Here is a 57,671-nt window from a genome sequence, read left to right on the forward strand (position 1 = left end):
TGTTGCCCTTACTTTTATGGTAGGAGATCAGGTAGATGTTGGGACTTTGGATCATTATGAAAATGTTCACTTTAAAAAGAACATTAAATTATCACCATATCTGCCTATTCAGACCACAGTTGGAAACCACGAAACGTATGGGACTTTAGGAATGAATTCTTATTATGCCCATTTTTATATCGATGAAATAAGATACAAGAATATTGCTTCAGGAAATGAAAATTACTATGCACAGCAAGCTGGAAACGTATTGTTTGTAAGCTTAAGTTCCGAACATACAGGGTCGGCTCAGCAAACATGGTTACAGGAAATTCTGACTGCTGCCAATAATGATCCCACAGTAGATTGGATCATTTCATTAAGCCACAGACCTTATCAGGCAGAGCAATATGTTGGTGATATTTCAACATGGGTGAGAAACAATGCTGTTCCTTTGCTTACTTCATCAAGCAAATATTTAATGCATGTAGGAGCACATCACCATTTATACCACAGAGGGCAGCTAAAAGATACACCAAATTATCAGATCATCTCAGGGGGAACTGCATGGGATCAATATTGGGGAATGTCTACAGAGCAGGATTTTGATGATGTTCAGAAAACATTAACGGATTGGACCTACCAGATCGTAGAAGTTGATGTCACTAATGGCAAAGTAGATGTAGAATGTTATTCTATAGGAGGTGTTTATACGAAGAAATACAATGAGCTTGTAGATTCTTTCCACCGATACAAAAATCAGCCAAAACCCGCAAAACCAAATATTACCAATACATTTTCAGGTCCCGTAACACTGCCATTAACTTTAAATGGAAGTAATTTTACATCGCCTAATAATGAACTTTTAAATACAACTCAGTTTCTGATCAGTAAAGCAGCTGATTTTTCTGTTATTGAAAAAGAGTTTTACCGTGATTTTGAAAACTGGTTTGGTAAAGATGGAACACCGGATAAAGCTAAAAATTTAAATGCCGGTGTAGATATTACAAAAGTTACTTTTCCTGCTAACTCGATTTCTAACGGGACATATTATGTGAAAACACGTTACAGAGATAGAAACCTGGAATGGAGTGACTGGAGTGATGTTAAGCAGTTCCAAATAACAGGAAGTGTTGTTTCGAATCCTACATTTACTTTAGATAAAACCGAATATCTGCAAAATACACCGATAGTTGCTACTTATACCGGCGGACCTGGTAATCTTAAAGACTGGGTTGGAATTTATAAGAAAGGACAGATTCCTGCAACTTCAACTTCTCAAACGTATATTTATACGAATGGACAAACCGCAGGAACAGCCAATTTCAATAGTGGACTGGCGACTAAGGGACAGTATTTTGCAGGATTTTTTGCTAATGATGGATATACAGAAATTACCCCAAGGAAAAACTTCTATGTAGGACCGAAAGTTGTTTTACAGGCAACAGCAGATGCATATCCGGTAGGAGGGACTGTGAAAATAAATTTCAGTAACGGACCCAATCTTGTAAAAGACTGGATTGGTATCTATAAAATGGGACAAACACCCGGAACCAATACATCAGCTACTTACAAATATGTAACAACTCCTGCAGGAAGTCTTGATTTTACAGGATTGCCAAAAGGATATTATTTTGCACAGTATTTCCTGGAAGATGGGTATACAGCCATTGGAGAGAAGGTCTTCTTTAAAGTAGGAGATATCGTTACAGAATTATGGATCAATAAACCGGTTTATACATTAGGTGAAAATATTACCGCTTCATGGACAGATTCTCCGGGAATTATCAAAGATTGGTTGGGAATTTATCCGCAAAGTGTTCAGACCCCTGATGACAACTTTGTTTCTTATACTTATTTTGACGGAGTCACTCAGGGAACAAAAGCATTAAGCGGTGCAGCATTACCTACAACTCCAGGAAACTATTACATGGTCATGTTTACCAATGATTCCTATACTGAAGTTTCCAACAGAAAACAGTTTCAGGTGACGTCAGGACCAACACTAGGAATAGATAAAGTTGAAAAGAGCACTGAGAAAAATGTAGTATTATACCCGAATCCAACAAAGCCAGGTGAACCTACATTTATTAAAAGCGATTATCCGATTGATAAAATTGAATTGTTATCCGCGAATGGAGATCTGCTTTATGAATCTAAAAATGTTCATAATCAGAGATTCTCTTTAGTGAATGAAAACCTTCCAAAAGGAGTCTATTTTGTTAAAGTTCATACCAGAAAATTATTTACCTTGAAACTTATTATACAATAAGAATTAGATAAACAAAAAAGGGTCTTACATCGTAAGGCCCTTTTTTTATGTTTATTTTTATTAATTAAAGAGTATTATAAAGCAAATTATCTTCCGAGATAATAATTTGATCATTATAATTGATGTCGTCCTGTTCGGAATTGGCTAAGATTTTTGAATCCTGAGTAAGCTTTCCAGTGGCATCATACATTTTTAAAAGAATCCATTTTCCGCTACGCTCTATCTCTTTTGTACCGGAATCTGTTTTCATTTTAATTTTTCCGCTTTGAAGTATTCCACTTTTTACGACAGATTTGTTGGTAGGTTTGCCATTGATGTATTGTACAATCTGCGCTGAAAAAGAATAATCCTGTTCTAATGGCTGAGTGTAACTGTATACAATAGCTCCTTTTGTATTATAGACCGTAGATTCGTATGCGTTTTTATTTGCATTGAGTTTCTTTTCAGACTGAAGCGTAGTTCCTTCCGAAAATACCTTTGAATGAATTAAAATCCCATCTTTATAGACTTGCTCATTACTGCCCTCATATAAAGTACCATTATATGGCATATCTTCTTTGTACGTTATGCTTGACTTCAAAGATCCGTTGTCATTGTAATATTTTATTTCCTGTACAGAATTATCTTTGAGGGTTTTCTCTGAAAATAACTTTCCATTTTCACTAAAACTTTTATTGGATACAAGGGATCCGTTTTTATAGACGTCAACGGCAGAAATCTGCAAAAAATCATAGGTAAATTGATAATCTTCTCCTTCATATGGTATAATATATTCACCCTCTGTATTCAGTTTATAGATCAGATTCCCAATTTTTTTCCCAGATTCATCATACGTGGTTTTATAGCCATCCTTTTTATTTTTTTTCTCTTCCTGTAAGGTTTTTCCGTTCTTTCCAAATACTGTAGTCTCGACAATATTTCCATTTTTATATTTCTCAATTTTGGAAACCGTCATAGGATTATAGTAATATTCTACCAGTGTCCCATTATTCGCTGATGATGAAGAATAGCTGCTGCTTCCAATAGATTTACCCTTATCACCATAATATTTAGTTTCAGAATTTCCATCTTTATCAACGCTCGTTTCATATCTGATTCCTTTAAGGTCATCATCGTAGATTATGGTTTTGTATACTTGAGAGCTTTCATATATGGTAACTGAATTAAAATAAAGTGAATTCTCTACTTCCTTATAAGTATAAATCTTACCAGTGAAGTTACCATCTTTGGTATAGCTCACGTCCTCTAATAATCTTCCCTTTTCATCAAATGATTGAGAAGGTCCCAGCTGCTTACCTTTAGAATAAGTGGAAGAACTTAACGTTTTTCCTTCCCGGGTGTACCAGGTTACTTTTCCTTCATATACTTCGCCTTGTGGAGTGGCATCTGAAGCCAGACCTTCCATCTGAAGGGTGCCGTCTTTATAATAATCTTTAATTAACGTCAACTTTCCTTTTGGTTCTGTTTGGCGGTAATATTCCATTTTGTCTTGGGTTGTTTTTTCCCAATTCTCATCAAAATAGATTTTTTCCTGTGAAAAGACGGATATATTTAAAAGTAATGCGAATAGTGTTAAAGCAAATAATTTCTTCATAGGTAGGTGTTAGTTTTATAATATTAATGTCGAAAAGTGATTGGATAGGTTAGCAGGATGAGATAGAATGAACTGCCATACTGAAACAGAGTAATTTTTTTTTCATGGAATTTGTGTTGTACTGATAAAATATTATTCTATCATTAATTATTTTAATGGTTTGGTCGTCTTAGTAATTGATTTTGTGCCATCAAATATATATTAATTTGATTGAAAATAAGAAAAAAATTAAGTTTTACAGGCTAAAATCAGGGATTTTACGGAAGAGTCTGTTGGAAATACGGATACATAAATTTGTAAGATGAATAGCTAAAAAGCAGGAAAATTATTTCCTGCTTTTTCTGTTTATTAAAAATAGAACCACTAAAATTGAAATGACGATAATCATATATAATATTTTGTGATTAAAGCGGTTAAAGTCCCTAAGATAAGTAATGCAATACCAAACGTAAGCATTCCGAGAATGTAAGAAACAAGAGCTTTTACATAGCTCGCTGTTTTTGTTTTATCAAAAAATTGTCCTACAGCCCACGAAAAGTATACAAGAATGATTACGGTAGCTATTGCCATCGAATGAATGTGGGTTATCCCTTCCAAAATTGCAAAAACTGAAAATATCAACATTTCCATTCCCAGAACAAAGCATAAGAGGATCAGTATTTCAAAAAAGTTATAATCATACTTTTTGAAAAACACTTTTAACCAAAAAGCAATGAATCCACCCATGATAATATTGGAATATCCATAATGACTCTGAATCCAGTTATTAATGGGATTGGCTTGTGAGCCATTGGCATCTTCAAATTTGATGTAGCCTTCTTCGATATGAAATAAGTGATTAATTAAAGTGTAAATGAGTGAAGTAACAATTATAAATATAATTGGTTTTACAAGTCTGCTTCTGTTTTCGCTGATGAAATGCTTAATGTTTTCTCCGGGCCTTATCAGTAATTCCCGTATTGTATATAAAATTCCCCTCTCAAAATGCAGTACGTGTTCAATCTCATGGATGATATAACGACCATCGATTCTTTTGGGTTTTACATTTTGTCTGCAGTTTGAACAAAACTCTTCACTCATGGCTAGGCTAAATTGTAAAGCAAAAAAAGAGAAATGATTTTAAATAAACTTTACACCTTTGTTTAAATTTTGATATTTTTATCCAATGGAAGATGAAAAAAGATCATTATTAAACAGAAATAAGATAAAAATGACATCCAATGAGGATGAGCAACAGTTTAGTAATTATTTGGAAGTCGTAAAATCTTTTGCCAAAATAACTTACCAAAGTGTTTACGTCATTGACTATGAAGAAATGAAATTTGAATATGTTTCTGATAATCCACTGTTTCTGGCCGGTTATTCTTCTGAAGAGGTGCTCAAAATGGGGTACGAATTCTATTATAATAACGTTCCTGAAGATGATTTAGAACTATTGAACATTATCAACGATCTTGGGTTTGATTTTTATGATAAACTGCCTCAGTCTGATGAACGGAAATTATACAGCATCTCTTATGATTTCCATTTAAAAGGCAAGTATAAAAAGCCGGTACTTATTAATCATAAATTGACACCCCTTTTTCTTACTTCTAATGCTTCTCTTTGGAAATCATTATGTTTGGTGTCTGTTTCAAATAATCAGACTGCAGGAAATGTAACGATTAATAAACAAGGTTCAGATTTGTTGTGGAAACTGGATGTACCACGAAGAGTCTGGATCGCAGAAAACAAATCAAAACTAAAAGAAAAAGAATTGGAGATCCTCAGGCTTTATGCCCAGGGACTGACGATCAATCAGATTGCCGGGAAAATATTTGTTTCCCCGGATACCGTTAAATATTACAGGAAAAAGATCTTTGAAAGTTTTGGGGTTAAAAATTTCACTGAAGCACTGGCTTTTGCTACCTATAATAAGATTATCTAATTTTCTGTAGATTTTAGTGCCCAGGCTATTAAGGGAGCCTGCATAAAAAGTCTTGCAAATCTTTGATTGTCCGTATTGAGGCCAAAAGAGTCTTTTCTGTTTTTGTATTGAGCAATATTTCCGGGCAGGACGGCCGCGAAAAATCCTGCGACCACTTTTCCCATCGTCTTTCTGTACTTTTTTGGAGTGACAATAGTTGCTGTTCCCAAAAGTATTTCTACAATTCCTGAATAGACTACGGTATCATCTTTTTTTAAGGGAACCCAGTCAGGAACCTGGGCCTGAAACTCTTTTCTGGCAAATGTAAGATGGCCAATTCCGGCTGTAATAAGAAAAGTACCTAATGCTATTCTTGAAATATCTTTAGTTTCCATAATAATAGTATTTGAGTATTGTAGATATAATGAATTCTAAAATCAGACCATTCAATCTTGTTTTTCTTTTCGTATCTTAAAAGTCATAAGCTTTGAGATAATAAAATGTACTCCAAACCTGCTATGCCCAACAGATGTGCGTGTAATCATAAAGTTTTCTTATCGCTTTGATTATTTTTGTTAGAATACATTAAAATCGTTTTCAATCCTAAATTTGAATATATGAAACCGAAACAGATTTTCGGAGTTCCGGATCAGGAAAAGGGAGGATCACATGACACTGAAAGCCACAGGCAATTTGATGATTCAGCATCTGCATCAAAAAATTTTGAGATCCTTAAGCAAAGATTTTTTTCAATTAATAGTTGGAAGAAATATACAGGTGAAAATTCAGCGGATTTCAGGCTTTATGATTCTGCCGGAAAAGCTGTGAAGAGATCTCCTGAAATAGGGGATTTTATAAGAATTGATATTCCGGGGCCCGGTGAGATTGAAGCGAAAGGATATGATTGGGTTGAGGTTGTTAACTGGTCTCATCAGCTTTCCGAACTTTCCGAATATTTCATAATGACCTGCAGGCCCTCAAAAATTCCGGGAAATAAGAATAATGACCATATTGCGCATTTTTATTCTGAGCAATCGACATCAACATTTATCATCTCAAAAGAGAATAATGAATTAACAGCAGGTATTTATGGGCGTAATGAAGTACCTAATTCAGATGCTGAATTGATGGATAAGATAAGAAATGTATTTATTGCAGTTGGCGGAATGATAGGAATTTCAAAAATTCAATGGAAGGCTCTTGCTGATGGATTATTGGATTTCGATTAATATGAATTTACAGTTTTACTACATTTTTATAGACTCCTATAAAATTCAGGTACCGTAGTTACGAGAAAATTTATTAAATTTAGCCAACAGAAAATCTAATATTTTATGATAGATAAGAGAGTAAAAAATGCAAAGGAAGCCATTGAAGGAATTCAGGATGGAATGACTTTAATGTTGGGGGGATTTGGCCTTTGCGGAATACCTGAAAACTCCATTAATGCTTTAGTAGACAGTGATGTGAAAGACTTAACATGCATTTCAAATAATGCAGGTGTTGATGATTTCGGATTAGGACTTCTTCTTCATAAAAGACAAATTAAGAAAATGATTTCTTCCTATGTAGGGGAAAACGCAGAATTTGAAAGACAAATGCTTTCGGGAGAATTGGACGTTGAACTTACTCCTCAGGGAACTCTTGCTGAAAAATGCAGAGCGGCACAAGCTGGAATTCCGGCCTTTTATACGCCTGCAGGATATGGGACAGAAATAGCGGAAGGCAAGGAAGTTAAAGATTTTAATGGCAAACCTCATATCTTGGAGCATGCCTATAAAGCCGACTATTCTATTGTTAAAGCCTGGAAAGGAGACCATGCCGGGAATTTAATTTTCAAGGGATCTGCCAGAAACTTTAATCATCCAATGGCTGGGGCGGGGAAAATTACAATTGCTGAAGTGGAAGAATTGGTAGCACCTGGAGAGTTAGACCCTAACGAGATTCATATTCCCGGAATTATGATTCAGAGAATATTTCAAGGTGAAAAATTTGAAAAAAGAATTGAACAAAGAACAGTCAGAACAAAGGAATAATTTTTTTGGAAAGACCAATTGATCATAAAAACAAAGCGCTGAATACTTTCAGCGCTTTGTTTGTTTTATTCTTCGGAAACAAGCATTTTTCTTTCTCCGATCTGTTGTCGCCACATGGCGTAGTACAATCCTTTTTCGGAAATCAGATTATCGTGAGATCCCATTTCTATGACCTGACCGCGTTCAAGTACATAAATTCGGTCTGCATGCATAATAGTACTTAAACGGTGAGCAATAAGAACCGTAATCTGTTCTTTTTCTTTTGAAATATCCTTTATAGTAGATGTGATTTCCTCTTCAGTAATACTATCCAAAGCTGAAGTTGCTTCATCAAAAATTAATAAATGAGGTTTTCTTAAAAGTGCTCGTGCAATGGCAATTCTTTGTTTTTCACCACCACTCAGTTTAAGTCCGCCTTCTCCAATCACTGTTTCAATTCCTTTTTCTGCTCTTTCCAACAATGCAGTACAGCTTGACTTCTGTAAAGCTATTTCAAGGTCTACCGGTGTCGCTTTTGGATTCACAAAAAGAAGGTTTTCTTTGATCGTTCCTGCAAAAAGCTGAGTATCCTGAGTGACAAAACCTATTTGATTTCTCAACTCATCAAAATCAAATTCTTTTCCATTGATAGAATTGTAAAAAATATTCCCTTCCTGGGGTCTGTAAAGTCCTACAAGCAGTTTCACTAATGTACTTTTTCCTGAACCACTTGGTCCCACAAAAGCGATAGTCTCTCCATTTTTAACATTAAAGGAGATATTATTTAAAGCTTTATATTGAGCTGACTGATGCTTAAAAGAGACATGCTTAAATTCCAGTTCTTCAATAGCACCAATTTGCTTTGGATGAAGCGGCTTTTCTTCCACTTCTTTTTTCATTAATCGGTCAAAATTATTCAGGGAAGCTTCAGCTTCACGATAAGAAATAATGATGTTACCGATTTCCTGCATCGGACCGAAAATAAAAAAGCCATAAAACATCAGAGATAAATATTGTCCCGGAGTAACGATGTTTTTGAAAATCAACAGTAATAGGGTCAGGGTAATCATCTGTTGAAGAAAATTAACCATTGTTCCCTGGATAAAGCTTAAAGAACGGATACTTTTAACTTTTCTAAGCTCAAGCCCAAGAATCTTGTATGTATTATTGTTTAACCGGAGTACCTCCTGGTTGGTTAATCCTAAACTTTTAACGATTTCTATATTTCTTAAGCTTTCTGTAGTACTTCCGGCCAAAGCCGTTGTTTCTGAAACGATATTTTTCTGAATATTTTTTATCCTCTTACTTAATAAATTAGTGATAAAGGCAATCAGGAAAATCCCACAAATGTACACCGGCATGATCGACCAATGGAGACGAATAGCATATACAGAAACGAAAATAATACTGACTAATATTCCAAAGAAGATATTAATAAAACTTGTGATGAACTTTACGGAATCCTCTCTTACTTTTGTTAAGATCGATAAGGTTTCACCACTTCTCTGATCCTCAAATTCCTGATAAGGAAGAGCCATTGAATGTTTTAAACCGTCTGTAAAGATTTTAGCACCAAATTTTTGGGTAATAACACTTACTGCATAATCCTGAAAAGCTTTAGCGATTCTACTCACCATCGCTGTTCCAATCAGCAATCCTAAAAAATAAAAAACGCCATGATATATACTGTCACCATATAAATATTGGTTCATATTTCTTGGTAAAAGCTTTTCTTTATCGAAAAAGTTAGGATGGGTAACCAGTCTATCCAGGATATTACCCGTAATTGCCGGGGCAAATAAAGAAAAAACCTGATTAATTGACGCTAATAATAAAGAGAGAGCAACCAACCATTGGTAAGGTTTTAGGTATCTTAAAAGTATTTTCATTCTAATAAATAATGTTGCAAAATTAAAGATATTATTTTGACTTCTGATGTTAATAATTTTGAATAATAAAGCCCTTTTGTATTCGATTGAAAATATTTAAATTGCAGTCTAAGTTTTTACTATGCTCACAAAAGAACAAATTGCCAAAAGAATTTCAAAAGAATTAAAAGATCGTTATTATGTAAACCTGGGAATAGGAATTCCTACTTTGGTTGCCAACTATGTTCCCGACAACATTTCCGTAGAATTTCAAAGTGAAAATGGTGTTTTAGGAATGGGACCTTTCCCCTTTGAAGGCGAAGAAGATGCAGATATCATTAACGCTGGAAAACAGACCATCACGATATTAGAAGGGGGATCATTTTTTGATTCAGCATTCAGTTTTGGAATGATTCGCGGCCAGAAAGTAGATCTTACGATCCTGGGAGCAATGGAAGTTTCTGAAAATGGAGATATTGCCAATTGGAAAATTCCTGGAAAAATGGTGAAGGGAATGGGTGGTGCAATGGATTTGGTAGCTTCGGCTGAAAATATTATTGTAGCGATGATGCACGTAAATAAAGCAGGAGAAAGTAAAATACTTAAAAAATGCACACTTCCTTTAACAGGAGTAAACTGTGTGAAAAGAGTAGTTACTGAATTAGCTGTATTAGATATTACTCCCGCTGGATTTAAGCTTATTGAAAGAGCGCCGGGGGTTTCAGTAGAACATATTATAGCATCTACAGAAGCAGATCTGATCATTGAAGGCGAAATTCCTGAAATGCAATTCTAATAAAAAACATAAAAAAAGCTGTTTCAGAACTATGAAACAGCTTTTTTTATTTTCTGTGATAGAATAAGCGTAATTTTATCAACTATCAACTATCAACTATCAACTATTTTCCGTCCTGTGCTCCAAAAACTTTCTGCAAAATACTCGTTGTTCTCATAACAGAATTATTTCTGATACCATTCTCTTTATCAGCAACCATTTTGAATACACCATTGATCGTTTCTGTAGTTACATACTCATTAAGATCAGTTGTTACAGCCTGTCCGGTAAGCATATTGTATTTTGAAATAAGATTTTTCCAAACCGTATCAGCACCTACTTTTCCCAGTGATGCCTGTACTTTTGGCTCAAATGCTGTAAATAGCTGGCTTTGCGTTTTAGTCTGAAGATAATTAGTTGCCGCATTATTAGAGCCTAATAAAATGTTTTTAGCATCTGTAATCGTCATGGATGTAATGGCATTGGTAAAAATAGGAGCAGCTTCTGTTACTGCATCTTCAGCAGCTCTGTTTAATAATTTTACTCCTTCATCAGCCAGTTTTCCCATTCCGAGAGAACGTAATGTGGTGTCAATTTTTCTTAGTTTTTCGGGCATTAATATTTTTACAGCCTCATTTTTTAAGAAACCATCCGTTACCCCTAATTTTTTCACTCCTTCATTTACGCCCAGGTTTAAAGCTTCTTTTAGCCCGGATGAAATCTGTGTAGACGTAAGATTATTCAAATTGACAGAAGAAGATCTGTTGGGCGAAGGAGTAGAAGGTGTATTTACATTAGTTGTTGCGGATGTAGTCTTTGTTTTTGGTGGATTATTAAGGTCGACACCTGTTTTTTCTTTAACAGTAGATTTTATAATATCTAAAAGTTGTGCTTGTGCTGAAACTGAAAATGCCAAGCTCGCTGCCAAAAAAAATGTTTTTCTCATTGTATATTTTTTGCAAAATTAGATCTTTATTATGGGAATAAGTTAAATAATTCACCGGAATTTTTCAGAAAATAATTATATTCGCTTAAATCTTAATCACACAAAATAATGCGTTCATTACTGGTATTTTCTCTTATGATTTCCAATCTGTTTTTTTCGCAAACTCAACTGAATTTAATTCCTTACCCAAAAAATGTTACCATTTTAAATGGTGGATTTAGCATTCCTGAAACATTATTTCTGGACAAAGACCTGCCAAAACAGGAAACTGAGTATTTAAAGAAAAGCTTAAGTTCAGATCTGAAATTTCAGACAACTGAAAAAGGAAAAGCACAATTGGTCTATACCCAACTGAAGAAGGTTAATGGTAATAATCAGAATGAGTTTTATTCATTACAAATTTCTCCAAAGCAAATCCTGATAGAATCATATACGAAACAGGGATATTTCCTGGCTCTTCAGACATTGATCCAGTTATTTGAAAACTATCAGAACGATAAAAATATTCCTGCTTTAAAAATTGAAGATGAGCCCAAATTTGCATGGCGCGGAATGCATCTTGATGTTTGTCGTCATTTCTTCACAGTGGATGAGGTAAAACAATACATTGATTATTTAGCCATGTATAAGCTTAATACTTTTCACTGGCACTTAACTGACGACCAGGGGTGGAGGATTGAAATCAAAAAATATCCAAAACTGACTGAAATTGGGTCTAAAAGAAAAGAATCGATGATCGGGGCCTATGTTGATAATACATTTGACGGAAAGCCATATGGTCCTTATTTTTATACACAGGAGCAGATCAAAGATGTCGTTAAATATGCAGAACAGCGACACATTACAATAGTTCCGGAAATTGAAATGCCCGGGCATGCATTGGCTGCACTTTCTGCTTATCCGGAATTGGCCTGTACAAAAGGTCCTTTTGAGGCTGCAACAAAATGGGGCGTTTTTGATGATGTATTCTGTCCTAAAGAAGAGACTTTTACGTTCTTAGAGAATGTTTTGGATGAGGTTATGCAGCTTTTCCCTTCCCAGTATATTCATATTGGAGGTGATGAGTGTCCGAAAACAAGATGGAAAGAGTGCCCTCATTGTCAGGAATTAATTAAAAAGAATAATTTAAAAGATGAACACGGGCTTCAAAGCTACTTTATTCATACCATTGAAAAATATGTAAACAGCAAAGGCCGGAAAATAATAGGCTGGGACGAAATATTAGAAGGTGGGCTTGCTCCTAATGCGGCAGTAATGAGCTGGACCGGGGTTAATGGAGGTATTGAAGCCGCTAAATCAAAACATTTTGCAGTAATGACGCCCGGAGCTTTTTGTTATTTTGATCATTATCAGGGTGATCCGCAATCAGAGCCTAATGCTTTCGGAGGATTTACCCCTTTAGATAAAGTATATTCTTACAACCCAATCCCTTCAGAGCTTAATGCTGAGCAGGCAAAATATATTTTGGGAGTTCAGGCTAATTTATGGACCGAATACATATTGGATTTTAAACATGTTCAGTACATGATTTTTCCAAGGCTTATGGCACTTTCAGAAGTAGGTTGGGGAACTGCTGATTCAAAAAAATATAAAGATTTTGAAAACAGGGTTATACAGCAGTTTAAAATTTTAGATAAAAAGAAAATCAATTATGCGAAAAGTATTTATAATATTTTAGGAAAAGTCATTCCTTCTGCTAATGGAGTGGCCTATGAATTATCCACTTCTCAGAATTCCAATGGAATAAAATATACAACGGATGGAACGGATCCAACGGCGAGTTCAATGCCTTATCACAACGCTATACCGGTATCAAAAGTAATGACGATTAAATCTGCCTATTTTGAAAATGGGGTGATAAAAAGTGCTGTTTCTTCCCAACAGTTTAATCCTTCCAAAACAACGGGAAAGAAGATTGTTTTAGAGCAGCAACCGAGTGAAAATTATTCTTTTGGAGGTGCTTTTACTTTAGTAGATGGGATTTTTGGAAATCAAAAACAGCTAGGAAAAACATGGTTAGGTTTCGATGGAAAAGATGTAGTGGCAGTTATCGATTTGGGAGTGAAAACCCAGTTTTCAGAAGTATATTTCAACACCCTGGAAAATAAAGGAAGCTGGATTCATTTGGCAAAATCAGCACAGGTCTCTGTTTCTGACGATAATGTCAATTTTAAAATGATTAAAGAGATCGGAAAAGATGAAATTCAGAATTCAAAAGGAAAAGTAAAATTGAATGTGGGAAATCAAAATTCAAAGTACATTAAAATAAAAATAGAAAATGCCGGAATTATTCCAGCTGGAAATCCTGGAGCTGATTCTAAAGCCTGGCTTTTTGTAGATGAAATAGGAGCAAATTAAATATCCAAATCTACCCAAATCCTATAACCTAAACTCTGAAAAATTATGAACTCAAGAAGAAAATTTATAAAAAATACAGCTATTGCCTCTTCTGCATTGCTGCTGAATCCTTTAGATCTGATCGCTAAAGAATTACCTGAAACAAACAAAATCGTTAATAAGCCTATCGTTCTTTCAACATGGAACTTCGGATTAAAAGCCAACGAAGAAGCCTGGACAATTCTTGGTAAAAACGGACGTGCATTAGATGCTGTTGAAAAAGGAGTTCGCTTGGTAGAGCTGGATCCTACAGAGAGAAGTGTCGGCTATGGTGGACGCCCTGACCGGGATGGAAGAGTGACATTGGATGCCTGTATCATGGATGAAAATTATAACATCGGATCAGTTGCCTGCATTGAAAATGTTAAAAATCCAATTTCGGTAGCAAGAGCAGTGATGGAAAAGACACCGCACGTAATGCTGGTAGGAGATGGAGCACTTCAGTTTGCTTTATCACAAGGCTTTAAGAAAGAAAACCTGCTAACTCCAGAATCAGAAAAAGAATGGAAAGAATGGCTTAAAAGCAGTAAATATCAACCTATTGTCAATATTGAGAACCATGATACGATCGGAATGATTGCATTGGATGCACAAGGAAACCTTTCGGGAGCTTGCACTACCAGTGGAATGGCTTTTAAAATGCATGGCAGGGTGGGAGATTCACCCATTATCGGAGCCGGATTGTTTGTTGACAATGAAGTGGGAGCAGCAACAGCAACAGGTCATGGTGAAGAAGTGATAAGAACTGTGGGAACTCACTTGGTTGTTGAACTCATGAGACAGGGAAGAAATCCACAACAGGCCTGTAAAGAAGCAGTAGAGAGAATTGTAAAAATTACGCAAAGAAGGAACAAAAACCTGAAAGATATTCAGGTTGGGTTTATTGCATTAAATAAAAATGGGGAATATGGATCTTACTGTATCCAGGACGGATTTAATTTTGCGGTTCATGATCAGAAAGGAAACCGGTTGGAAACTCCTGAATTTGCATTGAAATAAATATTTTATACCATAAGATATCAATAGAAACGGGCTTTAGCCCGTTTTCAAATTTTAATATTTATCATCCATTGGCTTTAGCCGAAACATAAAATTGAATATAAGAAAATGTCAAAAATAGAAATAGCATGTTTTAATCCTCATTCTGCAATGGTTGCCTATGAAAATGGAGCAGACAGAATAGAATTATGCGATGGATTAAGTGAAGGGGGAACAACACCGGGTTTTGAAATAACAAAAGAGCTTCGAGAAAAAATAAATATTCCCATTTTTGTAATGATTCGCCCCCGTGGTGGAAATTTCACCTACTCAAATGAAGAGTTTGAGCAAATGAAAAAGGATCTCAGTGAATTAAAAACGCTTAAAGTTGATGGTTTTGTTTTTGGTATTTTAACTGAAAATGATGAGGTTGATATGGAGGCAAACAAGATCCTTATAGATCTGGCTCATCCGCTGCCATGTACTTTTCATCGGGCTTTCGACAGGGCAAAAGACCTTGAGGGTTCTTTAGAGAAAGTGATTGAATGTGGTTTTAAAACCATTCTTACTTCAGGGCAAAAACCTAATGTTACGGAAGGAAAAGAAAATCTTAAGAAATTAGTTGAGTTATCCAATGGTAGAATAGAAATTCTTATCGGCGGGGGATTAAGATCAACTAATATTCAGGATATCAGGGAATTTACAAACGCAACCTATTTCCACTCTTCGGCTATTACAGATGGTGGACAGTTTGCGAATGTCGATGAAGTAATTGCCCTGAAGAGTAAATAATACCCAGCCTGTCATTCCGAGGAACGAAGGAATCTACACCAATTACACAGAGATTCTTTCATTTCGCTTCGCTTCATTCGGAATGACAAAGTTGGTAAATTACAATTGCTTACAAACAAACAATCCAATTAATGAATAAAACGGCTTTTTTTGCTTTTCTTCTCGTTCAAAATTTTCTGAGTGCTCAGTTTTCAGAGCGAAGTCTGACCTCTGAAAAATGGGAATTTAAAAATTCAAAAGAACAAAAATGGCTCGGTGCCTCGGTACCAGGAATGGTGCATTTGGATTTAATGAATAATGCATTGATCCCTGATCCTTTTAAAGATGAAAATGAAAAGAAAGTTCAGTGGGTAGAAAATGAAGATTGGGAGTATCAAACCCATTTTAAAATATCATCTAAAGAACTGGAAAATCAAAACATAAATCTTGTATTTGATGGGTTGGACACATTTTCTGAAATCTACCTCAATGGAAAACTCCTGAAAAAAACAGATAATATGTTTAGAAAATGGGAGATTCCTGTTAAGCAAGACTTAAAGTCGGGGGACAACCTCCTGCAGATTAAATTCAGATCGGCAGTGAATACTGGAAAGGAGCTGGCAAAGAAAGTTCCTTTTACAATGCCAGAAAGCCCCAGAAGTTTTGTTAGAAAAGCTCAGTATCAGTTTGGGTGGGATTGGGGCCCCAGATTAGTAACAGCAGGAATATGGAAAGGGGTAAAATTAAATTTCTGGAATGATGCTCAACTTGAAAACCTAAAGATCGAACAAAAGACACTGACGAAAAAAAATGCCGATCTACGTATTCACCTTACGGTTGTTACTGACAAAGAAGGGAAGTATGATATTTCCATTAATGATAAAAAAAGTCAATTCCAATTAAAGAAAGGAAGTAACCGTATTGATATCCCGTTTGTCATAAAAGATCCAAAATTATGGCAACCTAATGGATGGGGAGATCCTCACCTATATAGCATCAATGTTTCCTTACAAAAAGATTCAAAAACTATTTCCAGTGAAAACTTAAGGATTGGATTGAAAACTGTAGAATTGGTGCAGGAAAAAGATGAAAAAGGGAAATCTTTCTATTTTAAAGTCAATGGGCATCCATTATACATAAAAGGGACGAACTGGATTCCTGCAGATAGCTTTTCTCCAAGAATTACGAAGGAAAAATATCAAAAACTGATCAGAGATGCCAAAGAATCGAATATGAATATGATTCGTGTTTGGGGTGGTGGGATTTATGAAGATGATGAATTTTATAAAGCGTGTGATGAAAATGGAATTTTAGTATGGCAGGATTTTATGTTTGCCGGAAGCTTTTATCCGGCTGATGATGCTTTTTTGAATAATATAAAAGAAGAAGTAAAGGATCAGGTCAACCGGTTACAAAATCACCCATCAATTGCTTTATGGTGCGGAAACAATGAAGTAGATGAGGCAATTGTTAACTGGGGATATCAGAAACAATTGAAATATTCTAAAGAAGACTCCTTACAGGTATGGAAAGATTATAAGAAGGTTTTTCATGACTTAATTCCAAATACTTTAAAAGAAAATCTGGTGGCTGACAAAAATATCTATTGGCCAAGTTCACCATCTATTGGTTGGGGACATAAAGAAAGTCTGACAGAGGGCGATTCTCATTATTGGGGCGTTTGGTGGGGAGAGCAGCCTTTTGAAATGTATAATGAAAAGGTCGGTCGTTTTATGTCTGAATATGGATTTCAGGGAATGCCAGGCTTGGAAACCACTAAAGCAATGTTTTCCGGAGTTCCTGATCTCAGTTTGAATAACGCCACCATAAAGGCGCATGAAAAGCATGCACGGGGTTGGGAGATCATCAACAAATATATGGAGCGCGATTATCCAGTTCCATCCGATTTTGTAAAATATAATTATGTCTCTCAATTACTACAGGCTCGAGGAATGCAGATTGCTATTGAGGCGCATCGCCGGGCAAAACCTTATAATATGGGGACTTTGTACTGGCAATTGAATGATTGCTGGCCTGTAATTTCGTGGTCTTCTATTGATTATTCAGGAAACTGGAAAGCCTTGCATTATCAGGTTAAAAGAAGCTTTGAACAACAGGCTATTCTGGTTGAAGAGAAAGAGGGAATTCTAAATCTTTATGCGATTAATGATCTTTCAAAAACATTTCAAAACGTTGAAGCGACGATAGAAGTTGTTAAATTCAACGGAGAAATTCTTAACCAAATAGGTTTAGGGAAAAAGAATTTGGGAGATATTGTAAAATTTGATCCAAAAGAAACTAAAAGTATAGTTGGTAGGTTCCCTAAAGATGAGATCTTTTTAAGGATCAGGTTAAAAGATGAAAATGGGAAAGAAATTGCACATAATATTCATTTTTTTGAAAAGCCTAAGAATTTAAAACTAACAAAACCAACTGTAAAAATCAAGATGATCTCTTCTAAAGAGATTGAAGTTTCTACTGATGTTTTAGCAAAAGATGTATACTTAATAGGAGATACTCATTTTAGCGATAATTTCTTTGATCTTCTTCCTAACCGTTCAAAACGGATTATAGTATCAAAACCTTTAGAAAAAGTTGAGGTAATGAGTTTGTGGGACGCGATTAATGATTAAGTCTAAAATCTGAGTGATCTGCAAAATCAGTGAAATATTATTGAGCTGAAAAAAATAGTCGTCGCATACTTTATTGTTTAAAAAATCTATTTTTTATATCTCTACCTAAGAAATCAGTCTTAAATTTGCAGCATAGTCCGACACAATTATGGTGAATTTTGTTTTGATAGCAGTATGTATTTTGGCTGGAATGATTTTCAAAGCAACAAAATCTATTCATCCCGACGCCCATAAAGGGATCAATACCTGGATCCTCTATCTTGCTTTGCCAGCGGTTTCTTTTAAGTATTTACCTAAAGTTCACTGGACAGTAGAAATGCTTTTCCCTATTGTTGCTACATTTCTTATTGCTGTATTCAGCTTTGTTTTTATGATGCTTTACAGCAGGAAAAAAGGCTATTCGAGACGTTCACAAAGTACGATGGAACTCATCAGTGGCTACAGTAATACTTCCTTTATAGGGTTCCCTTTAATCAGTGCTTTTTATGGGGAGAGCCTTTTAAGTATTGCGATCATTTGTGATCAGACCATGTTTTTCAGTCTTTCAACTCTGGGAATTATTGCAGCAGTGAAAGGAGGGAGCAGATCAGGGAAGGTAAGTCCTCAGTTTATCTTAAAGAGACTGATCACTTTTCCTCCATTAGTGGCATGTATCAGTGCGCTGGTGCTTTCTCAGTTTATTGATTTTACGATTGCAGAACCTCTTTTTGACAAATTAGCTGCTACGGTAAGTCCTTTAGCTTTATTTTCTGTAGGATTGCAGCTGAAATTTAATGGTTGGAAAAAATTAATTCCTCAAATGTCGATCTCAATGTTGTATAAATTAATTTTAGCTCCGGCAATTGTTTTAGGACTCGCATTATTATTAGGAATAAAAGGAAATATCGCTAAAATTACCATATTTGAGGCAGCCATGCCTACGGTAGTTACTTCCAGTATTATCGTCGAACAGTTTAGACTGAACACCAAACTGACGAATTTAACCATTGGATTCAGCATAATAGTAGGATTTGCAACAACAGCTATCTGGTATCACTTACTTGATTTTATTTTTTAAACTCATCTCCAAGTTTAAAATCGTAAAGAAAAATTGAATCAATAGTATCTCGCCATTCTTCTACAGAATTGGCATTGCTCGGAACGGGCATTATTGAAGTTGAAGTATACAATGAACTTCCCTTTAATCTTATTTTAGCTTTAAAGGTCATCAGCTTAGCAGTCTTCTGTACAGTTATTAAAGCAAAAAGAGAATGGTCCATCATTTTTGCTTCAGAAAAAGAAAACTCAATGCTATTATCCGTTGTATTATCTTTTTTAAAGGTTTTAAGCGTTGACATCAAGTCGATCTTGTCTGTGATATTTTCTTCTTTAACAATCTCGAGGTTAACTATTTTATCGCCTTCTAACAATGGCTTAAGAATTATCTTCTTTCCAATGGGAATTGTTATTTCTCCTTTGTTTATTAATGTTTTTTCCTGAGCCTGAATACCTATTATTAAAAATAATAACAATAAAGAAATAGTTTTTTTCATGATTGATTTTTCTTAGAGATAAGTTTTAATAAAGAAAACAATAGTAATTAGAAAGTTAAAAATGACAATACCCATTCTTAGTTTTACGGGATTTAGCTTCTTGGTAAAATGTGCTCCAAAATAGCCTCCCAGAATAGTTGCAACCATCATTGTACAGGTTTCCGGCCAGTATACTTTTCCGGCCCAGATAAATAGAATAACTGCTGCAGCATTAGCAATTCCTGTAAAAAGAGTTTTATTGGCATTGATTACTTTAATATCTGATAAACCGAATAGCGCCCAAACAGCCATCATCATAATTCCTACTGCCCCTCCAAAATAACCGCCATAGACTCCTAAAAGAAATTGAGCTCCCAATACTAATCCTGAGCCAATACGCATTTTTTTTCTCAGCCAGTTGCCCGCTTGTTTTCCAAAAGCAAAAGCTAATGAACCCAATAAAAGTAACCATGGGACAACAAGTTTAAAGCCAGCCGAAGGGGTATATAACAATAATAATCCTCCTGCACATCCACCTAAAAGGGTAAGAATGATCATTGCTGTTATGGAAATCTTTGGAAAGGGTTTAATAAATTCCCTGAATTTCCACGCACTGGCTAAGCTTCCCGGAAATAAGGCCACAGTACTTGAAGCATTCGCCTGAATAGGAGGTACTCCGGCATAGATGAGTGCAGGGAAAGTAATGAACGATCCACCGCCGGCTGCAGCATTAATTGCTCCAGCCATAAGTCCAATAAAAAATAGAAGGATATAATTTTCCATGAACAAAAAGTGATGAACAAATATAAGGTACAAAACAGGTAATGGCTTATAAAAAATTGCAATTCTGTCAGGAATGAATTAATTTTACAGTTTAATCATCTCTTTTGCGATACGTCCAGATTGTTTTACCATTAAATTTAAAAGGGTCTTTCACTTATAAAGTGCCCGAAGAGCTCATATCTGTTATACAAACCGGAATGAGGGTTTTAGTACCATTTCGTGGAAAAAAGATTTACACAGGGATTGTTTTTGAAATTCATGACATAGAGCCCGAGAGTTTTGTACCCAGGGAGGTGATCAGTATTTTAGATGAATCTCCAATTTTACCTCAAGAACAAATCAATTTCTGGAACTGGCTTTCGGGATATTATTTGTGCAATTTAGGAGAAATCTACCGTTTTGCATTTCCATCTTCTCTGAAACTGGAGAGTGAGACTTATCTGAAATTAAAACCCAATGTAACAGTTGATTTTGAAAATCTTGATGTCAATGAAATGTATCTCATCCAGGCGCTTGAGGTTAGACAGCTGATTAATCTTACAGATCTCGAAGCTTTTATTCCTAAAAAGGATATTATCAAGACCATTAATTCGCTTATTGATCTTCAATATATTGAAATTGATGAAAAAATAGGAGAAAAATATAAGGCCAAAGAAGTTGCTTATGTAAAGATCAACGAAAACCTTCTGAATAATGAAAGCCTTACAGCAATTTTAGGAAATTTAAACAAAGCCCCTAAACAAAAGGATCTGTTTCTTCTTATTTTATCTAATCAGACAGAGAATCCTGATACTTATATCAAAAAATCAGATCTTTTTGAAGATGGAATATTTGGACATTCACATCTTAAACCTTTAGTGGATAAGAATTTTGTTGAAGAATATTATCTTCAAAAAGACAGACTGGAAAGCTATGAAGGAGAGATTGAAGAGATCGAAGAGCTTTCGGAATCCCAGAAAAAAGCAAAAGAAGATATTGATGAAGCTTTTGAGGAAAAGAGAAATGTGTTGCTTCATGGGGTAACTTCCTCAGGAAAGACCCATATTTATTTAGAAAAAATCGAAGAATGCGTGAATCAGGGGAAAAATGTCTTGTTTTTACTCCCTGAGATCTCTCTGACAAAACAAATTACACAAAGGCTCGAAAAGAAATACGGCCGGAAATTAGGCTTTTATCATCAAAAACTGACCGACTTTGAAAAGGTCGAGGTTTGGAGAAGAATTAAAAGCAATGACATTCAGATCCTTATCGGAACAAGAAATGCCTTGTTTCTGCCCTATCAGAATGTAGGATTGGTCATTGTGGACGAGGAACATGATTCTGCTTACAAAGCGAGAGAGGTGTCACCTTATTTTAATGCAAAAGATTCCGCATTGGTATTTGGAAACTTCTATGATGCGCGAGTGATATTAGGCTCTGCCACACCTTCTGTAGAAAGTTATTACCTGGCCAGGAAGGAAAAAATGAAATATATTTTTCTTAATGAAAGGTTTGGAAATGTACAGTTACCGGAATTTGAGCTGATCAATTTTAAAGAAGCTCAGGACTCTAAAAAAGTTTCCGGAAACTTTTCGTTACAATTGATTGAGGAAATAAAAAAAGTACTGGAAGAAAGAAATCAGGCTATTATCCTCCATAACCGACGTGGCTATGCCAACGTTCTGGAATGTGAATCCTGTGGCTACGTGAATTACTGTTCCAATTGTGATGTTGTCATGACGTATCATAAAGCGGCTAATGAAATGAAATGCCATTATTGTGGCCAGCGCGCTTCAAAACCTAAAGCCTGTCCAAAATGCCATTCTGAAAACTTAAATGAAAGAGGAGTAGGCGTTGAGCAGATTCATGAGGAAGTTTCCCGGTTATTTCCGGATAATGAAGTAGATCGGATGGATGTAGATTCCATGCGAAAGAAGTTTGCTTATGAAAAACTATACGAAAAGATTGAAGACCGGGAGACAGATATTGTTGTCGGGACACAGATGATTTCCAAAGGATTGGATTTCGACCATATTGAACTGGTGGCTATCCCAAAAGCTGATTCCTTATTATATGTTCAGGATTTCAGAGCAGAAGAAAGAGCATTTCAGCTGATCACTCAGGTGGCAGGACGGGCCGGGAGGGTTTCTGGAAAAGGTAAAATTTATATTCAGACCTTTAATCCGGAGCATTCTGTTTTTCAGCTGATCAAAATGAATAAGATTTCTAAGATCTATTATTATTTCCTGGAAGAACGCAAAAAGTTTCATTATCCCCCTTTTACCAAGCTTATTATGATTGAGCTAAAACATCGGAGAGAAGATAAGGTAAACCGGGCTTCCCAGTTTTTGGGTTCTGTATTAAGAAAATACCTTCCAGAAGACTGTGTTTTAGGACCTGAAAAATCTCAGATTGCAAGAATCAATAACCTCTATCAATTTCAAATTTTACTTAAACTTCCACGTGGAAAAAACTATGAAAAGTTTAAAAGCCAGGTTTTGCTAAGTTTGAAAGATTTTGATGAAATTACTGCTTACCAGAGCATCAAAAAAGACGTTTTCGTGGATTTTTAACAATTTTTAACAAACTTTATAGCCTTTTATTAGACTATAATGATCTGATTTCTAACAATATTTTCTACTTTTGGTCGTTGATTAATTGTTTGGCGCTTTTATTGGATGATTATTATGAATCGTTTTTTATGGTGTCCAGGCATAGAAACAAAACTAAGATAGATGGTAAATTTCAGAAAATATATTTCAGGTGTAGCGGTGTTGGCTTCTGGGTTTTTCCTTGCTCAATCTACCGTTTCTACTGTTCTTTATTCTCAGGCTTACGACAATCAAAAAACAAATTTAAACCTACCTTCTCCCGTGACTTCGGTTGTGGAGAGAACAATTTTGTCAGCTAAAGAACTTGTAGATATTAATGTAAACACAATGGTGTCAGATCCCGTACTCAAAAATGCTGAGTGGGGATTTGTAGTGTATGACCCTAAAACAAAGAAAGTAATTTCTTCGTACAATGAAAATACTCCTTTAGTTCCGGCTTCCACAACGAAACTGTTAACAACCGAAACAGCATTGAATCTGTTAGGTGAAAACTATCGTTGGATGACGCAGTTGGAATATTCAGGAAGTATAGATGAAAATGGAGTTTTAAATGGTAATCTTTATGTGGTGGGAAGTGGAGATCCATCCCTTGGAACTAACAAAGGTGGAGCTTTATCCTATAGAGAAATCGTTTCAGATTTCATAAGTGGGATCTCTCATGAAGGAATTAAAAGAGTAAATGGTGATATTATTATTCAGACCGCTCTTTTTAAAGGAAATATTTCAAGACTTCCGGAAAATGTAGTCTGGCTGGAGAATAATAATTACTATCTGCCTGTAGGAACTACCCGTGAGATCAGCCCGGCAAACGAAAAACTGATTGTAAAAAAAGCAGGTAATTTTTCAACTGAGAAAAAATACTTTTATGTTTCGCCTTATGCCAATCAAATGGTATATGCGGATAAATATGAAGGAGATGGTATCTTGACGACCAAATTACCGGATGCTCCGGCTTATCTTGCCAATACTTTAAGAGCAAGTATGGTTAAAAGCGGAATCGCTGTCAGCGGAAAAGTAAGTCCTAAGATGACCGATCCAATGCCTGAATCCAGAAAGCTGATTTCGGCTTATAAGTCACCAACGTTAGGGGATATTATCTTTTATACGAACCAGCATAGTGATAATTCTTTAGCTGAAGCTTTATTAAAAACAGTAGGTTTTCAGAAATTGGGAGATCAGACTTCAGAATCTGGAAGAATAGTTGTAACCACCCACTTAAAAGAACATGCTTTTGATATCAATGGCTTAAGCTATATCGATGGAAGCGGGCTTTCAAGAAGCAATACCGTAACTCCAATTTCACAGGCGAAGTTTTTAACTTCATTAATGGATGAGAAATATTATAAAACATATTTAACATCACTTCCTGTAGGTGGTCAGTCAGGAACTTTGAAGAGAATGTTCATCGGAACCGGAAACGGACAAATTTTTGCTAAAACGGGAACTTTAAATAAAGTAAAGACATTAGCAGGATATATGAAAACGAATTCCGGGAAAACACTGGTATTCTCTTTAATGGTAAATAACTATGCAGGATCAGTAGATATGGTGAAGAAAAGAATGGAAAAACTTCTGGAACCGGCTTTAGATCTTTAAAATATTTAATTTAATATCATAAGAACCTTTTAATCAATGATTAGAAGGTTTTTTTTATCTTTGATCCATTATAAAATTAAAAATGAAAAAACTTTATCTGATCGTTTTGTGCATTATTTCAATTGGATCATTGCATAGTCAGGATCAAAATATTGAAATGAAAGGATTAATCGCAAAGGAAATGAAGTCTTATGCTCAAAAGATGACAGCCCCAAATGTTAATCCCAATACATTAAATTATGATTTGCAGTATCAGCGAATGGATGTTAGCCTGGATCCTGCAGTCTATAATATTTCCGGTTCTGTCACTTCACATTTTAAACCTAATCAGGCGATGGGTAGTATCTACTTTGATCTTGCCAATTCTTTAACGGTTTCTGCAGTAAAATATCATGGGGCAAATCTTGTTTTCCAACAATTGCCTACGAAAGAAGTCAAAATTGATTTTCCGGCGTCTCTTCCAGCCAATGTGCTCGATTCATTAACGATACAATATGCAGGTCCACCCGCAACAAATAATAATGCGTTTGCAACGGGATCACAAAATGGAAACCTTATTCTTTCTACTCTAAGTGAGCCCTATGGAGCACAGGATTGGTTTCCAACCAAGCAAAGCCTGAATGATAAAATTGATCGTTTTGATTTTAAAATTACAACACCCAACCAATACAGTGTTGCAGCTAATGGAAAACTGATGTCTGAGACAACGCTTCCCAATAGTAAAAAGCTGACCTTCTGGAGAACGATGTATCCCACAAGTGCATACTTAATAGCTCTTGCTATCACCAATTTTGTTAAACTGAATGATACCATGGGAAATCCACCTTTTCCTTTTGTAAATTATGTTTATCCCACTACACAAAGTAATACTGCTGTAATGTCTAATATTGAATGGACAAAGCAGATCATGAATACTTTTGAAACCTACTTTGGTCCTTATCCTTTCCGCAATGAAAAATATGGGCACATGGAGTTTCAATACGGTGGAGTTTGTATGGAACATCAGACGATGTCTTCTATGAGTTCATGGGGGAGATCAGTTATAGCTCATGAACTTGCTCACCAATGGTTTGGAGATAAGGTAACCTGTGGATCATGGAATGATATCTGGTTAAATGAAGGGTTTGCAACGTTTGGAGAACATCTTGCAAATGAAAAGTTGCTAATGACTCAAAGCGATTTTATGGATTATCTGGAAAGCCAAAAAGATTATATTACAAGTTCTCCGGGAGGAAGCATCTATGTAGATGATGCTGATTTAGGAAATCAAAACGCCATTTTTAGTGGTAGATTATCTTATGCTAAAGGAGGGTATGTCGTTAGAATGCTTAAATGGATTTTAGGAGATACCGCTTTTTATCAGGCAATTAAAGAGTATCACTCAAGACCTAATTTAGCCTATAATTATGCAAAAACAGCTGACCTGAATGCTTCTCTGCTACAGTCCACCGGTAAAAACTTTACAGAATTCTTTAATGACTGGATCTATGGAGAGGGATATCCTACTTATGATATCAGATGGAAAGAGTCTTCAAATCAAACAATTACGATAAAAGTAGCTCAGGCTCAAAGCAATTCTTCGGTAAGCTTCTATGAAATGCCACTTCCAATAAAAGTAAATGGAACTGCAGGTCAGGTTGCCTATTTAAAGTTGAATAATACATCCAATAATCAATATTTTGTGGAGTCTGTGCCATTTCCAATTGCCAGTGTACAGTTTAATTACGAATTTCAGATTTTAGAGAAAAACTCTACAGTAACCAAGGATTTGACTTTAGGCGTTGAGGACTTGACAAAAGATCAATTTTCACTATATCCCAATCCGGCTAAAAATGAATTATATCTAAAAGGTATTGAAAGATCAACGGATTTCGTCATTTATGCAATTGATGGAAAATTGGTAAAGGCCGGGAAATACCAACCTAATAAATCTATTAGTATTTCCGAGTTGGTTCCTGGAGTCTATGTATTCAAAATAAACGATAGGAATATTAAGTTTGTGAAAGAGTAGGTTTCTCCTTCGAAATAGTACAAATTGGTAACACCCTCAATATAATGTTGATGGGTGTTATTTTTTTAGAGACAGTGTAGAGAGAAAGATTAATAATATCGATTTAAATATAATTTTATCACGACGAGTTTTGTCGTATTAGTGGGGTATCTTTGTGAAAATGAAAAAGATAAAATTATTTTTTTTTAATAAGTCTTTTGGGCGTGAGGTAAAAAGATTATTTTTGCGAAGTTTTAAAACGTTATTCAATTTATTAAACACAGACAGATGAAAAAACTTTACTTAAGTGCATTTTCGGTGTGCACAATTCTGAGCATTTCCGCTCAGCAAGTGATGTGGCAGAAAGATATTAAATCCAATACTCAGGATTTTCTAAGCCAGGTTACGACGACCATTGATCAGCAGTATTTAATTACGGGAAGTGCTATACAAGCTGGAAGCCAGAAGAAGGAAGCTGGAAGTAATGCCAAGCAAAATAATGGTTATGATTTTCATTTGGTGAAATTGAATCAGCAAGGAAATCAGGTTTGGGAAAAATATTTTGCAGGAAATAACCACGACTATCTATCGGCAACGGTGACCACTCAGGAAGGTGGATTTTTGATTTCGGGAACTTCTTTCTCTGGAAAATCTTTAGACAAAAAGGAAGATTCTAAAGGAGGATCAGATATATGGCTCATCAGGATCAATGAATTTGGAGATGAACTGTGGCAAAAAACATTAGGAACTTCTGCTGACGAAGAAGCTAAAGCCGTAATTCAAACTACAGATTTAGGATTTTTTGTAGCCGGATCTTTCGGCTCTGCGCAGGATTCCAAAATGAAAGGATATGGTTCAAAAGATGTTTTGATCGTCAAATTGGATAAAAACGGAAAAGAAATTTCACAATTGGCTTTAGGAGGAAGGGGATTAGACGAGGTTGAAAAAATGATTCCAACGAAGGACGGGGGAGCATTATTAGGAATTTATTCGAGAAGTTCCGAGTTTCGGGTTTCGGGTTCCGAAGGTCAAAGCTCAACTCCAGAAACTTCGAACCGCGTATCTCGCTATTCAAAAACCACTAATAATGAAGGTGAAGGCGACTACTGGATCGTAAAACTTAATAAGGATGGGAAAGTAGAATGGGAAAAGAATTTTGGGGGTAAAGGTGATGATCACTTGAGAACACTGGCTTTGACATCAACTGGCTATATTGTTGGAGGAGAATCCAGATCAGATAAATCAGGAAATAAAACCGTTGGAATTGAAGAAGGAACTGATTTGTGGCTAATCTCCTTGAATGAAAGAGGTGATGAACAATGGCAAAAATCCTACAATTTCAAAAACAGAGATGTTTTGATGGGAATGAGTGTTATTGCTTCTAGTGACGATAAAACTTCTAAAGGAATATTATTAGGAGGATACACTCAAGCTGAAGGAAGGATAGAAACCGATGATGAAACTTTTTGGATGCTGTATCTGAATCAGGACGGGCAGGAACAGTGGAGAAAATATGTGAGTGGAGACTCGAGACGAAGAGAAGAGAGACTTTCTGATATTAAACTCAACAGAGATGGATCGATCATTTTAGCGGGAACCAGTGCAGAGGAACTAGGAAAGGAAAACTGGAAGATCATCAAATTAGGGGATAAACAATTGGATCAGTTGATCGAGAAACATGATATCAAGATCTATCCGAACCCGGTATCTGATTACGCTTATGTCGAAATAGGATTTGACTTTAAAGACGCAGATATTACCCTTTACGATATGGGAGGAAGACAACTTCAAAATATAAAAACCAAGAATAAGGTTACCAAGATCAATACTCAACCTCTGATCCAGGGAGCTTATCTCGTATCCATAAAAACGGATACTAATAAAACAGCTAACGCTAAACTGATAAAGAAATAAGAATATGAAGAGATATTTGTTGAGGAAAGGAATAATCAATAAGATTATATTATTAAAAAGTATAGCTTTCGTTTCAGTTTCCGGAGCTATTTATGGTCAACAATCTACCGGTAGTGCTAAACCAGACAAAATAACTCCGGCTACACCAGAGACCTATAGCATTTTTAAGGCTGGGGATTTTCCAGTAGATTACCGCACGGGAAAACTCAATATATCTATCCCGATCTACACTATTAATACCAGATATGGTTTATCGATTCCTATTAATCTAACTTATAATACCGGAGGGATAAAAGTAGATGAAACCTCAAGTACGGTCGGATTAGGTTGGTCCCTGGCTGTTCCGAATAGTATTTCTGTAGAACAACATGGAAAAAGTGATTTAAATAATATTGCTAAATGGTTTCCCACTAACCCATTTGATTATGTTTACACAGGTGTTAATTTAGAATCCCTTCCAGTAGATATCCGTACAAAATTATATGCACTGGCTGATGGTTTGCAAGATATGCAGCCTGATATATTTCATTATAATTTACCTACTATTTCAGGTTCTTTTGTGATGGATTCTAATGGGAATTTTCACACCATTCCTTATGAAAATATAAAAATCTCTTATTCTGATGCCAATTCATTTGAAATAACTGATCCCAAAGGGATTGTATATACATTTGGAAGGGGAAATAGAATCTCCTCAATGGCAGGATTATCATCGGACTCCTCGCTCTCTTCTTTTTTTCTGTCCAAAATCAAACTTCCTACCAATGAAGAGATCTCCTTCAAATATGAAAAGCAGATGTTGTATCAAACAACAACATATAGTTATCAGGACGTATATGCTCAGGCAGATGATAACGTAGAATGTAGAGGAGCAGTAGAAGATACCAGTGATGCAACAACCAATAGATATACAGATAGGTTGCTCACTGAAATAAAATATGAGAATGAAACGGTTACATTTACCTATAAAAATACAATTGATGGAACTCTTGGAAGAAAAGATATCAATGCAGACAGCGTAGAGAATTCTTTTGCGTTGGATCAGATAATCATTAATAATTCAGCTGGGAATACAATTGGGAACTTCAAATTGAACCAAACCTATTTTGGTTCCGGAAACGGCCCAAACTATAAAAACTTCAGATTAAAACTCACAAGGGTAGATAATCTTTTGGAGAATAATAGATATTCTTTTGACTACAATGAAGCATACCAGCCAGCTCTTGAAAGTTTTGGGCAGGATATTTGGGGGTATTATAACGGGAAAATTGAAAATAGAGGACTTATCCCCAATATGCGCTATTTTAATATTAATTATACCAAAGGCGGGGATAGGAATGTATATCCTCAATATTCCCAGGCGTTCATGCTAAAAAAAGTAACCTATCCTACAGGAGGAACTTCAGCATTTGAATTTGAAAATAATACGGTCTGGGATCAGCTGCTCATTCCACAGAAACAGGAAATCACATATGGTGTGATTAACAACTATTATGATAATAGTCAAAATGAGAATGATCTTATAACAAAGACAACTCCTTCCAGTGAATATTTTTATATTAATCAGGGGACTCAAGGAGAAGAACTCTGGGTAGAATTTATGAATTCCTGTTCCAATCAGATTCCTAACCAGCTTCCAGAAAACGGAAGCAGTAGTGGAACAGCATATCTGGAAGAATTTGTAAATAATCATTGGATAATTTTGGCTCAATTTGATGGACCTGATACAACAGGAGTGCTTTCGGACAATAAATTCTTTCTGAATCCTAGTGCTCCTAAACGAATAAGAACAGTAAGAAAGGGGAACTGTTCTGTTTATCTCAAGATTTATAAAACAACATATAGTAAAAGCAATGGACAAAATAATCCGGTTGGTGGTTTGAGGATAAAATCAATTACAGATTCTGATGGGACAACATCGTATACAAAACGTCAATTTGAATATAATAATCCCAATTTTTCAGGAAATAGGTCTTCTGCTTTTTTTGCCTCCCCGTTAGAATTTTTAAAAAGTATATACAAAGTATTCAGGAATACAGGAGCTACTTATGATGTTTTTTGTAACCCATATGCTTTAAGTGCAGATCAGGCGAGCAATTCTAGTTTGATGGGAAAGGATGTAGTAAACTATGAATATGTTACAGAGCATACTCTGGGAAAAGGAAGAAAAGTATTTAAATATAACGTGATTGATAATGCAATGGATATATCTATTGTTGGAGGGAATGGATTTAATCCTTATCAGTTCAATAATAAGAATCTTTTGAGCGAAACAAGCTATCTTCTCAATGGTACTACACCGGTAAAAGAAATTATATACAAGTATACGCCAACTTATTTTAAGAATACCTTATCGAGTAATTATTCTTCAGGAAATGCGGGCCAAATTATTCCTTCTACGGTAATGGGAATATATAAAACAGCAGCAGGTAGTTTGCAAAATGCGGTGTATACAACAAGAATATTATCTCATTATCCTATTCAAGCGGGAAAATTCTTGTTGAATGAAGTTATGACAAATGATTATACTAATGGAAATATGATTTCTACAAAAGTGGCTAATGCTTATTCTATTGATGATATTAACAAGCCTATTAATCTGAAAACTACTTCTGTATTATCTCCTGATAATTCAGTTTCGGAGACGACATATCAATATGCTCATGAAAAAGGCAATCAAAAACTTATCAATGCCAATATGATTGGCATTCCATTAGAAACAAGTGTGGTAGAGAAACCAAATGCTACTGTTGCTGGAAAGACAACTGCAAGATCTGAAACAAAGTATGACGACCCAGCTCATTTGTTTCCTACTTCCATATTATCATATAATGTGCTAAATAGCGAATCCTCTACAGAAGTTACCTACAATAAATATGATACTAAAGGAAATATCCAGCAGTACACGACCAAAGATGGCATTCCAACAGCTATTGTCTGGGGATATAATAATACCCAGCCCATTGCAAAAGTACAAGGTGTTTCTTATGACCAACTGGTTAATTTAGGAATTATTACTGCGATTGTAAATGCTTCTAATGCAGATGCCTCCAACCCGGCTAATGAGCCGGCACTCATTACCGCATTGGATACTTTCAGAAAAAACTCAGGTCTATCTGCTTATCAGGTGTCTACTTATACCTACGATCCTTTGATTGGGGTAACAAGCATTACCGCTCCTTCAGGAATTAGGGAAGTTTATATCTATGATACAGCCAACAGGCTTAAAGAAATCAGACAGGATTCTAAAACAGGTAGTCTGGTTAAAGAATTTAAATACAATTATAAATAATAAGCACAAATGAAGAAAGTTCTTACTTTTCTTTTTATCTATATTTTTTCTATTGGTTACAGTCAGTCAGGAATAGGAAATGATAATAGTTTCCAAAGTAAAAATATTTTTCCTGGTCCTTCTACAGCAGAGGCATATAGTTTCTCTAAAATAGGTAAGCTACCAATGGATCTTTTTAGAGGTAAGGCCAATATTTCTATCCCGTTTTACTCTATCAAAGTTGATGGTCTGGAGTTGCCAATATCTATATCATATAATACTGGAGGTATTAAACTTAATGAGGTAGCAAGCAGTGTTGGGTTGGGATGGACATTAAATATTCCTGGAACTATCAATAAAAGTATTATAGGAAAAGATGATAATGTTACTCCATTTTTCAATAAAGATATTAATACTTATGGGTCTTACAATGGGTATGTTTCCCATTTGATTAGTGATGCGCAAAGAAGGGTTAATTTGCAGGGTATTTATGAAGGAAATTATGATTTGAAACCAGATCTATATAGTTATAGCCTACCTGGTTTATCAGGAAGTTTTATCATGGATGGTAATAATATGGGGTTAACAATTCCATTTGAAAATGTTAAAATCGAACAGATTCCTTCACCATATATAACTCAGAGAAAATTTAGAGTAACGGACACTTCAGGAAATTTGTTTTGGCTATCTCCTAAGAATCTATCTTCCTCTAATGATCCAACTAATCCTATAGCAGGAGATGTTATCACTTCTGCATTATTTAGATTGGACAGTATTAGAACTGTATCTAACAAAACAGTAAAGTTTTTTTATGAAAAAAATTTCGGATATGTAGAGAAAAATATTGTAGAAAGGATCTATACCAAAACAGCAGTAGACTATGATCCTGGAAGAACTTATTTTAGCCAATTACCTCCGCCATATGAAAGATGGAATACTGAAACAGGAAATACGGAAAATCTTATTTCGAAAATTGAATTTCCTGAAGGAATAGTAGAATTTAAATATTCTAATGATGAAAATGGGACATTAGCTATTGAGAATGGAGTGCTTGTGAGGAAAGATCTTAATATAAACAATGGAGTGGCTTTAAGAAAGATCGTTGTAAAGGATAAATCTAATAAAATTATTTTAGATCAAAGACTTAACTACAATTATTTCAGTAGTAATAATTCTAACAAGACGTATGAGGATTATAGACTTAAACTTATCAATATTTATGATGCATTATCTCAATCTTATTATAGATTTAGCTATAATGAAGATTTTCCAATGCCCGCCCGTAATTCTCACAATGACGATTATTGGGGATATATTAATAATCTTGGAAATACTTCTTTAAATTCTAATCTTCCCATTAGAATTTATACAGACGTTCCAATTATAGAAAGTAGAATGCCTTCGGTTACCCGAAGAGATAGGGCCCCTAATCCTGCTTTTTCGCAGATCGGAATTCTAAAATCCATTGAATACCCTACAAAAGGCAAGAAGAATTTGTATTATGAGAATCCACTAACAGAACAGATCAATACCAGTTCATATTTGGTTTCAGAAGGTATTAATAAGGATATTTCAAGTCATGGTGTTGTTAATGATATTTCTACTTATAATGGAGGAGAAACTAAAACGTTTATTTTAAATGCTAGTGATATTCCTTCTTATGCCATCAATCCAGTATTTACTTATGGATTTGACAGCGGATGTCTGAGTGCTGAAAATCCTGGACCTGGATCTGGACTGCCAGAAAATCCAGATAATGGAAATTACACAGAATGTTTTGGAGATATAAAAATCACATCAGTTAATTCACCCAGCGATACCAGACATTTTAGCTCTAATGGTCAACCTTTTTCAGGAGATATAATGATAAATATTCCATTTCCTATAAAAGTGGAGATGGTATTAAGTAGAATGGGCTATTGTAATTGTGGTTTAAATGCCGGCCTAAGCTGGAAAAAAGAAATTACAGAAACAAGTACTACACCTAATTATCTATCAGGGTTAAGAATAAAAAAAATTGAAGATGTAGATCAGAATAATGTTTCAAATATCTTCGAATACAAATATGGGAAATTTGACATTGTTAAAAATAAGTTTGAGGAAATTTCTCTTCTGAAGCGGCCATTTAATTTTACAAGGATAGATAAAAAACCTTACCGTAAATTTGATAGCTCTGGAGAGGAATTACATCCTAGTAATGTACAGGATTTTTTTACTGTTTCAAATTCCGATCAGTCTTCAAATAGTTATGGCTCTTCAGATATCGTTACCTATCCTTATGTTATTGAAGAAAATGGACTTGGGAAGATATACTATGAGTTTTCAGATAAAGATTACAAGATTCAAAATATATTGTCATCAGATATCGGAAATTATAATGATTGGAAGTATGGCTTACCCCTAAACCAGAAATATGTGAATAAGAATGGACAAACAGTAAAAACCATTGAATATGAGTATCAATTTAATACCATAAAAAACGGACTTTCTGGCTTTAATACGAATGATCCATCTAAGATTGCATTTGCAGTAGACATGTTGGTTATGCCCTCTAAGATACAGTTGTCGCCGAGTCAGGGAGGAGAAGGAGATATTTTTATTGTAGAGAATAAGGTAAATTTTATAGAGTCAGCAAAAATTGAAAATACAAAAACCACTGAAAAGGATTTCTTATCAGGACAGGTAATTGAAAAAAATAGTATAAGTACATATTACGATACGGACATTAATAAACCTATCAATGTTAAGACTGTTTCCATAAAATCTCCGGATAATTCAGTTTCGGAGACGACATACCAATATGCTCATGAAAAAGGCAATCAAAAACTTATCAATGCCAATATGATTGGTATTCCTTTAGAAACAAGTGTTGTAGAGAAACCAAATGTTACTGTTGCTGGAAAGACAGTTTCAAGATCCGAAACAAAGTATGACGACCCAGCTCATTTGTTTCCTACTTCCATATTATCATATAATGTGCTAAATAGCGAATCCTCTACAGAAGTTACCTACAATAAATATGATACTAAAGGAAATATCCAGCAGTACACTACCAAAGATGGCATTCCAACAGCTATTGTCTGGGGATATAATAATACCCAGCCCATTGCAAAAGTAGAAGGTGTTTCGTATGACCAACTGGTTAATTTAGGAATTATTACTGCAATTGTAAATGCTTCTAATGCAGATGCCTCTAACCCGGCTAATGAGCCGGCACTCATTACCGCATTGGATACTTTCAGAAAAAACTCAGGTCTGTCTGCTTATCAGGTGTCTACTTATACCTACGATCCATTAATTGGAGTAACAAGCATTACCGCTCCTTCAGGAATTAGAGAAGTTTATATCTATGATACAGCCAACAGGCTCAAAGAAATAAGACAGGACTCCAAAACGGGTAATCTGATTAAAGAATTTAAATACAATTATAAAAATTAACACTTGATGAAAAAGATAAAACAAATCATATCCATTGCCTGTGTTCTTACGGCAAGTTTGATTCATGCACAGCTTTCTACAACAGAAAACTATGTGTACTCAAAAACTTACCTCGATTACAATACCAGCAATGTAGCAACTAAAACTGCAGAAACCGTCCAATATTTCGATGGATTAGGAAGACCTAAACAGGTGGTCAATATAAAAGCCTCTCCAACCGGGAAAGATGTGGTGACCCCTATTGAATACGATGGATTCGGAAGACAGGTGAAAGATTATTTACCCGTCCCACAGTCTAATACATTAAATGGAGCTATTGTTCCAACTCCTTTAGCAAATGTAACAAGTACTCCTTACGGACAGGAGAAGATCTATGCTGAAAAGACATTAGAAAATTCTCCTCTGGACAGACTTCTTGAACAAAAACAAGTTGGAACAGCCTGGAATGATAAACCTGTAAAGTTTGAATATGGTACAAATACATCTACAGAAGTTAAAAAATATGTAACAGTAACTACCTTTCCGGATGATATTACAATTTCAAAATTGGTTTCAGCAACTGCTAATTATGGAGCTAACCAGCTCTATAAAAATACAGTTACTGATGAAGATGGTAATAAAACGGTAGAGTTCAAGAATGGAAAAGGGCAGGTTGTCCTGGTAAGAAAGGTAGTTAGTGCTACTGTCAATGCCGATACTTATTATGTGTATAACGAGTACAATCAGTTGGCTTTTGTGATTCCCCCTGCGGCACCGGCTACAATAGATGATACCGCACTGAATAATTTCTGCTATCAGTACCGATATGATGGAAAAGGCAGACTGGCAGAGAAGAAACTACCCGGTAAAGGATGGGAGCATATGGTTTACGATAAAGCAGACAGGCTTATTTTTACACAAGATGATGTGCTGAGACAACAAGGGAAATGGCTTTTTACAAAATATGATAATGTAGGAAGAGTTATTTATACCGGGATTATACTGGCTGCTCCCAGAGCGTCATTGCAAAAAACTGCAAGTAATTTTGTTGTTACCGATTCAAGAGATATGGTAGGTTTTAATAAAAATGGTATCCAGGTTTACTACACTAATATATTGTTTAACGAGATACAAACTTTATTATCTGTTAATTACTACGATTTTTACGTGGTAGGCGATCCTTTTCCTACTATGGTATTTGATCAGACTGTACTCCCTTCGGATGTACAGCAATATGGAAAAAGTACAAAAGGGCTTCCTCTCTCCAGTCTAGTAAAGAATATTGAAGATGACAATTGGACAAAAACTTATTTCTATTATGATTTTAAAGGCAGGCTCATAAGACAATTTGCTTTCAATCATTTGGGAGGATATCATAATACAGAGAAGCAATTGGATTTTTCTGGAAATCAGCAACAAGTTATTACCCAACATAAAAGACTCGCCACAGATACAGAAAAGATAATAAGAGAAAAATTCACTTATGATAGCCAGAACAGGCTTATAGCTCACAGTCATCAGGTAGATAGTGGACCTCTTGAATTTTTGGCACGAAACAAATACAACGAACTTTCTCAACTAGAATATAAAAAAGTAGGAGGTACTGTTACAGATCCACTCCAACAGATCGATTATAAGTATAATATAAGAGGCTGGATGACCCAGATTAATGATCCTGCTGCTTTAGGAAGTGATCTGTTTGGGTATAAAATCAATTATAATCAGGTTGAAGGATTAGAAACTCCTGATGCATTAGATGCAACATTAAAAGTAAAGCCTAAGTTCAATGGAAATATTGCTGAAGTATCCTGGAAAACCCTAACAGGTCAAAATGAGCCTCTAAGACGCTATGGATATGTATATGATTCTCTTAACAGGCTTACAGCAGGCTTTTACCAGGGAAGCAATCCATCAGCAAAAGAGTATTTTGAAAAGGTAGAATATGATCTTAATGGAAATATCTCCAGATTAAAAAGGTCTCAGGGAATAACTGGTGGAACAACTGCTGGAATGATAGATAATCTTAAATATGATTACCTGGGAAACAGACTCACTAAGGTTACTGATGAACAACAGAATCCCTCTGGCTACCCGTATGTCGTGAGCCCAACTGAAATTGGCTATGATCTGAATGGGAATATGACAAATTATAGGGATAAAGATATCCAAAAGATAATCTATAACTACCTTAATTTGCCTAGTAACATAGAAAAAGGCACTGGTAAAAACAGAGAGTTAACTGATTATATATATAGGGCAGATGGTGTAAAGGTTCGGAAGGTTTTTTCTGGCAGTGTCGTGACCCAGACAGATTATTTGGACGGATTTCAATATAAAGATAATATATTACAGTTTGCTCCTTCAGCAGAAGGCTATTATGATTTTGTAAAAAATAAGTATATTTACAATTATACAGACCATTTAGGAAATGTAAGATTAAGCTATCAGAAGGGGACATCTGGATTAGAGATTATTGAAGAAAATAATTACTATCCATTTGGATTGAAACATGAGGGGTATAATGGTTTAGCTGGAAACCCAGCTTATCAGTATAAGTACCTTGGTAAGGAATTGCAAGAGACTGGTTTTTACGATTTAAATGCTCGTTTTTATATGCCGGATGCTGTGGTTTTTGGACAGCATGACCCTCTTTCTGAAAAGACATTACAACCTTATGCTTATAGTTATAACAATCCCGTCCGTTACGGAGATCCGACAGGATTAAGTGGAAATGATTTTGTTCAAAGGAAAGACGGTTCTATCTATTGGGATAAAAATGCAACCTCTCAAGCTACTACTAAAGCTGGAGAGACATATCTAGGCAAAGATCTCACGTTCACTTTTAATAGTTATATTGACCCCAAATTATGGGATGGCCCATTAGGAGGATTTGCCACAGGAGATAAATTAACTTCTACAATTACAGTTAGTTCAAATACTGATGCTGATAATAATTTATTGTCGATAGATATAAAATCTTCTGAACCTATTGTTCACAAAACAGGCGGTTTAATCCCTAATAATGATTATTTCCCTGGGCAACAAAATGTAGGCTTAAATATAAAAGGTATGAAAAATGGATCTGCTACTTATGAACAACATGCTAGAGTAAATGGTTTTGATAAATTAGGTATTGAGGCTATGGGCTATAGTGCTCCTAATGTTGCTCAAAAATTATCTATTGGCCTTTCTGGTAATAATTTATCGGTTACTGCTGCGACAGATGTTTATCCATCTGCGAAATTAACTGTAAATAGCTCTCAATTGTTTAAATACAATCAACCATCCTTTAAAGCGACTTTTGGAAAGGAATTTGTGGGATATAGAGAATCTAGGAGTTATGGTAATGATGCGCCAATACCTGTTTACAGATCTTTGACTCCATCACCTTCGTTTTACACCCGTTATAAAAAATAGTAATATGAAAAATATAGTAGTTAAAACTATTCTTTATATAGTTATTTGTTATGTAATTTTTATGTTAACGATGCTTGTAATAAATAAAGATTCAAAAGTTGTAAAATTTTCTGATTTAAAAAAAATTGAGGATTATTTTTATTTTTTTTGGTTATTTATCATTCCTGTATTAATTGATTTTCTTTTAATCGGATTGCCCATAATTTTTATTTTAAAAAATAAAAATTATGAAAAAAAATATTTTTATCTCGTTTTCACAGTTGTATTTATAATTGAATATTTTTTTAGTAGTTGGATATATGGTAATCAATCAGCAATTATAAAAGTTATAATATATTTAATTTTATTTGTTTTATTTTTCTACAAAACAATTCGTTTGAAATTTATAGAAACATAAAAAAAACTATGCTAGAGCGAGTATCTTACTCGTGCTTGGAATAATAAATACAAACCTACGCAAAGTCTGGGACTTTGAGCTAAAAATGTACTTCATAAATATGCAGATAACAATTCAATTCAGGAATTGTTTTTCATGTATTTTTTATTTTTAACTTCTAGCAATTGTTGTTTTAGTTGAAATAAGTTACCTATAGCAAAAAACAAAAAGGACAATTACCGAAATGTGGCTTAAAACCCTCGCTTCGCAAAGTCTGTGACTTTGAGTTAATAAAAACAAACCCCGCTCACTGAGCGGGGTTCTTGTTTATCTAAAAGCCTGTTTGGTTTTAAAATTTTGTATGTAGGTATCAATAACATTAAAAAGAATACTTCTCGTATCAGGATCAATTTTTTGGATATCATTTTACGCTGTACGATCTCCTTATCGAATGCGGCGTTTTCGCCCAGCTATCGTGAGCGTCACGCTCGTCTTCGAGTAAGATAAAAGACAAAAATCCAGGGAATATTTTCCTGGATTTCTGTTTGCTAGTATTTGTATGCAATAAAATAGTTATTATCTACTTTAGGAAATAAATTTAAATTTGTAATGTAAGAATGGTAACGAATGTGATGCTTACGCCAGTGTGGGTTCTGACACTTGAACTCCATATGTAAAATAAAATTACTAAACTATGAATGATAATATAATTAATGAATTATACAGCATAAGAAATTTTTTAGATCAAGTTAAAGATTATGTTAATCTAATTAAAGATAAGAAAGATATTTTTGAACTTTCATTTGTTCAAACAAGAGAGCACTTATTTGAAATCTATAATGACAGATTAGATTTCAGTGCTTATTCAAAAGAATATTATGAGGGTTTAGCAGAGACTGTAAAAAGAATGAAAAATTCACCATTAAAAAATGTAAAATTATCTGTCGTTGAGGGCGATAATAAAAGTTGCTCCATTTTCAGTAGTGAAGATTTTAGTATAATTCTAGGGACTATTTTTTATGATAATTGAAGTAGCTAGATTGCTGTCATACGAATGCTCCTATGCAAAGTCTCAAAGTCTGTGAGTTTAAATTAAAATAATTTTCCAGGGAATATTTTCCTGGATTTTTTGCATTTAACTTCCAGCAATTGGTGCTTTAGTTGAAAATACATTATCTATGATAAAAATAAAGATGAGAATTAGTGAAATGTGTTTAAAACCTTAAATTTGTAATATAGAAATGGCAATGAGCGGGGAGGATAGTAAGAAGTGGCAAATAAAAAAGAACCCAGAAATTAAGTTATGTTAGATATATTATATGGAATAATAGCAATTCTAGTTGGAATTTATTTTATATGGTCAACTGCAAAAAAGCCAGCAGCTGTTACTTCTTATTATTCGAGCTCTAGATTTAAAATATATGTTGGAGGGATAATTTTCATAATGGTAGGAATGGTATTAATTATAAAAAAAATACTACACTTTTTTTAAAGTTTTTATATACCCATTGGTCATATCCGCGTAAGATAAAAAAACAAAAATCTAGGAAATATTTTCCTGGATTTTTGTTTGCTAATATTTATAAACTTTGTATTATGGAAATGCGCAATAAAATAGTTATTATCTACTTTAGGAAATAAATTTAAATTTGTAATATTTGAATGGGCAACGGGCATTGCTATCACCAGTAATGGATGTTACTTTATGGAACAGTAACAATTGATTTATAATTTAATAAATGAGCCCTAATAATAGAAATGCAAGAATATAATATTACTATTTTTAGACAGTCTAGAGCTTTATTAAGTCTTTTTTTATCTCCCATACTTTTTATAATTTCATTATTTATTGGAGGTGAGGTAAATTCATTTATAATTACAATTCTACTTTTTATTGTGGGTCTTATGATCATGTATTATTTTGTCATTGGAAATCTCAAAATAATTATTAGAAGTGATGATGAAATGTTTTTTGAGTGGGAAAAGAAATTTATTTTTAATTTTAAATCCATGGTTCCTATTAAGATTAGTGATATAAAAACTATTGTTTTGGACGAAGATCAATTCTTACGAAAAATTAAAACAGATACTATTACGATTTACATCAATAATTCCAAAATCAAACAAAAAGATGCAGATAAATTTATTGATAAATTAAAGGGTGAAGTTAACAAATACAATATTAGAATAATTGATAGTTGGGACGAATTTGATGAAAAGGGATATATCAGGTTAGCTTATAAAATAAATTCGTTTGTTTTAATTGTATCAATTATAGTGATTATAATTTTTACAATTTTGAAAGGCTTTAATCCATTTGCCTTCTCTGTGTTACTGTTATTTATACCACAAATACTTTTATATAGAAAACAAATGAAAAGTAAAATTGATAATTCTTCAAATAAATAAAATTGAAGCTTAAATTGCTGCCCCATGCTTGCCTGAGCGTCACCTTCATTATGGCAAGAATCCTTTCGTCTTGCTTTTTATTCTGATTAATTGGAGAAAGAAATCTAGAATATAATAAATGTAAAAACAAATAAAAATAATGATTTATAGAATATACTTTCCACTCTTTTTTCTAATTATATTTTCAAATAAGTTTTATTCTCAGGTCTATATTAGATGGGAACTGGATAAAAAAAAGGAAAGTGCTGATATTACAATCTATAATGATAGTAAAGAAAATATTATAATTCCTATTGATACATTATCGCTTCAGGCTTATTTCGTTGATAGTAATAAAATATCAGAAGAAAATTGGAACGGAAGTTATCCTTTTTTAGCTCTCACTTTAAATGTATATGATAGCGATACTCAAAATAGAATAGAAACTTATTCAAGTACACCATATTTTGATTTATCGCAATTTGAAAAATTAAAAAATAAGACGGATTCTATTCAAAATGTTCATAATTCCTTATTAAGAAAATGGCAAAGAGCTAATAATATACAGAAAGATTATATAGCCCAAATAAATTATCATTTATTTAAAAGTTTACTTTTTATAAAACCAAAAGATAAAATAGAATTTTCAGTAAATTTTAATTTGTTAAATGTTACAAATCAAGAAAATAGTATACATGATTCCTATCTACTTGAAAAGGGAAAAAATTATAATAGTTCATTAACACTTAATATTGATACGTCAGTTTATAATTACCTTACAAAGACGCAAAAACAAAAATTGAAAAAATATAGATTATTTACTGGTGTACTTGAGATTAATAAAATTACATTACAATAGAATTTATAGAAACATTCTCCATTGCTGCCGCACGAATCCGCTACGCAAAGTCTGTGACTTTGAGCTGAAAATGTACTTCATAAACATGCAGATAACAATTCAATTCAGGAATTGTTTTTCATGTATTTTTTATTTTTAACTTCTAGCAATTGTTGTTTTAGTTGAAATAAATTACCTCTAACAAAATACAAAAAGGATAATTACCGAAATGTGGCTTAAAATCCTAAATTTGTAATGCACCAAATAACAATAGTACACAATCACCAAAAATAATTTCTATGAGAAAATTAAAATTACAAATGCAGATAACCCTTGATGGTTTTGTATGTGGGCCGAATGGCGAACAGGATTGGGTATGGCTAAGTCCACCAGATGAGGTAGGTTTTCAGAAAATAGTTGAACTGGCTGATACCAGTGATACCCTCTTAATGGGGCGTAAAATGACGCGACAATTTATTGACCATTGGGAAAATGTGGCGGATAACATGCCGGATCATCCGACGAATCTTTTGGCAAAAATGATTGTGGATATGCGGAAGATTACATTTAGCCATACTGAAACAAATATGGAAGGAAGAAATTTAGAAGTTGAAAACGGGGATCTTGCTACTACGGTTGAAGCTTTGAAAAAAGAATCAGGAAAGGATATTCTGGTGTATGGAGGTGCTGACTTCGTGAGCTCTTTGATTGATCAGGATCTTATTGATGAATATTACATGATTGTAAATCCGGTTGCGATCGGAAAGGGGCTTCCTATTTTTAATGGCAGAACAGTTTTAAAATTAGAAAATTCTGTTGCTTTTAAAAGCGGAAAAGTGCTTAATACATATCTGCCGGTAAGGGAAAACTAATTGCAGTTAAAAAACTATATATTAAAATAAAAGCCTTCATAATGAAGGCTTTTATTTATTTCGAAATCCTTGCAACCGCTCTTTTTGCTTTCCGATGTGCTTTCCTAACTTTAAAATTAAACCATCTTTCTTTAAACAAATTACGCATAGCATCATCGAAATGTCTGATCATCACAAGGTTTTTAAACCCACGCCATTTTTCAAGCCAACTGGAAGGTAGAGCCCTGATGGAAACGGAATAGCCTTCAGTTTCATATTGAATATAATGCCACCATCCGGAAGGGATATACAAGGTTTCTCCAGGATGAATAACAGCTTCATAGCCTCTTACATATTTCAATGCAGGGAATTCATTATAGTCGGGTTCCTTAACATTGGCTAGGCTGTGAAAATTATAAGGTAATTTGTACATGATGCTGGATTGTTCCCATGGGAATAACCATATTTTTTTGATCCCCTGAAATTGAGTAATGAAAACATGCGACATATCGATGTCGATATGATTCCTGGTGATAGACCCTTTACCTCCAAAGAACATAAAAGGTAGCCATTTTAGAATTTTTCCATTGGTAATGTCATTGTAATGAATATCATTTTTCATTTCGGGCCTTATTGTTAATAGATTGAAAAGAAAAAGACGGTGTTCCGTTGGCTGCGTGCTGATCAGATCCAGATATTCGGAAAAACGGGTTTGAGAAATGGGTTTGCTGGCCACGCGGTCTAAAGACTCCAGGTCACTGCCATAAATATTGACCGGATGATCACCGGCGATTTCTTTAAAATACTCGTAATTCCACTTTTTAAAGGCGGGACTTTTAGGATCGACAAAATCTTCTAAGATGACTGGCAGACGAGGTTTCATATATTGATTCAGGAAGGTTCGGGATGATATTTTTCTAACTTTTTGTACCGTTGATAGTTTCATTTTCAGAATTTAAAGGACAAATATAAAATTATTATCCTACTAAATTAGTAGACTATTTGTTAAAATGAGTGTTTTACTTCATTTTTTTAGAATAAGAATCATAAAATAGGATTGTTTACCGCCTTTTTACTAAATTAGCGCATCTAAAAAATTACTAAAAATGATCTCTGAAAAATATCTTCAAAATTTACAGAACGAGCTTAAAAATATTGAAAACGACGGGCTTTATAAGAGAGAAAGAATTATCACTTCTCAGCAAAGTGCGGAAATAGAAGCTAACGGTAAAAAACTGTTGAACTTCTGTGCGAACAATTATTTAGGATTATCTAATCATCCGGAAGTCATGAAAGCTTCCCAGGATATGATAGGGTCTCACGGATACGGAATGTCATCTGTTCGTTTCATTTGTGGAACTCAGGATATTCACAAGCAGTTGGAAGAAAAGATTGCTCAGTTTTTAGGATTGGAAGATACGATCTTGTATGCAGCTTGTTTTGATGCGAATGGAGGTGTATTTGAACCATTATTCACAGAAGAGGATGCTATTATCTCCGATGAGTTGAACCACGCTTCAATTATCGATGGGGTTCGTCTTTGCAAGGCAGCAAGATACCGTTACAAAAATAACAATATGCAGGATCTGGAAGCTCAGTTAATAGCTGCTTCTGAAAAAAATCACCGTTTTACAATTATCGTTACTGATGGGGTTTTCTCAATGGATGGTATCGTTGCTGATTTAAAAGGAGTGTGTGATCTGGCCGATAAATATGGGGCTTTAGTAATGGTGGATGATTCTCACGCAACGGGTTTCATTGGAAAAACAGGTCGTGGAACGCATGAAGCAAATGAAGTAATGGGTAGAGTAGATATCATCACTTCAACATTAGGAAAAGCATTGGGTGGAGCTTTAGGAGGATTTACTTCCGGTAAAAAAGAGATCATCGACATGTTGAGACAACGTTCTCGTCCTTATTTATTCTCTAACTCACTAGCTCCGGGGATTGTTGGTGCTGCTTTAAAAGTTTTAGATATGATCTCTGATGACACTTCACTTCGTGATCAGGTGATGGAAAATGCAGAATATTTCAGAAAAGAAATGAAAGCAAAAGGTTTTGATATTCCTGATGGAGATGCTGCAATTGTCCCGGTAATGCTTTATGATGCACCGTTGGCTCAGAAAATGGCGGAGAAATTAATGGATGAAGGAATCTATGTGATTGGATTCTTCTATCCTGTGGTTCCGAAAGGAAAAGCGAGAATCAGAGTTCAGCTTTCTGCAGCGCACACAAGAGCGCATTTAGACAAAGCTATTGCAGCTTTTGAAAAAGTGGGGAAAGAGCTGAATGTGATTTCTTAAGTCAGTACCTTTTGGTATCTTGAAAAAAATAGAATTGAAAACTTTGGGATTGTTCAGCTACTTATATGGCTAATGATCCCAATATTATTTCAAAGATTGAAGACGGGAGTGGGAGCGTGGTCGCCTGTCATTTTATAAAAAATAGAAAGTTTTAAAATGCTTTACACAATAATCAAAGCGCTGCACATTATTTTTATGGTCAGCTATTTTGCGGGAATTTTTTATCTCGTCAGAATATTTGTTTACTATAAAGATACCGACGAATTCTCTGAAGAAAAGAAAAGTATCTTAAGAGAACAGTACACTTTCATGGCCAGAAGGCTCTGGAATATTATTACCGTTCCGGCGGGAGTAATTATGACGGTTTGTGGATTGGTGATGATCTTCCTGAATACGGGATTAATGAAAACGCCCTGGTTTCATTTAAAATTAACTTTCCTGGTTGGGTTAGCGATCTACCACTACTGGTGTTGGAAAAAAGTTCTACAATTAAAAGCCCTGAACGGAAATACTTTAGAAACAGCGAATATAAAATTAAGGCAGGCCAATGAGATTGCCACATTCATTTTATTCCTGGTGGTCTTTACAGTTATTTTAAAATCTTCAGTAATTGAATACTGGTGGCAATTAATTGCCGGATTTTTCGTTCTTGTATTTTTAATTATGATGACCGTAAAACTTGTCAATAAAAACAAAAAAAAGAAACAATAGTAAAAGGAACTGTATTTACATGAATACATTCTACATTTTACATTTTACAAAAAAACTATGATTGCAATTTTTAAAAAAGAACTTTGGAGTTACTTCGGGAACTGGAGTGCGTGGATCATTATCGCAGCCTTCAGTCTGATAGCAACTCTTTTTTTGTTTTTTTTCGATAACGATTCTAATATCTTTGAGATTGGGATGGCTTCTTTACAGAGCTATTTTGTTTTAGTCCCTTGGTTACTGATGTTCATCATTCCTGCACTTTCCATGAAAACGTTTGCAGAAGAACAACAAACAGGAACTTTAAACTGGTTGTTTTCACAGCCCTTAAAAGTCTCAGATCTGGTATTGGGGAAATTCCTTTCTGTTTGGGTAGTTGGGATCTTATGTCTGATTCCTTCACTGATCTATTTATATACAGTATATGTTTTAGGTGTTCCAGCAGGGAATATTGATCTTGGAATGACTTTCGGAAGTTATATCGGATTGATTATGCTTATTGCGGCTTTTTCTGGAGTAGGAATTTTAGCATCATCGTTGTCTCAAAACCAGATCATGGCTTATTTGCTGGGTGTTTTCATGTGTTTTATCATGTATTTCGGAATCGAACAGTTAGCAAGTTACAAGCTATTGGGCGGAGCAGATTTCATTTTACAGAATATCGGTTTTTATCAGCATTTTCTTGGATTTACAAGAGGGTTGATCGATTTTAAAGATGTAGCCTATTTTGTTTTAATCATCGGTGTTTCGTTAGTATTGTCCAATCATTTTATCAATAAAAAGAAGTAGAATTATGAAGAAGATATCATTAAAGTCTCCATTAGGAATTTTACTGTTTGTAATCCTGCCGTTGGTGATCATCCTGGCTGTTTCGGGAATCAGATTGGACTTAACAAAAGAAAAAAGATATACCCTTTCCGATAATACCATTAAAGTACTGGAATCGGTAAAAAAGCCTTTAACTGTTGAGGTGTATTTGGAGGGAGATTTTCCTGCAAGCTTCAAGCAGCTGCAAAGCGAAACAAAGTTTATGCTGGAGGAATTCAGAAAGATCAATCCAAAAATAGATTTTAAATTTATCGATCCTATTAAGACAAAGATGTCCCAGGACACTTTAATGGCGATGGGAATGCAGCCTTCGGTTCTGCCGGATGTGAAAGATGGTAAAGTTTCACAGATCGTATTGTTTCCGTATGCTGTGCTTAAATACAATAAGGGAGGAGTTTCTATTCCCCTAGTCGTACAACAGGCTAATATTAATGCAGATGAACAGCTGACAAAATCTATTGAGAATTTAGAATACAATCTGGTTTCCAATATCAAAAATATTGCAACTGATAAAAGAAAGAAAATAGGAGTTTTGGTCAATCAGGACGAATTAAGTCCGGGTGAATTTCAGGGATTCATGCATCTTGCTTTAGAGAATTACGATGCAGGACCGGTTATTCCTAAAAATCAGGTTGAGCTAAGTGTTGCAGATGTTCCTTTATTAAAGCAGATGAGTGCTTTAGTTATTGCAAAACCGAGAAAAGCATTTACTGACGGCGAAAAAGTAATTCTCGATCAGTACATCATGAATGGTGGAAAAACCTTATGGATGATTGATGCGGTGAATGCCGAAATGGATACACTGACAAGGTCTAAAAAGGTAATGCCTTTCCCTGTTGATATTAATATGACGGATTTCTTCTTTAACTATGGAATCAGGATCAATCCTGCTTTGGTAAAAGATGTAAAGAAATTTGCTTTGTTGAGATTGGTGACTGGAGAGGTGAGTGGCAACCCACAGTATACAAGCCTTCCATGGCCCTATTTTCCATTGGGAATTGCTGAAAAGAACGATCCGATCACAAAGAATATCAATCCGGTAAAATTTGAATTTCCAACATCGATTGATACGTTAGGCAGAAAGAATATTAAAACCAAAGTTCTTTTTGAATCCAGCGAGAGAACTTTACTGAAACAGGTTCCCAATTATGTGGATTTGAAAGAAATTTCAAGTGTTGACAGTCTGGGTCAAATGGAAAAACCAAGTACACCGAAAATCTTTGCAGTAGCATTGGAAGGGAAATTTACTTCAGCTTATGCCTCAAGAATTGAAAGGAAATCATATCCGGGTTTTAAAGGAGAAAGTCCAAACAATAAAATGATTGTGATTGCAGACGGGGATGTTGGAAGAAATAAAGTAATCAAGGGGCAACCGCTACCATTAGGAGTAGATTTGATGACAAATGAGCAATTCGGAAACGAACAATTTCTAAAAAATGCTTTAGATTTTCTTTTAGATGACAGCAACCTGATGGAACTGAGAAATCGAAACATTGAAGAAAGATTGTTAGATAGGCAGAGAATAACTGAAGAGAAGACCAATTGGCAGTGGTTTAATTTACTGCTTCCGTTAGCAATTATAGGATTGCTGGGAGGATTGTTCTTCTGGTTAAGGAAGAGAAAATTTAATTAAGTATAGAAAAAGAGAAACTGTGAAGTTTCTCTTTTTTATTTAGAAGTACAAACAACAATGTTGTTATTCTGTTTATGTGTAAGTTTAATCTAGGCTATCCTTTTCTTTTTTCAGCAATACCTTGTTTGCGGTAGTTTTTATCACTTTTTTTCTTTTTCTTTTTGGCTCTTCCGATAAGGTTTCTCCGGGACTTACAATTGTGCCTGTCGTTCCATTATCTATAAGAGTAGAATGAGTCCCATCAGGATTTACGACTGTCTTTGTCATTCCTGTACCGACGATGGTTGAATGGGTTCCATTGGGGTTTACAATTGTCTGTGTTGCTCCGGTGTCAATTACGGTTGAGTGAGTACCATCAGGATTTACTACAATTGTTTGAGCTTTTGCATTAGTTAAAGCGATGGTCAACAACGAGAAGATCAATACTGTTTTTTTCATTTTTTTAGTGATTGTGGAGGTTGCCTAAATTATAAACTTATTATTCCCTAAAAATTTTAATATTTTGTATTCCTCTGTAAACTTAGCTCTTTTCTAGCCCATCCCTTATTGCTTCTCCAAGCACTTCAATATTAATATCCTTCAAGGCTTTGAACTTAATACAATACCCAGTTACACTCGCTTTTCCTATTTTCTCTCCATAGGTTTGGGGTAAATAGTTCTTGTCGTCAATACCAAGGATGTATACAGAAATTCCGCTTGTATTTGCACTGAGACCTATCTGATAAAAATCTCTCGTACTTCCGTCAGCATACTTCATGACTTGAAATCCATATCCTATATTGGGATTGGAAACCGTTTTTCCCTCTTCATTTTTACCATCAAGAAACCATAACTTACATTCTGGCATAGTTTGTAGAATGTATTGATGTAATGTTTCCATATCACGACATTTAGAGTCTGGTTGAGTGGAAATATAATGGATAATTTTCTCTTCTGTGGTCATAACGGATGTCATTGTAAGAACTTAGAAATAAGATCAAGTGTAAAGCTGTCTATTTAGATTTTAATTTCTGATTTTCCTCTTTTAAGGTTTCAATTTGTTCTTTTAAAACCTTAATATAATCTTGTAAGTTTTCTATAACAGAATCTGGAATATTAAACTGTTGATTGTAAAAATTACCGGAATTTGAGTTGTCGCTGAAAGTTGAGTTTTCATTATGTACGATACCGGTTGGTTTTTCTTCTTTTATCTCCTCTACGGACACATTTAAAGCTGTCGCCAACTTTTCCCATTCATCATCATATATTCTTATTTCTCCTCTTTCCTTACGAGAGTAGTTGGAAGGATCTGTTGCGATAATGCCTGCCAGTTTCTCCTGAGAGAATCCTCTTTGTTTTCTTAGATTTCGTAGCTTTTCCATAGTGAGATTATATCTGTGCTTTGTACAAATATAGAAAAAAATGAGTCAGAATTTTTAAGGTTTCTTTTTAATAGATGGAAGAAGAAGGATTTTTAATAAAGAAGATGTGTTTAACGCAAAGAAAAATTAGATGTATACATATAAAGACAGCAAAGACCTTAAATCAATGAAATTGACTTTAAGAAGCTAGCTTAATAAACGACTTTGTCGCTACTCTTTGAAAAACTTATAATAGAAAAGTGCTTGTATCTAAGACTTTGTGTTAAAAAAAATGAATCACAAAAGTATGAGTATAGATTCCTACGGAATGACAAAGATTATGGTAACAACTTGTCATTCTGAGCGAAGCGAAAAATCTCTACAATGTAAAAACTTCACTCTAAAATGATCATTGAACTTTTTAATTCTGGTTATCACTTCACCAACTTCTCGATACGGTTTTCTTCGAAAATCTACTCGAAGTGACGACCATGATTCGAGATTTGTGTACACCGTCAGTTCGAGTGAAATGATTTGAAATGCAATGGAAAATCATTTTGTATCGAGAACTGCTCCCAAATAGGAATACTCTTTAAAGCCAAGCGTTAATATTTTTGATTTTATATTTTTTCATTCAATTTTACCTTATAGCTCAAGTAAAACAGCGACAAACTTATTATTAAAAATAAACTCCCACTGAAATATAAGTAGATCTTAAAATCATTAAACCAATTTTCAAAATACAAAGGTTTAAAAGGTGATGAAGCATATTTTATAAAAATGATTACAAAACTGAGAATAATAACCATTAAAGAATTGATCCAGCTTATTTTTCGTTTTGAAGAGATCCATATGCTGATTAAGCATCCGATTACAAACCCATAAATTTGATAGTTTCTGATCGTATTGATGAGATCGTTAAATTTTAAAATATCGATTTTATTTCTATCAAAAAAAGTGGTTATGTTTTCAGAACTTTTAGCTGAATTTATGAAGAGTTCGGAAAGTTGCATATCCGTTAAATATGAAAATACTTGCGGTGAAAGAACAATAAAATTAAATGCAATAATTTGAATGATGATGTATTTAACTTCTATTTTACTGAAAATATTCATAACACTACTTTATTCAGCAAAAATAGAAAACAAAAAAGAGAAACCTTCAGGTCTCTCTTAAATCATGAATACATTGTACATGAATACATTGTACAATTAAAACTACCACGGACTGATTCCTGATTCATCCTCAATATCATTACTGAAATACTGACCTGTCGGCCCGTTTTCATCGGTAAGTGTGTGTTTGATAATAAAGGAGGCTGCACTTTCTACAGAACCCGGTCCACTGTGAGCATTGAAATCGGTTGCAGTATATCCGGGATCAATGACATTGACTTTAAATGGAAGTTCCCTTAGCTCATAAGCGAGAACGATTGTGTAAGCATTTAAGGCTGATTTTGACGGACCATAAGCTGCTCCTTTCACATGATAGTATTTCCAGTTAGGATCGCTGTGTAATGTTAAAGAACCAAGACCGGAAGTGATATTGCTGATTCTTGGACTATCGGATTTTTTTAGAAGGTCTAAAAAAGCCTGTGTTACACTGATCACTCCAAAGAAATTGGTATCAAATACCTGTTGAATATCTTTAATAGAGGCATTTGTTGCAGTTTGAGGATTCGTTCCCAAGATCCCTGCATTATTGATCAGGATATCCAGTTTCCCTTGTTCATTTTCAACAATATTTCTGGCTGCTGAAATTGAATCGGGGTTGGTAACATCTATTTCAATCGCTTTGATATTCTGATATCCATTTTCATTAAGCTCTTTTACTACGGCTTCTCCTTTTTCAAGGCTTCGGCTTCCTAAGTAAACGAAAAATCCTTTTTCTGATAATTGTTTTGTCGTTTCAAGACCAATGCTTCTGTTGGCTCCTGTTATTAATGCTGATTTCATTTTCTTGTTTTATTTAATAATGTAAAGGTCACACAATTAAAAATGAAATCTTTTGCCATTTGGCAAAAAGTGATTTTAGCGTATATTTTTTCTTATCCTGCTCAATGAAGATTGGGTAACACCAAGATAAGAAGCAATATAGGAGAGTGGAATACGATTGACAACGGTAGGATAGATTTCAAGAAACCTAAGATATCGGGTAGTTGCATCTTCCGAAACAAGTGGGCTTCGCCTTTCTACTTTTTGGATCAGTGCTCTTGAAATAATTTTATGAACAATAGCCTCCCATCCAACAATCGTTTGTAAAAGTTCCAGCCAGTCTTTTCTTGAAAAAACAATCATTGTACAATCGGTTACTGCCTGAACATAAGTACTGGAGCAGATTTCATTATCAAAACTTTCCAGATCTACTACCATATTATTTTCTTCAATAAAATATTTAGTGATCTCTTCCCCTTTATTATCATAATAGCATACCCGTAAAATACCATCTACTGTAAATCCCACCTGTCGTGCGATTTTTCCCGCCTCCGAAAAATAGGCATCTTTTGCAAGATGAAGTTCAGTTGCTTTGCTTGCAATAAAGTCGATCTGCTGTTGGTTCAAATTCCCAAACCTTAAGATAAAGTCGAATAGTTCTTTCATGCCCGAAATTTAGTCAAAGATAATGGTTAAGTTTTTGCCATTTGGCAAAAAGTAGCAAGCATCTGGACAAATCTAGGTCTTATATTGTTAAAATTAAAACCACAAAGTCACAAAAGTTTTTAAACACTCTGTCATTGCGAACCGAAGGTGAAGCAATCTCAATCAAGAATTACAATTACAAAAAGCACAGAAGTTTTTAGAATATTGATGTTTAGATTCTTTCAGAATGACAAAGACTGTGTATAAAGTGCATATAAGAAATGAAAAGCAAAATTTAATATCTGCATGAATAGATAAACTAAGTAAAATTAAAGTATCGAAGTCATTAGTTTTAATTAAATAATTTCCTGAATTCCAATGGCGACTGATTAGTCTTTTGCTTGAATAGTTTACTGAAAGACTGCGGATGTTCAAATCCAAGCTCATATGCAATTTCACTCACTGAAAGGGCCGTTGTACTCAAGCGCTCTTTTGCGGAGTCAATTAATTTATTCTGAATATGCTGTTGGGTATTTTGTTGGGTGTGGATACGCAATAGTGTTCCCAGATAATTGGGAGAAATATTCATTTTTTCTGCTATATCTTTTACTGAAGGAACTCCGTTTTCCAGAAGATTTCCATTTTCAAAATATTGTGAAAGGACCTGCTCAAATCTATCAAGAAGCTCATGGCTGGACTTTTTCCGGGTTAAAAACTGACGTTCGTAAAACCGTTCGGAATAAATCAATAATAATTCAATTTGTGCCACAATTAATTCTTGTGTGAATTTATCAATATTTGATTGGTATTCTTTTTCGATACTTTTGAAAATATCTACAATGGTCTGTTCTTCTTTATCGGAAAGGAAAAGGGCTTCTTTAACCTGGTAGCTGAAGAAATCATAGGACTTTAACTTATTGGCCAATGAAGTATTCCATAAAAAATCAGGATGAATTACCAATAACCAGCCGGTAGGTTCCACTTCAACTTCCGGTTTTATCTCGAGTTTCAGAAACTGAAGAGGTGAAACAAAACATAAAACCCCGGAATCGAAGTCGTATTCCTGCTGGCCATAATTAAACTTAGCATGGACATTCCGTTTTAAACCAATAGAATAAAAATTCTGTATCCATTTGAGTTCACTGTCATCCGTTGGATAGTTCACCTTACTGTAATCGATCAGGCTGATTAAAGGATGCTCAGGATTGGGCAGGTTACAAAAAGCATGAAATTCAGAAATTGAATTAAAGCGAAATGTCTTTTTCATGATACTAAGTTATTTAATTATTTTGAATTGATTTTAGGTAAATATTCTTCGTCCAGGCCCTGGCTGATACGGTTACAATTTACTGATGAATAATCGTGGTTATTGTAGGTTCTCATTCAAGCCAGCTGATGAATCTCTTAAATTAAATGACAGTAGATAAAGTCAGATTTTCCCACTTTTCTGCATCATCTGTGATGATCTTGATTTTATTATCCAAAAAGTCAGAAGTACCACTTCCTAATAAAAAGTGAACGGGTGGATTTTGTTCTTCACTGATTGCAATTAAAGCTTCAGCACCTTTTCCTGGATCATTGGGTTGATTTCCATTGATTTCATCAAGATGGGACTGTTCCGAATTTCTTGCTGTTTCATACTCCTGAATAACATTTTCTGGTGTCTTTATGGAATCTTTGCTTAAGAAATCGGTTCGGAAATATCCGGGATATACCACGGTAGCTTTTACCCCAAAATCTTTAATTTCTTCTGCAAGAGCCTCCGTAAGTCCAGCCACTGCAAATTTTGTTGAACAGTAAATTCCCCAACCCGGAAAATTTCCTGAATAACCTCCAATAGACGAGATATTGAAAATATGTCCTGATCTTTGCTCACGAAGATGAGGCATTGCATTTCGGATCACATTTAAAGTCCCGAAGACATTAATATCAAAATTAGCTCTGGCTTCTTTGTCTGTGAGCTCTTCTAAAGTTCCAATCTGTCCATATCCTGCATTATTTACAATGACATCAAGGCGTCCGAAGTGATCTATACTTTTGGAAATTGCTGCCTTTACATCTTCGTTATCCGTTAAATTAACTTCCAATGGCAGAAAATTTTCAGATGTTTCCCCGATTTCCGAAATTAATGATTGTGAATTTCTGCTTGTAGCAACAACGCGATAATTTTTCTCTAATAGCTTTTTAACTAAAGCTAGTCCTAAACCTTTCGACGCTCCTGTGATGAACCATACTTTTTTTGTTTCCATTTTTTATTTGTTTAAATGATGATGCAAAGATGAAAAGATACAAAACAGGAAATGTAGCCCGATCAACGAATGATGTAATCAAATCGTGAATGTGGAGATAAAAGGGACTGCTTGATCTGTATAGGTAGTTTCTACAATTGAATGTGTACTATAAAAAAGATGGGAAAAATGGCCACATATCGCCGAAAAAATAAGTAAAATTGCATTTCGAAATTCAAGGCTATATTTTTAATTAAAAGAGAGGTAATAAATGAAGAGATTCAGAAAGGTGTTTTTGCTAGTGTTGATTGGTATTTCAGGTTTAGTTCTGTCACAAACTGCTGCAAAGGTGATTGGTATTAAAGATGGTGATACTATTTTAGTTCTCGATAAAAATAATAATCAAACCACATTACGCCTTGCAGAAGTAGATTGCCCGGAAAAAGGACAACCATTTGGGAAAAATGCAAAACAGTTCACAAGTGATCTTGTTTATGGAAAATCTATTCAGTTTGAGAAAACAGATACAGACAGGTATGGCAGAATAATCGCCAAAGTTTATTTTGATAATGGAAAGTATCTTTCTGAAGAAATTATAAAAGGAGGTTTTGGATGGTGGTATTACCAATATTCTGATAACGAAAACCTGGGGGTGCTTGAATCAAAGGCAAGAGCAATGAAATTGGGATTGTGGTCGGAAAACGAAACGGTTTCCCCTTGGGAATGGAGAAAGGCAAAAAGAGCTGCTTCTCAGCTGAAAGCAAAAGCTAAATTATCATCAGTCCCGTTAAAAGTAATCGCAAAATAGATCTTTCTGTGAAGAGGTGCTTAGGAATTGCTTTGTTTTCTGTAAACGAATTGATGCCTCCGATAATTTCTGTGAAGAAGATTTCTACAAGGACCCAAAGTATTTCCAATATTAATCTGGTAGGGAATTGACCTGTATTATACGTCTTTTATAAAATCTTCATATTCGTAATAAAACCTTTCAAAACCATCCATTTTTTCAACAAAAAATTCAAATATTTCGCTCCATGTATTTTTATTGAAAATGGAAACCTGATGTTTTTCAATCCATATTTTACTGATTACTTTTCCATTGTCCAGAGTAAAATATTCTTCCTTATTAAAAGTCCCTACATACTCTTTTAAAATATCCTCTAAGGACCAGATCTTTTCATAGTAGGCATTTCTGAAAATTTCATCCTTCATTTCAATATCCAGGGAAACCTCAGCCTTCTTGTTATCTGCATTAAATTTAAAGGAAAAGTCTTTGACTTTTGTATCATATAATATCCATTTCCTGGGAAATGACTTTCCAAAAGCGGTCCAAAACTCTTTCTTTAATTGCTGTGCTTCTTGTTTACTGAACATAGCACAAATTTAATGAATTATGGGGAAAGGCAAAAAAGCAAAAAAGCAAAATAGCAAATTTGCAGAATCGTAAAACTGTTAAAGTGGTGTGGAGCTAGAAAAAGCCTGCCAAGGAATGGAATAATTGAGTTACGAAAGCTATAAAGCGATTTGGTGACTTCGTATACCAACGTTTTTACAGTTTAGCAAATCAGCGATTTAACAATTCAGCAAATTAGCAAATCAGCCTTTTTACCAAATATGAAACTATTTTCTTAAATTTGCTGTAATGCTGTCTAAAAAATCTCAATATGCTTTTAAGGCACTTTCATATCTTGTAGAAAAAAGAAATGAAGGACCTACTCTTATTTCCGAAATTGCAGAACACAAGAAAATTCCGCTTAAGTTTTTGGAAAATATCCTGCTTGAACTTAAAAAATCGAGTATCCTCGATAGTAAAAAAGGAAAGGGTGGTGGATATTTCTTCAAAGAAAACCCGGCTAATGTAAAATTGGCTAAAATTATCCGTTTAGTGAACGGTCCTATTGCAATGCTTCCATGTGTAAGTCTTAATTTCTATGAAAAATGTGATGATTGCAATGAAGATCATTGTGGTTTGCACGATGTCCTGATTGAAGTTCGGGATGCATCCCTTAAAATTCTCGAAGAAAAAACATTAATGGATTTGATCGACTGATCTGATCCTTTTTTTTGAATAAATAGTCTACTTTTTTGGTAGGATAATTATTTTGTTTGATATTTGCAACACGCCAAATAAACAGACTATGATTGCAAAAGATGATGCGGATACCGTAAAACTGATTTTACCAAAGAATAAGATAATCACCAGAGAATTTTCAATTGGACATTTTGTAAGGTCACAAAGTAATGCAGAGCAGTGTATGCTGGATTTAAGTGTTGAGGTATTTATAGTAATGAAGAGAGGGTATGGTAATTTCTAGAAAAGTTCAGGTAAGATTAAATGTACTGTTGGTTACTGTTGCATTATTGTTAATTGTAATATCCTCAATGTATAGTTTGGGCTATTTGGATGAACTTTTGAATATCCTTGCTAAAGACAATTACATTTTTTACTGGATGATCTTAGTAGGTGTTTTTGCAGAGATCGTAGCAGGATCAATGGGTATGGGATATGGAGTGATTTGTACAACGACCTTGCTCTTTCTGAATATTCCTCCTCATATTGTAAGTGCAAGTATTCATTCTGCAGAAAGCTTTACTACCGCTGCAGGTAGTATCAGTCATATTAAGCTAAAGAATGTAAGCAAAACATTAGTTAAGAAATTAGCTGTTCCGGCAGTTATTGGAGCTGTCATCGGTGCTCTGTCTCTAACCTATCTTGGAGAATATTATTCAAAAATTACCAAAACCATCATTGCTTTTTATACTTTATATCTGGGAATTCAAATCTTGTCCAATGCTTTTAAACCCAAGCAGAATAAAGCTTTAAAAAAGAAGACCAACTTAACAAGATTAGGAGTGATCGGTGGATTTATAGATTCTTTTGCCGGTGGAGGTTGGGGACCTTTAGTAACCGGGACTTTAATCAAAAATGCTTTTACTCCAAGATTTGCAGTTGGAAGTTCGACCGTTGCCAAATT

The 57,671-nt window shown here is 34.6% G+C and carries 46 protein-coding genes (2 of these 46 running past the window's edge); 30 read left to right on the forward strand and 16 right to left on the reverse strand.

What is annotated here, in order from left to right; translation table 11 throughout:
* Window positions 1–2,251: the 3' portion of a fibronectin type III domain-containing protein gene (locus CEY12_RS21490; RefSeq protein ID WP_089029604.1), read on the forward strand. The gene continues 491 nt to the left of window position 1, outside the view; only the last 2,251 of its 2,742 coding nucleotides appear in the window; its start codon lies beyond the left edge, outside the window; the stop codon is at window positions 2,249–2,251.
* A 64-nt stretch (window positions 2,252–2,315) separates the two neighbouring features.
* Here the strand turns inward: CEY12_RS21490 and CEY12_RS21495 are convergent, their stop codons facing one another.
* Together CEY12_RS21495 and CEY12_RS21500 are read right to left on the reverse strand one after the other, a co-directional pair.
* Window positions 2,316–3,845 carry a membrane-binding protein gene (locus tag CEY12_RS21495; RefSeq protein ID WP_089029605.1) on the reverse strand — a complete coding sequence of 510 codons (1,530 nt, stop codon included), beginning with the start codon at window positions 3,843–3,845 and terminating at the stop codon, window positions 2,316–2,318.
* A gap of 384 nt (window positions 3,846–4,229) precedes the next feature.
* On the reverse strand, window positions 4,230–4,925 hold the full coding sequence (locus CEY12_RS21500; protein WP_089029606.1) for a DUF3667 domain-containing protein: 696 nt from the start codon (window positions 4,923–4,925) through the stop codon (window positions 4,230–4,232).
* A gap of 85 nt (window positions 4,926–5,010) precedes the next feature.
* Here CEY12_RS21500 and CEY12_RS21505 point away from each other — a divergent pair, with 85 nt between their 5' ends.
* On the forward strand, window positions 5,011–5,772 hold the full coding sequence (locus CEY12_RS21505) for a response regulator transcription factor (protein ID WP_089029607.1): 762 nt from the start codon (window positions 5,011–5,013) through the stop codon (window positions 5,770–5,772).
* Here CEY12_RS21505 and CEY12_RS21510 read toward each other — a convergent pair.
* Window positions 5,769–6,146, reverse strand: coding sequence for a hypothetical protein (locus CEY12_RS21510; protein ID WP_089029608.1), 378 nt, complete (start codon window positions 6,144–6,146; stop codon window positions 5,769–5,771). The genes CEY12_RS21505 and CEY12_RS21510 overlap by 4 nt on opposite strands.
* A 222-nt stretch (window positions 6,147–6,368) precedes the next feature.
* Here CEY12_RS21510 and CEY12_RS21515 point away from each other — a divergent pair, with 222 nt between their 5' ends.
* Window positions 6,369–6,980: a hypothetical protein gene (locus CEY12_RS21515; RefSeq protein ID WP_089029609.1), complete on the forward strand. Its 612-nt coding sequence runs from the start codon at window positions 6,369–6,371 to the stop codon at window positions 6,978–6,980.
* A 105-nt stretch (window positions 6,981–7,085) separates the two neighbouring features.
* Window positions 7,086–7,787, forward strand: coding sequence for a CoA transferase subunit A (locus CEY12_RS21520; protein WP_089029610.1), 702 nt, complete (start codon window positions 7,086–7,088; stop codon window positions 7,785–7,787).
* Window positions 7,788–7,852: 65 nt separating this feature from the next.
* On the opposite strand, the gene CEY12_RS21525 is transcribed toward CEY12_RS21520, so the two are convergent.
* Window positions 7,853–9,655 (reverse strand): ABC transporter ATP-binding protein, encoded by a 1,803-nt coding sequence (locus CEY12_RS21525; RefSeq protein ID WP_089029611.1) that lies wholly within the window; start codon window positions 9,653–9,655, stop codon window positions 7,853–7,855.
* Between the two features lie 121 nt (window positions 9,656–9,776).
* Between CEY12_RS21525 and CEY12_RS21530 the strand changes: the two genes are divergently transcribed.
* Complete coding sequence (locus CEY12_RS21530; RefSeq protein ID WP_089029612.1) at window positions 9,777–10,430, forward strand: CoA transferase subunit B; 654 nt, start codon at window positions 9,777–9,779, stop codon at window positions 10,428–10,430.
* A gap of 103 nt (window positions 10,431–10,533) precedes the next feature.
* Here CEY12_RS21530 and CEY12_RS21535 read toward each other — a convergent pair whose 3' ends face one another.
* Window positions 10,534–11,355, reverse strand: a complete 822-nt coding sequence (locus tag CEY12_RS21535) for a DUF4197 domain-containing protein (protein WP_089029613.1) — start codon at window positions 11,353–11,355, stop codon at window positions 10,534–10,536.
* A 108-nt stretch (window positions 11,356–11,463) separates the two neighbouring features.
* Between CEY12_RS21535 and CEY12_RS21540 the strand changes: the two genes are divergently transcribed.
* From CEY12_RS21540 to CEY12_RS21560, 5 genes are all read left to right on the forward strand, one after another.
* Window positions 11,464–13,713 (forward strand): family 20 glycosylhydrolase, encoded by a 2,250-nt coding sequence (locus CEY12_RS21540; RefSeq protein WP_228409752.1) that lies wholly within the window; start codon window positions 11,464–11,466, stop codon window positions 13,711–13,713.
* A 45-nt stretch (window positions 13,714–13,758) separates the two neighbouring features.
* Complete coding sequence (locus CEY12_RS21545; protein WP_172821057.1) at window positions 13,759–14,751, forward strand: isoaspartyl peptidase/L-asparaginase family protein; 993 nt, start codon at window positions 13,759–13,761, stop codon at window positions 14,749–14,751.
* Window positions 14,752–14,859: 108 nt separating this feature from the next.
* The gene (locus CEY12_RS21550; protein ID WP_089029616.1) at window positions 14,860–15,522 is read left to right on the forward strand and encodes a copper homeostasis protein CutC; all 663 of its coding nucleotides are present in this window, start codon (window positions 14,860–14,862) and stop codon (window positions 15,520–15,522) included.
* 131 nt (window positions 15,523–15,653) lie between these two features.
* Complete coding sequence (locus CEY12_RS21555; RefSeq protein ID WP_089029617.1) at window positions 15,654–18,134, forward strand: beta-mannosidase; 2,481 nt, start codon at window positions 15,654–15,656, stop codon at window positions 18,132–18,134.
* 148 nt (window positions 18,135–18,282) lie between these two features.
* A complete protein-coding gene (locus CEY12_RS21560) occupies window positions 18,283–19,191 on the forward strand; it encodes an AEC family transporter (RefSeq protein ID WP_089029618.1) in 909 nt (302 codons plus the stop codon).
* On the opposite strand, the gene CEY12_RS21565 is transcribed toward CEY12_RS21560, so the two are convergent.
* The gene (locus tag CEY12_RS21565; RefSeq protein ID WP_089029619.1) at window positions 19,181–19,666 is read right to left on the reverse strand and encodes a hypothetical protein; all 486 of its coding nucleotides are present in this window, start codon (window positions 19,664–19,666) and stop codon (window positions 19,181–19,183) included. The two genes, CEY12_RS21560 and CEY12_RS21565, sit on opposite strands and share 11 nt — an antisense overlap.
* Before the next feature lie 12 nt (window positions 19,667–19,678).
* Window positions 19,679–20,428 carry a sulfite exporter TauE/SafE family protein gene (locus CEY12_RS21570; protein WP_089029620.1) on the reverse strand — a complete coding sequence of 250 codons (750 nt, stop codon included), beginning with the start codon at window positions 20,426–20,428 and terminating at the stop codon, window positions 19,679–19,681.
* A 104-nt stretch (window positions 20,429–20,532) separates the two neighbouring features.
* Between CEY12_RS21570 and priA the strand changes: the two genes are divergently transcribed.
* The 12 genes from priA to CEY12_RS21630 all read left to right on the forward strand — a co-directional run bounded on the left by priA (window position 20,533) and on the right by CEY12_RS21630 (window position 43,098).
* Window positions 20,533–22,980, forward strand: coding sequence for a primosomal protein N' (priA, locus tag CEY12_RS21575; protein WP_089029621.1), 2,448 nt, complete (start codon window positions 20,533–20,535; stop codon window positions 22,978–22,980).
* 162 nt (window positions 22,981–23,142) lie between these two features.
* A complete protein-coding gene (gene dacB, locus CEY12_RS21580) occupies window positions 23,143–24,615 on the forward strand; it encodes a D-alanyl-D-alanine carboxypeptidase/D-alanyl-D-alanine-endopeptidase (RefSeq protein ID WP_089029622.1) in 1,473 nt (490 codons plus the stop codon).
* 82 nt (window positions 24,616–24,697) lie between these two features.
* Window positions 24,698–26,626 (forward strand): M1 family metallopeptidase, encoded by a 1,929-nt coding sequence (locus tag CEY12_RS21585; protein WP_089029623.1) that lies wholly within the window; start codon window positions 24,698–24,700, stop codon window positions 26,624–26,626.
* Between the two features lie 267 nt (window positions 26,627–26,893).
* Window positions 26,894–28,519: a T9SS type A sorting domain-containing protein gene (locus CEY12_RS21590; RefSeq protein WP_089029624.1), complete on the forward strand. Its 1,626-nt coding sequence runs from the start codon at window positions 26,894–26,896 to the stop codon at window positions 28,517–28,519.
* 4 nt (window positions 28,520–28,523) lie between these two features.
* Complete coding sequence (locus tag CEY12_RS21595) at window positions 28,524–31,811, forward strand: hypothetical protein (protein WP_089029625.1); 3,288 nt, start codon at window positions 28,524–28,526, stop codon at window positions 31,809–31,811.
* A 9-nt stretch (window positions 31,812–31,820) separates the two neighbouring features.
* Entirely contained in the window at window positions 31,821–35,228 is a 3,408-nt protein-coding gene (locus CEY12_RS21600) for a hypothetical protein (RefSeq protein WP_089029626.1), read from the forward strand.
* A gap of 6 nt (window positions 35,229–35,234) precedes the next feature.
* Window positions 35,235–38,624, forward strand: coding sequence for a DUF6443 domain-containing protein (locus CEY12_RS21605; protein ID WP_089029627.1), 3,390 nt, complete (start codon window positions 35,235–35,237; stop codon window positions 38,622–38,624).
* A 4-nt stretch (window positions 38,625–38,628) separates the two neighbouring features.
* Entirely contained in the window at window positions 38,629–39,021 is a 393-nt protein-coding gene (locus CEY12_RS21610; protein ID WP_157676877.1) for a hypothetical protein, read from the forward strand.
* A 673-nt stretch (window positions 39,022–39,694) separates the two neighbouring features.
* Complete coding sequence (locus CEY12_RS21615) at window positions 39,695–40,030, forward strand: hypothetical protein (protein ID WP_089029629.1); 336 nt, start codon at window positions 39,695–39,697, stop codon at window positions 40,028–40,030.
* Window positions 40,031–40,758: 728 nt separating this feature from the next.
* Window positions 40,759–41,409, forward strand: coding sequence for a hypothetical protein (locus CEY12_RS21620; RefSeq protein ID WP_089029630.1), 651 nt, complete (start codon window positions 40,759–40,761; stop codon window positions 41,407–41,409).
* A 139-nt stretch (window positions 41,410–41,548) separates the two neighbouring features.
* Complete coding sequence (locus tag CEY12_RS21625; RefSeq protein WP_089029631.1) at window positions 41,549–42,247, forward strand: hypothetical protein; 699 nt, start codon at window positions 41,549–41,551, stop codon at window positions 42,245–42,247.
* Window positions 42,248–42,525: 278 nt separating this feature from the next.
* Window positions 42,526–43,098 (forward strand): dihydrofolate reductase family protein, encoded by a 573-nt coding sequence (locus tag CEY12_RS21630; protein WP_089029632.1) that lies wholly within the window; start codon window positions 42,526–42,528, stop codon window positions 43,096–43,098.
* Between the two features lie 55 nt (window positions 43,099–43,153).
* On the opposite strand, the gene CEY12_RS21635 is transcribed toward CEY12_RS21630, so the two are convergent.
* Complete coding sequence (locus CEY12_RS21635) at window positions 43,154–44,023, reverse strand: cupin-like domain-containing protein (RefSeq protein ID WP_089029633.1); 870 nt, start codon at window positions 44,021–44,023, stop codon at window positions 43,154–43,156.
* A 160-nt stretch (window positions 44,024–44,183) separates the two neighbouring features.
* On the opposite strand from CEY12_RS21635, the gene kbl reads away from it, so the two are divergent.
* From kbl to gldG, 4 genes are all read left to right on the forward strand, one after another.
* A complete protein-coding gene (kbl, locus tag CEY12_RS21640; protein ID WP_089029634.1) occupies window positions 44,184–45,380 on the forward strand; it encodes a glycine C-acetyltransferase in 1,197 nt (398 codons plus the stop codon).
* A 156-nt stretch (window positions 45,381–45,536) separates the two neighbouring features.
* Window positions 45,537–46,091, forward strand: a complete 555-nt coding sequence (locus CEY12_RS21645; protein ID WP_089029635.1) for a CopD family protein — start codon at window positions 45,537–45,539, stop codon at window positions 46,089–46,091.
* A 57-nt stretch (window positions 46,092–46,148) separates the two neighbouring features.
* Window positions 46,149–46,877: an ABC transporter permease gene (locus CEY12_RS21650; RefSeq protein WP_089029636.1), complete on the forward strand. Its 729-nt coding sequence runs from the start codon at window positions 46,149–46,151 to the stop codon at window positions 46,875–46,877.
* Window positions 46,878–46,881: 4 nt separating this feature from the next.
* Entirely contained in the window at window positions 46,882–48,549 is a 1,668-nt protein-coding gene (gene gldG, locus CEY12_RS21655; protein ID WP_089029637.1) for a gliding motility-associated ABC transporter substrate-binding protein GldG, read from the forward strand.
* 84 nt (window positions 48,550–48,633) lie between these two features.
* On the opposite strand, the gene CEY12_RS21660 is transcribed toward gldG, so the two are convergent.
* The 7 genes from CEY12_RS21660 to CEY12_RS21695 form a co-directional block, all read right to left on the reverse strand.
* A complete protein-coding gene (locus tag CEY12_RS21660; protein WP_089029638.1) occupies window positions 48,634–48,987 on the reverse strand; it encodes a hypothetical protein in 354 nt (117 codons plus the stop codon).
* Window positions 48,988–49,069: 82 nt separating this feature from the next.
* Window positions 49,070–49,429 carry a DUF1801 domain-containing protein gene (locus CEY12_RS21665; RefSeq protein WP_262484875.1) on the reverse strand — a complete coding sequence of 120 codons (360 nt, stop codon included), beginning with the start codon at window positions 49,427–49,429 and terminating at the stop codon, window positions 49,070–49,072.
* A 112-nt stretch (window positions 49,430–49,541) separates the two neighbouring features.
* The gene (locus tag CEY12_RS21670) at window positions 49,542–49,910 is read right to left on the reverse strand and encodes a helix-turn-helix domain-containing protein (RefSeq protein WP_089029639.1); all 369 of its coding nucleotides are present in this window, start codon (window positions 49,908–49,910) and stop codon (window positions 49,542–49,544) included.
* A gap of 1,196 nt (window positions 49,911–51,106) precedes the next feature.
* Entirely contained in the window at window positions 51,107–51,844 is a 738-nt protein-coding gene (locus CEY12_RS21680; protein ID WP_089029641.1) for an SDR family oxidoreductase, read from the reverse strand.
* Window positions 51,845–51,919: 75 nt separating this feature from the next.
* Entirely contained in the window at window positions 51,920–52,489 is a 570-nt protein-coding gene (locus CEY12_RS21685) for a Crp/Fnr family transcriptional regulator (RefSeq protein WP_089029642.1), read from the reverse strand.
* A 331-nt stretch (window positions 52,490–52,820) separates the two neighbouring features.
* Window positions 52,821–53,735, reverse strand: a complete 915-nt coding sequence (locus tag CEY12_RS21690) for a helix-turn-helix domain-containing protein (protein ID WP_089029643.1) — start codon at window positions 53,733–53,735, stop codon at window positions 52,821–52,823.
* A 142-nt stretch (window positions 53,736–53,877) separates the two neighbouring features.
* Window positions 53,878–54,717, reverse strand: a complete 840-nt coding sequence (locus CEY12_RS21695) for an SDR family NAD(P)-dependent oxidoreductase (RefSeq protein WP_089029644.1) — start codon at window positions 54,715–54,717, stop codon at window positions 53,878–53,880.
* A gap of 250 nt (window positions 54,718–54,967) precedes the next feature.
* Between CEY12_RS21695 and CEY12_RS21700 the strand changes: the two genes are divergently transcribed.
* A complete protein-coding gene (locus tag CEY12_RS21700) occupies window positions 54,968–55,504 on the forward strand; it encodes a thermonuclease family protein (protein ID WP_089029645.1) in 537 nt (178 codons plus the stop codon).
* Between the two features lie 137 nt (window positions 55,505–55,641).
* Here CEY12_RS21700 and CEY12_RS21705 read toward each other — a convergent pair whose 3' ends face one another.
* Complete coding sequence (locus CEY12_RS21705) at window positions 55,642–56,070, reverse strand: DUF4268 domain-containing protein (protein ID WP_089029646.1); 429 nt, start codon at window positions 56,068–56,070, stop codon at window positions 55,642–55,644.
* A 268-nt stretch (window positions 56,071–56,338) separates the two neighbouring features.
* On the opposite strand from CEY12_RS21705, the gene CEY12_RS21710 reads away from it, so the two are divergent.
* From CEY12_RS21710 to CEY12_RS21715, 3 genes are all read left to right on the forward strand, one after another.
* The gene (locus CEY12_RS21710) at window positions 56,339–56,746 is read left to right on the forward strand and encodes an RrF2 family transcriptional regulator (RefSeq protein WP_089029647.1); all 408 of its coding nucleotides are present in this window, start codon (window positions 56,339–56,341) and stop codon (window positions 56,744–56,746) included.
* An 88-nt stretch (window positions 56,747–56,834) separates the two neighbouring features.
* Window positions 56,835–57,011 carry a hypothetical protein gene (locus tag CEY12_RS22415; protein WP_157676878.1) on the forward strand — a complete coding sequence of 59 codons (177 nt, stop codon included), beginning with the start codon at window positions 56,835–56,837 and terminating at the stop codon, window positions 57,009–57,011.
* On the forward strand, window positions 56,998–57,671 hold the 5' portion of the coding sequence (locus CEY12_RS21715) for a sulfite exporter TauE/SafE family protein (protein ID WP_089029648.1). The gene runs 214 nt beyond the window's last position; the window shows 674 of its 888 coding nt (coding positions 1–674); it begins with the start codon at window positions 56,998–57,000; its stop codon lies beyond the right edge, outside the window. Before CEY12_RS22415 ends, CEY12_RS21715 begins: the two co-directional genes overlap by 14 nt.

The sequence above is a fragment of the Chryseobacterium sp. T16E-39 genome (genome assembly GCF_002216065.1).
In the GTDB taxonomy this organism is placed as follows: Bacteria; Bacteroidota; Bacteroidia; order Flavobacteriales; family Weeksellaceae; genus Chryseobacterium.

Bases quoted from the DNA above. Each gene is read 5' to 3' on its own strand.
- CEY12_RS21495 (WP_089029605.1), bottom strand. From the start codon at position 3,845: ATGAAGAAATTATTTGCTTTAACACTATTCGCATTACTTTTAAATATA.
- CEY12_RS21500 (WP_089029606.1), bottom strand. From the start codon at position 4,925: ATGAGTGAAGAGTTTTGTTCAAACTGCAGACAAAATGTAAAACCCAAA.
- CEY12_RS21505 (WP_089029607.1), top strand. From the start codon at position 5,011: ATGGAAGATGAAAAAAGATCATTATTAAACAGAAATAAGATAAAAATG.
- CEY12_RS21510 (WP_089029608.1), bottom strand. From the start codon at position 6,146: ATGGAAACTAAAGATATTTCAAGAATAGCATTAGGTACTTTTCTTATT.
- CEY12_RS21515 (WP_089029609.1), top strand. From the start codon at position 6,369: ATGAAACCGAAACAGATTTTCGGAGTTCCGGATCAGGAAAAGGGAGGA.
- CEY12_RS21520 (WP_089029610.1), top strand. From the start codon at position 7,086: ATGATAGATAAGAGAGTAAAAAATGCAAAGGAAGCCATTGAAGGAATT.
- CEY12_RS21525 (WP_089029611.1), bottom strand. From the start codon at position 9,655: ATGAAAATACTTTTAAGATACCTAAAACCTTACCAATGGTTGGTTGCT.
- CEY12_RS21530 (WP_089029612.1), top strand. From the start codon at position 9,777: ATGCTCACAAAAGAACAAATTGCCAAAAGAATTTCAAAAGAATTAAAA.
- CEY12_RS21535 (WP_089029613.1), bottom strand. From the start codon at position 11,355: ATGAGAAAAACATTTTTTTTGGCAGCGAGCTTGGCATTTTCAGTTTCA.
- CEY12_RS21540 (WP_228409752.1), top strand. From the start codon at position 11,464: ATGCGTTCATTACTGGTATTTTCTCTTATGATTTCCAATCTGTTTTTT.
- CEY12_RS21545 (WP_172821057.1), top strand. From the start codon at position 13,759: ATGAACTCAAGAAGAAAATTTATAAAAAATACAGCTATTGCCTCTTCT.
- CEY12_RS21550 (WP_089029616.1), top strand. From the start codon at position 14,860: ATGTCAAAAATAGAAATAGCATGTTTTAATCCTCATTCTGCAATGGTT.
- CEY12_RS21555 (WP_089029617.1), top strand. From the start codon at position 15,654: ATGAATAAAACGGCTTTTTTTGCTTTTCTTCTCGTTCAAAATTTTCTG.
- CEY12_RS21560 (WP_089029618.1), top strand. From the start codon at position 18,283: ATGGTGAATTTTGTTTTGATAGCAGTATGTATTTTGGCTGGAATGATT.
- CEY12_RS21565 (WP_089029619.1), bottom strand. From the start codon at position 19,666: ATGAAAAAAACTATTTCTTTATTGTTATTATTTTTAATAATAGGTATT.
- CEY12_RS21570 (WP_089029620.1), bottom strand. From the start codon at position 20,428: ATGGAAAATTATATCCTTCTATTTTTTATTGGACTTATGGCTGGAGCA.
- dacB (WP_089029622.1), top strand. From the start codon at position 23,143: ATGGTAAATTTCAGAAAATATATTTCAGGTGTAGCGGTGTTGGCTTCT.
- CEY12_RS21585 (WP_089029623.1), top strand. From the start codon at position 24,698: ATGAAAAAACTTTATCTGATCGTTTTGTGCATTATTTCAATTGGATCA.
- CEY12_RS21590 (WP_089029624.1), top strand. From the start codon at position 26,894: ATGAAAAAACTTTACTTAAGTGCATTTTCGGTGTGCACAATTCTGAGC.
- CEY12_RS21595 (WP_089029625.1), top strand. From the start codon at position 28,524: ATGAAGAGATATTTGTTGAGGAAAGGAATAATCAATAAGATTATATTA.
- CEY12_RS21600 (WP_089029626.1), top strand. From the start codon at position 31,821: ATGAAGAAAGTTCTTACTTTTCTTTTTATCTATATTTTTTCTATTGGT.
- CEY12_RS21605 (WP_089029627.1), top strand. From the start codon at position 35,235: ATGAAAAAGATAAAACAAATCATATCCATTGCCTGTGTTCTTACGGCA.
- CEY12_RS21610 (WP_157676877.1), top strand. From the start codon at position 38,629: ATGAAAAATATAGTAGTTAAAACTATTCTTTATATAGTTATTTGTTAT.
- CEY12_RS21615 (WP_089029629.1), top strand. From the start codon at position 39,695: ATGAATGATAATATAATTAATGAATTATACAGCATAAGAAATTTTTTA.
- CEY12_RS21620 (WP_089029630.1), top strand. From the start codon at position 40,759: ATGCAAGAATATAATATTACTATTTTTAGACAGTCTAGAGCTTTATTA.
- CEY12_RS21625 (WP_089029631.1), top strand. From the start codon at position 41,549: ATGATTTATAGAATATACTTTCCACTCTTTTTTCTAATTATATTTTCA.
- CEY12_RS21630 (WP_089029632.1), top strand. From the start codon at position 42,526: ATGAGAAAATTAAAATTACAAATGCAGATAACCCTTGATGGTTTTGTA.
- CEY12_RS21635 (WP_089029633.1), bottom strand. From the start codon at position 44,023: ATGAAACTATCAACGGTACAAAAAGTTAGAAAAATATCATCCCGAACC.
- kbl (WP_089029634.1), top strand. From the start codon at position 44,184: ATGATCTCTGAAAAATATCTTCAAAATTTACAGAACGAGCTTAAAAAT.
- CEY12_RS21645 (WP_089029635.1), top strand. From the start codon at position 45,537: ATGCTTTACACAATAATCAAAGCGCTGCACATTATTTTTATGGTCAGC.
- CEY12_RS21650 (WP_089029636.1), top strand. From the start codon at position 46,149: ATGATTGCAATTTTTAAAAAAGAACTTTGGAGTTACTTCGGGAACTGG.
- gldG (WP_089029637.1), top strand. From the start codon at position 46,882: ATGAAGAAGATATCATTAAAGTCTCCATTAGGAATTTTACTGTTTGTA.
- CEY12_RS21660 (WP_089029638.1), bottom strand. From the start codon at position 48,987: ATGAAAAAAACAGTATTGATCTTCTCGTTGTTGACCATCGCTTTAACT.
- CEY12_RS21665 (WP_262484875.1), bottom strand. From the start codon at position 49,429: ATGGAAACATTACATCAATACATTCTACAAACTATGCCAGAATGTAAG.
- CEY12_RS21670 (WP_089029639.1), bottom strand. From the start codon at position 49,910: ATGGAAAAGCTACGAAATCTAAGAAAACAAAGAGGATTCTCTCAGGAG.
- CEY12_RS21680 (WP_089029641.1), bottom strand. From the start codon at position 51,844: ATGAAATCAGCATTAATAACAGGAGCCAACAGAAGCATTGGTCTTGAA.
- CEY12_RS21685 (WP_089029642.1), bottom strand. From the start codon at position 52,489: ATGAAAGAACTATTCGACTTTATCTTAAGGTTTGGGAATTTGAACCAA.
- CEY12_RS21690 (WP_089029643.1), bottom strand. From the start codon at position 53,735: ATGAAAAAGACATTTCGCTTTAATTCAATTTCTGAATTTCATGCTTTT.
- CEY12_RS21695 (WP_089029644.1), bottom strand. From the start codon at position 54,717: ATGGAAACAAAAAAAGTATGGTTCATCACAGGAGCGTCGAAAGGTTTA.
- CEY12_RS21700 (WP_089029645.1), top strand. From the start codon at position 54,968: ATGAAGAGATTCAGAAAGGTGTTTTTGCTAGTGTTGATTGGTATTTCA.
- CEY12_RS21705 (WP_089029646.1), bottom strand. From the start codon at position 56,070: ATGTTCAGTAAACAAGAAGCACAGCAATTAAAGAAAGAGTTTTGGACC.
- CEY12_RS21710 (WP_089029647.1), top strand. From the start codon at position 56,339: ATGCTGTCTAAAAAATCTCAATATGCTTTTAAGGCACTTTCATATCTT.
- CEY12_RS22415 (WP_157676878.1), top strand. From the start codon at position 56,835: ATGATTGCAAAAGATGATGCGGATACCGTAAAACTGATTTTACCAAAG.